Source organism: Methylotenera sp., from assembly GCF_030653755.1.
Lineage (GTDB): Bacteria > Pseudomonadota > Gammaproteobacteria > Burkholderiales > Methylophilaceae > Methylotenera.
Genome location: NZ_JAURYU010000008.1, coordinates 1 through 56563, shown reverse-complemented (window position 1 = coordinate 56563; position 56563 = coordinate 1). Strand labels below are relative to the sequence as shown.

The following is a 56563-nucleotide window of genomic DNA, read 5'->3' as shown; positions in this document are numbered from 1 at the left end:
GCGTAAACGATTGGCACCCATCGCGTGCCATGCTTCGCCTAACATTGCGGTAAACATTAAATAGCCTCGCTTATTGGTATTGCTATAGATTTGCTGGATGTGTTGGATGTGCCAATTTCTCTAGTTCGCGTGTCCTGCACAATTCTCCCATCTAAAAAACGCACTTGGCGGCTGGCATGTTCGGCAATGTCAGTTTCGTGGGTGACTAATACAATCGTGATACCTTCCTGGTTGAGCTCAGAAAATAGCGTCATGATTTCTTCACTAGTGACGCTATCCAAGTTGCCTGTTGGCTCATCCGCTAATATGAGGCTTGGTTTGTTAACCAAAGCGCGCGCAATAGCAACACGTTGCTGTTGACCGCCAGAAATTTGATTCGGGCGTGAATTCAGGTAATTTGCTAAGCCTACTTTTTCTAACAGGAGTTTGGCACGAGCATGGCGTTCAGCTTTATCTACGCCAGCGTATACCAGCGGTAAAGCAACGTTATCTAGCAAGCTTGAGCGTGCTAACAAATTAAAGCCTTGAAACACGAAGCCTATGGTTTTGTTGCGTACCTGAGCCACGGCGTTTTGCTCCATATTGGCCACTGGGTGGCCATCTAATACGTACTGACCTTTGCTTGGTTTGTCCAAGCAACCTAGAATATTCATAAAGGTAGATTTGCCAGAGCCAGATGGACCCATGATGGCGACATAGTCACCATTTTCAATGTGTAGATTCACATCTTTTAGCACAGGAAAAGGCCCAGCGGCGGTTTGGTAATCTTTATATAAACTACTGACTTCGATAACGCTTTTTTGCATGGTTTTAGCTCCCACCTAAAACATTCTTGGGCCACGCGCGTTGTTGCCGCCCGTTTGTGCTAAACTATTGCTTTGTAATTCAGAGACAATCAGTTGGGTGCCGACATTCACACCTTTGGCTTGTAAGTCTCTACCAGTAATCTCTGTAAAGCGGCCATCTGTGATGCCTAAACGGACCTTGATCGGAGATGGTTTTTCATCTTTCAGGATATAAATGGTGCCAGTGTTTAGATCATCGCCTTTATTGCTTTTCTTGCGAGCTGCTCCATTTTTACCCATCTCGCCTTTTGGACTCTCTGCGTTACTTTCATCTAGTTTAGGTTTATAGCGTAGCGCTGCGTTTGGCACGAGCAAGGCTTGCTCACGATTGGCGACGCCAATATTGACATACGCTGTCATACCTGGAAGTAATAGTTGGTCTTGATTATCTACTGAAACCACTACGTCATAAGTGACGACATTGGAAGTGTTAACAGGGTTTAAGCGTACTTGTTTAACCACACCTTCAAAATTTCTATTTGGAAAAGCGTCAACATTGAACTTGGTTATTTGCCCAACTTTAATATTGCCAATATCAGCCTCAGCAAAGCTAGAGTTAATCTGCATTTTTGATAAATCTTGTGCGATTTTAATCAGGGTCGGTGTTTGAAAGCTTGCGGCAACGGTTTGGCCCACATCCACTACACGATCTACCACTACGCCAGAAACAGGTGAACGAATAATGGTGAAGTTTAAATTAGTTTGGTCGCGTGCTAATACGCCGCGCGCGCTATCTAATTGCGCCTTTGCAGACTTCAAGACTTGTACGGCAGTATCGAGTTCTTGCTTGGAGACGAACTCTTGCGTGTATAACTCACGGATGCGTTTTTCATTCGCTTGCGCTAACTCAACAGATGCTTGATTGTTGCGCACGCTGGCTTGAGACTGCGTAATTTGTGCCATGAACAATGCGTTGTCCAGCTCTAGTAATACCTGATCTTTTTTCACTTCATCATTAAAGTCTACGTATAGCTTTTTAACGATACCTGAAATTTGTGTACCGACACTGACGAGCGTCACGGGGTTCAATGTGCCATTGGCCGATACCGTTTGTTCGATATCGCCCTGTGTTACTTCAGCTAACCTGTATAAATCAGCAGGATTTATTTTGCGGGTGCTTTGATAGTAATAATAGGCGCCCGCAGAGAGTGCGATTAACACGATGATGAAGATTATTTTTTTGAGTGATTTCATGGCTAATATCGTTAGTTGGTGTTGGTAGTAGACGCTGAACTGATTGTCGCGCTGGGTAATGACTGAATCATGGCATGGTCTAGAGAGCCCATCGCTTGCGCCAGTGTTGCGCGGGTAATATTGGCATTTAGCGCCGCTTGGATTTGCTGTTGCTTAGCACTGGCGAGTGCGCTTTGCGCATTCAGCGTGTCGATAATGTTGCCGACACCTGCTTTATAACGCCCGAGAGCAACTCTGTATGATTCTTCTGCACTGGCAACGAGAATTTCGGTTGCAGTGACGGACTCAAGCGCTGTGCGTAAGTTCTGATAAGCACTCCACACATCCAGTGAAATTTGCAAACGTAAACGGTCACGCTGTGCTGCGCGTAAATCTGCAGTAGCTTCAGCAGCCCGTATTCTATAGGTAGGCGCATAACCATTAAACAGTGGAATCGCAACAGTGAAGCCTAAGGTTGAGTTGTTGCTAGTCGCTAACTGTGAGCCATCTTGCAGGCTGTTAGACATGGAGATTGAAATGGTTGGTTTCGCCGCGGCTTTGCTGGCATCAATACTTGCTTGCGCGGCCTTAAGCTGTGCTTCACTAGAAATAAGATCTGGGCGACGTGAGCTGGCTTGTTCAATCAGTGTATTGACATCATTAAGTATATTAAGGGATGGCTTTGTAGTGTTACTGACTAGTAATATTTTTTGATTAGCTGGTAAGCCCATCACATTGGCTAAATTACCATAAGCAGTTTGTAAGTTGCCTTCACTAGTAATGCGCGTCAGGGTAAGTTGTGCATAAGCGGTTTGCGCTTGCAGTTTATCTGCTGGGGTTGATACCCCTGATTTATAACGCGCTTCTGCTGCTTTAAAGCTCTCACTACTCGCACGCTCCGCTTCTAATGCTGCATCCACTGCGGCTAAGTTTGCTTGTACTTGATAGAACGCTACCGTGGCAGAGAGTAATACACTTTGTACCGTGCTATTTTGGCTGGCACTTGCTGATAATAATAGCTGCCTTGCGTTTTCTAAATTGGCATTACGGTTACCAAAATCATACAACAGGTAACTTGCCACTAGGCTATTGCTCAAGTTTAAGTTTGGATTGCTACGTGTACTTGACGCTGGGTTAAGCACATTTGAGTTAACTGAAATGTTATCGGTCAGCGATGGCAGATACGCCGACTTTGCAATACCAAGCTGGGCTGCCTGTAAGCGAGCATTTGCCCACACTTCACGTGTTTGTGGGTTGTTACATAGGCTAGTATCTGCAACCTCTGCCAATGTCAGTGGTTTACCAAGGTGCTCTGCACTCATTAAGCCATCACAAGGTGACCCTTGGTATTCATCCGCCAGTTGCGGTAGCGAGAATAAATTGGTTTGCAAAGGGTCGTTGCGTGAAGAGTTTTTATCGGTATACCAAACACCGCCCTCGGCGTAAGTTGCCGATGGTAATAATAATAGGCTAAGGAGTAAACAATAGCGATTGATTCCATATTTCGTCATAGGGGCGATATTTAAAATTGATTGATTAAAAAATAATCTATTTTCTGTATTTAGATTACGACAATATAGTATATGATGCTTGCGATCTTAAATGAGAACGGTTATCATTATCGTTGAAATTTACAGTAATTTTAAAAAATTAACTTAAATTTACATTTATGTATTTATATTTACTCTAGCCAGCCAGTAAGTGTTGCTTAAGCAATCAACTTAGTTAGCCAGCCAATGACATTTATCATTAGGAAACTAAGACATGAGGCTAACGCAGCATCGTTCATTAACACAAAAATCAATCTACTTAGCAGTTGCACTAGCAATGCAAACAGCATACGCCAATGCAGAAGAACCTGCTCCTGTTACTATAACACCCCAGCAGACACTGGAAGAGGTTATGGTGGAAGCTTCAGAGCTTAAAGCCGAGAGTGGCTACCAAGCAAAGAAAACGCGTGTAGGTAAGGTATTGCAAGATCCACACGATGTTCCTCAGGCAGTAACAACAGTGACACGTGAGCTAATGCATGATCAGCAGGTTGGTTCCCTGCGCGAAGCGTTGCGTAATGTCGCTGGTTTAACATTTAATGCAGCTGAAGGTGGGCGAGCTGGCGACAATATGATGTTGCGTGGCTTTTACACGTTTGGTGATATTTATTTAGATAACATGCGTGATACTGCTCAATACAATCGTGAAACATTCAATTTAGAACAAGTGGATGTGTTGCGTGGCTCCGCTGCCATGTTGTTTGGTAGAGGGCAAGCAGGTGGTGTGATTAATCAGGTCAGCAAATTGGCTGAGCTGAATGATAAAAACACCGTCACAGGAAGTTTGGGTACTTACGATTACCATCAGTTTACTGGTGATTTTAACAAACAGTTGACTGAAACTGCGGCGATTCGTCTTAATGTGATGGATAGGCATGAAGAGACTTATCGTAAAAATCCAACGACTGGTGACCGACCTGAAACTGATAGAAAAGGCATTGCGGTTAGTTTTGGTGCAGGCATTGGCACAGACAATGAGTTGTTTTTGAATCATATCTATACGCAAACGCGTGATGTGCCAGATTTTGGTGTGCGATTTGAAAATACACGCCCCCTTAATAATGGTACTAACGGTCGAACAGACAAAACCTTTTGGGGGAGTAGTGATAACTTTGACGACAGTGATACAAGAATTACCACTGGTATTTTTACGCATAAATTTACTGAGGACACACAGCTAAGAACACAACTTCGTCACGCAGAATATAAGCGTGGTTATTGGGCTAAAACGCCAGCTACAACATTGCCTACTGAAAATAACAGTGTAGGTGGCAATGTTACGCGCAAAATGCATTATGAAACATTAAATTTACAGTCAGACTTTAGCACTAAGCTCAATTTGGCGGGTATGAAGCATGATGTGCTAGCAGGGGTTGAGTATTTGAAAGAAGACTCCTATCGTAAAGCACTGCAACCCTATAATCCTACAACAGGACAGCCATACTTGCTACAGGTGGTGCACTCAACGCAGCGATAGCCGCTAATGGTGTCACTTATAACCGTCATGATGCTGCAATATTGGGCAATGCCGTTTCTTTTGAAGCGGATAACTATGCGGCCTACGTGCAAGATACGATTGAATTTATACCTAACTGGAACTTGCTATTAGGTATGCGTAGAGATGAAATGCGCGCCGATTATAGTAGTGAAACATCGCCAAAACTAAGCTATGGTGAAAATAGCTATCGAACAGGTCTTTCTTATCACCCCACTACTGAGTCACATTATTATGCCAGTTGGAGTGATTCGTTTAGCCCAACAGCTGATTTATATCAGCTGACAGTGAAGCCACAACCTGCGGAGCGTAGTAAGACGTTGGAAGTGGGGGCTAAATGGCTATTCTTGGATGGTGACTTTACATTAAGAACCGCAATGTATCGGGCAATTAAAGACTGGGAGAGAAACACAGATCTAGAATCTACTGCCGCAATCTTGACGAAAAAACGTCGTACTGATGGTGTGGAGGTAGAGGTGGCAGGCAAGTTAACAGAGGATTGGGAAGTGTTTGCTGGTGTCGCATTGATGGATGCGGAAATTCTTAAAGTGGCTGAAAATGTTAACGCAACAACAGGCAATATTACATTCGCTGATCAGCGACTTGAAGGAGAGCGCCCTCGTAATACACCATCAGCCACATTGAATGTGTGGACTACCTATGCCTTAAACAGCGCATGGAAAATTGGAGGAGGCGTAGAGGCTAAAGGTGAGCGTACCGCCTATTCACCAACAGCTACCAACTTGTTTGCTACTGGTCGGTTTAATCCAAATAAAGCACCTGGCTACGCTAGATTAGATGCAATGGTCGCATACGAGCAACCCAAATGGGCGTTACGATTAAACGTTAAAAACCTGTTGGATAAGGAGTATTACGATGCTGTTTACGACAATGGTGGATTAGTTTCACCAGGTAACCGCAGGCAGGCAATTTTGACAACGGAATATAAATTTTAAGGAAACAATCATGTTGCAACATGTACCTGATGTGTTAACACCAGATGAGCTTATTGAGGCAAGGCGCTTGCTTGCAAACGCGCAATGGGTTGATGGTAAAGTGACCGCAGGTACACAAGCAGCAGTTGTTAAAAATAACCAGCAATTACCTGAGAGTGCCCCAGAAATATTAGCACTCAGGCAATTGGTACATGGTGCACTTAATCGTAATGCCTTATTTTTTTCAGCGGCGCTGCCATCAAAAATTCTGCCACCATTTTTTAATCGATACAGTGGGAAAACCAATCATTATGGTTTTCATGTCGATAATGCAATGCGCAGAACACCAGATGGCAGTGCTTATGTGCGTGCCGATGTCTCTGCTACTTTATTTTTGTCTGAGCCAGATGAGTATGAAGGAGGCGAATTAATGATTGAAGATACGTTTGGCCGACATGCTTTTAAATTAAAGGCAGGCAGTATGGTAGTTTACCCCTCTTCATCTGTACATCAAGTAACACCTGTACTTGAGGGTGCGCGGGTGGCTTGTTTTATGTTTATTCAAAGTATGGTGCGAGATGCTGAAAAGCGTCGCATTTTATATGATATCGACATATCACTTATGCAACTACGGCAAACGGTAGGTGAAACTGAAGCTGTGGTCCATCTCACAGGGGTTTATCACAATTTATTACGGCGCTGGGCGGAGTGAGTGATTTATGAGTGAGCATACAGCGATACCAAATAACATCCTTACCGCTATGGACTACCAATCGCATGCGCAAGCGCGCTTGAGTTCAACCATATGGCAGTACTTGGAAGGTGGTGCTGGTAAGGGGCTGACTTTAAAGGCTAATGTGGAGGTGTTTGATCAGGTCGGTTTAATGTCCAGACCACTATCTAATGTAAAGTCAGGGCATACTCGTCTAGCATTGTTTGGGCAACAGTTTGAGCACCCTTTCTTGCTAGCGCCAATTGCATATCAGCGTTTGTTTCATAAAAACGGTGAAAAAATGTCAGCGATGGCCGCCAACGCGCAGGCAGGTCAAATGGTGGTGAGTAGTCTTGCTAGCCAAACAGTTGAGGAAATAATAGAAGCTGCGCAACAACCATTATGGTTTCAGTTGTATTGGCAAGGCGATAGGTTAGGCACATTGCGACTGTTAAAACGTGCTTTATCGTGTGGGTATAACGCGGTGATGTTTACGGTAGATGCGCCTGTAAAGCAGGCTGTGATTGCTTTGCCTGACAATATACAAGCCGTTAATTTAGCGTCACCGCTTGCTATATCAGCGTTGCAGGCTCACCAAAGTATGGTGTTTGACGGCTGGATGGCACAAGCGCCCACTTGGGATGATGTTGCATGGTTACGAGATCAAATAAAAGTCCCTTTTTTAATTAAAGGCTTGCTTCATCTTGCAGATGTTGAAAAAACGTTAGCACTTGGTTGTGATGGCTTGGTCGTTTCCAATCATGGCGGCAGAGTGCTTGATTCAGTACCTACCAGTCTTTCGGTGCTGCCTGCAATTGCAAAACTAGTGTCTGGCAAAGCTTGTCTGTTGTTTGATAGTGGTATTCGAACAGGACAAGATGCTTATAAAGCATTAGCACTTGGCGCAGATGCTTTGATGATAGGACGTCCTTATATCTGGGGGCTTACCAGTGCTGGTGCGATGGGGGTGGCGCATGTATTAAAGCTCATGCGCGATGAGCTTGAGATGACGATGGCATTGTCTGGTGTGCCTACTTTAGCGGATATAAAAGCATCAAATACTATAATTTTTAATTAATGAAAGAATATCAATGAAAATATTGTTCGTGTTATTAGGTCTACTACCATTGTCTGCATTTGCAGGGGCAGCATGTGACGCACACCCTAAATCTGAATGGGTGCCAGAAAACAAGCTAAAACAAACTTTAGTAGAAGAAGGGTACACCATTAAAAAATTCAAAGTGGATGGTAATTGCTACGAAATCTACGGACGGAATAAAGAGGGTAAAAAGGTAGAGATTTATTTTGATACAAAGACCCTTGCGATTGTTAAAGCGGAAGTAGAGCGTTGATGGCGTATGAATGGCTAAGTTAAAATCAAGATAGTCACCTAAATGATCATCATGAAGTGGACACTCACTGTTCGTATCACCCATTGGTTATTGGCTGTAGGTGTTATTACAAATCTGATTAATGAAAGCGGGTCGATACATCGTTTTATTGGCTATGCTTGTGTTTTATTGGTGTTATTGCGTCTAATCGATGGGCTTTGGCTAACGAGTGTAGAAGCTTCTAAATTACATTTGCCTAGACTTAATGCGGTTAAGTTACACATCCAATCTGTTTTCTTTAATCAGCATAACCACCATGATAAACCTCTGTATGTTGGTCATAACCCGTTAGGGCAATATGCTGTTTATATCATGTGGACGCTTATTCTGTTACTGGGCTTTACTGGGTGGCTTAGCCGTACAGATCAATTTTGGGGCGAAGACTGGCCTGTTGATTTACACCAAACGTTATCGAACGTATTGCAAGGCATGGTAGTGCTACACTTGATGGCAGTCATGTTGTTATCAAAAAAATTAGGTAAAAACTTAGTCAGGGCGATGATTCGCGGTAAGTAGTTTCGCTATATCGCTGTGGTGGATATTAACTTTTAATATAGCTTTCCAGTTGTTGTATGAGTGTTTGTTGATAGATGATGGTTTCTTTTACTAAATCACCAATAGAGAGCACACCTATCACTTTGTCATTCTCAAGGACTGGTAAATGCCTAATGCGATGCTCTGTCATCAGGGACATTGCATATTCTACTGTGTCATCAGGTTTGGCAGACCACACTTTGCTGGACATCACCTCGCTAATCGCGGTGGTTTTAGATGATTTACCCTTAAGAATCACTTCACGTGCATAGTCCCGTTCAGAGAAAATGCCCACTAAGTTTTCTCCATCTAGTACGACTAAAGCGCCAATTTTGTATTCAGCTAATATCACTAACGCATCAAATACAGGGCGGTGAGGGGCGATTGAAATTACTTCTTTATATTTTTTACCATCTAGTAATTGTTGTAGCGTTTTCATGCTGATCTCCTCTTGTGATGCGCAAAAAGTTACGGTCAAAAAGTGTTATGCAAAAAACTACCCTGAAGGAGTAAATATACACCAATATTTTTTTTTACCAATAAGCGTCGTTTTACTATTGGCATAGGTTGTAATTTTTTAGGTAAGACCATTAATTAGTATTCTTCACTGTGTAAAGTTAATTTTCGAATAATAGTTGCTCTATATGAACATTTTTCCCAAAAGATGTTAGCTATAATCAAGGTAAAATATCCGTAAATTAAATATCAGCGCTAACCACAAGAGAGCTTATGGACGTTACTAATAAAAATACATCATCAACATCCACAACGCCTGTGTCGGTTTCTTTTGGTCAAGCATTTATCTACTGGCTGAAGCTAGGTTTTATTAGCTTTGGTGGCCCAGCAGGGCAAATCTCTATCATGCATCATGACTTAGTAGAGAAGAATCGGTGGATATCCGAAAAACGTTTCTTACATGCACTAAACTATTGCATGGTGTTGCCAGGGCCAGAGGCGCAGCAGCTAGCGACCTATATTGGCTGGCTCATGCATCGTACGTGGGGCGGCATAGTTGCTGGTGTATTGTTTGTACTACCCTCATTCTTTATTCTGACTGGTCTCGCATGGGTATACATGGCTTACGGATCAGTCCCCGCGGTCGCTGGGGCACTATATGGCATTAAACCTGCCGTGGTTGCCATTGTCCTACTTGCCGCTTATCGTATCGGGTCGCGCGCTTTAAAGAACCAAGTGCTGTGGGCGATTGCTGCGTTAGCCTTTATTGCTATTTTTGTATTAAACCTGCCATTCCCTCTCATTGTGGCTGTCGCTGCTTTAATTGGTCATTTTGGTGGTCGTTTGATGCCGCAGTATTTCAAAGTCGGCGGTGGGCATGGCGCCTCTAAAAAAGATTATGGCGCCGCATTTATCGATGACGATACACCAATGCCAGCGCATGCAAAGTTCAGCTTAGCAAAAATGGTACGTATAGCCGCGGTTGGCATCGGCATTTGGCTAGTTGCAATGTCGGTGTTGATTGCGCTTTATGGGTGGGATGCTGCATTTACCCAAATGGCTTGGTTTTTTACTAAAGCTGCATTGCTGACATTTGGCGGTGCTTATGCGGTGTTGCCATACGTGTATCAGGGCGCGGTAGAGCACTATCATTGGCTTACACCAGTGCAAATGATAGATGGCCTTGCACTGGGTGAAACAACGCCAGGCCCACTCATTATGGTGGTGACTTTCGTCGGTTTTGTTGGCGGCTGGGTTTCTCAGATGTTTGGTGCGGATGCAGTTTTTGCGTCTGCTGTTGTGGCGGCATCAGTCGTGACGTTTTTTACATTTCTGCCAAGTTTTATCTTTATTTTCATGGGCGCGCCATTTATTGAAACCACGCATGGCAATTTAAAATTTACTGCGCCATTGAGCGCGATTACCGCAGCCGTCGTAGGCGTGATTCTAAATCTAGCTTTGTTCTTTGCTTATCATGTATTTTGGCCCACTGGTTTAGCTGGCGTAATCGATTGGTTTTCTATCGCGCTGACAGGCTTAGCGATGCTTGCCGTATTCCGCTTCAAACTGAATGTTATTTCCGTGATATTGGCCTGTGGTGTTTTGGGGATGTTATTTAAACTTTTGGCTTAATAAGTACGCTTGGCGTACTAAATGTTGTATAAATAACCACAATATGCTGGCATGGCGTGGTTATTCCGTTGGTGTCAAAATCTACACAAATAAACACAATGCTAGCGACTTATACTTAAGTAAGCAAGACTTACCTAAGGCAGACTTAGTGCCGTTATTCAGAACAAGCATCTAATTTTTGCGCATGACACATTTCTTTCATATTTCTTACATATCATTTTAATATTTAGAAACTAAACTCACCACAAGTTAAATTAATCAAAAGTTATAACGTATTTAGTAAAGTGAGGTTTGAAATGAGTAGAGTATTATGGAATATGCTAATTGAGTGCTTAAACTGGGGTTTAGTGGCGATATTAATCGGGTTTTATATCACTGGTATATTCGCTTAACACTTACTTTGCGGGTTCTGCATTAGCACAGCTGCTCGCAAGCCATTTGCCATTTACATTCGCTTGTTCATTCACTGTGACATTTTGAATTGCCCCACTAAAATTTGTCACCCCTGTAAAAGTTTCTGCATTGGTAAAACTTCCTTCCGCTGTACCATTGCCGTTTAGCTCAGGGTTCACACATGTAAAGGCCATGTGATAGTAATTACCATTTTGCGTGACTTTCTTAACTGTGCATCCAGCTTGATTTTGAACAGCGCCAGGCAATATCTTTTGCTTTGCCATTTCTGGGGTAATGCAAGTCGAGGATTTTGCCGCACCATTTTTAATTTCTGGTACATCGAACCCATATTCCTTAGCTAGTGCATTTAAGCCGTCCATTTGGTCTGTAGAAATTTGCGATGCAAAGTTTAGCAAATCTGAAGTTGTGGTGACTTCCCATAACCCTGGTTTAATCGAAACGTCGGCAGCGTTAACAGGAGCTGTAAATGATACTAAGGCTAAATTGATAGCAAATAAATAACGGTTCATTAAGTATCCTATATAAGTAACTAGATAACCATCTGAAACAATAATTGTTACTAAGTTCATTGAGGTCAACCATATGCTCAGGAATAAAGCAGCGAATACACCCAGTAATAATCCTAAGAATAAACCGATGGCATGGTTTTATGGCGATCATTTAGTGCTGTTCAATGCAGTTATATACGATTTTTTGCCAATTTACCCATGGAATATTGCATGCGATCTATATTTCAATAGATGCGTTTGAGCGCAACACCTAATCAGTCTTGTCTGTCACTCACGAGGATTGGAGTATTAAATACTTGACATAGTTAGCTTCCTAACTATAATGTTCCTAATTATGTTAGAACTAAAAGACTTACCTACTACTGGGGTGCTCCATAAATTTGCTGAGCGATATCCTGATGCGGATATCACCGCAGTGTCGAGCTTTTTGCATTTACTACGCGTTGCAACTGATTTGTCTATCGCACTGGATGCGTGCTTGAGCAAGCATGGGTTGTTGCAAGGGCGTTGGTGGGTGCTTATTTTACTCATGCGAGAAGAGTCGCAAACTTCAACCCCCTCTATGCTTGCCAGTAAAGCAGGTGTTACGCGAGCCACGATGACAGGACTAATCGATGGTTTAGAGCAAGGTGGCCTAGTTGAGCGTGTGTTTACCAAGAGTGACAGACGCAGCGTGTTGATTCATCTCACTGTTGCAGGGCAAGTAAAACTTGATGCGGTAATGCCAGATTATTACCAAAGATTAAGGCTGTGTATGAAGGGTCTTAATGAGGCGCAGCGTATCCAATTAGAGCAGATGTTAGATTTAATTAATGCAGGCATCCCAGAATTAACCAAACAAAAGTAATTCATTTCACAATCAGGAGTCATGATGAGTAATATCAAACAGCAAGTCAGCGAAATCAATCAAAAATTTGACCACGCATTTAATACCAAAGATTCAGTAGCAATTGGTGCCTTATACGATACAACCGCAGTGGTAATGCCAGCTCCAGCAGGTGAGCCTGTGATAAGCGTTAGTGCAATCCAATCATTTTTCCAAGGGCTTATTGATGCTGGCGTAATCGAGCACCAGTTAACTTTGCTTGACGCGGTTGAAGATGGCAATCTTGCTTACCAACGCGGTAAATGGGCAGGTGCGATGTTAAATGAGCAAGGTGAAAAGCAAACATTTGGCGGTAACGTGCATCTGGTATACCGCAAACAGACAGATGGTAGCTGGAAAGCCGTTACGCATATTTGGAACTAAAGCAGTTTGCAAAAGCCAATCATTAAGACATAGAAACACATGGAAAATAGTACAAAAAGCATCATTAGTGCATTTGTTGCGCTAATCGTACTCACGATTATTTGGGGCTACAACTGGGTGGTGATGAAAAGTGCGCTGCAATATGCTGGCCCATTTCAATTTGCTGCCTTGCGCGTCTTCTTTGGTGCGATTGTGCTATTTGTTGTAATCTATGCCACAAAGCGGCCCTTAGGTCTTAAAGAGTTTCCCACTATGCTAGTGTTGGGCTTGTTGCAGACGGTGGGCTTTACTGGGTTATTAATTTGGGCTTTGGTTGAGGGAGGTGCAGGTAAAACTGCCGTACTCACTTACACCATGCCATTTTGGGTGATGCTGTTTGCGTGGCCTATGCTGGGTGAAAAGGTGCAAGGTTGGCAGTGGTTAGCGGTAATTTCTGCTGTATTCGGCATGGTGCTAATCTTTGATCCCTTGCATATCAAAGCAGATGGATTCAGTATGTTCTTAGCCATTGTCTCAGGTGTGTCTTGGGCGCTTTCAGCCATCATTTCTAAGAAACTTCATCGACGTAGCCCGCATTTAGATTTGTTAAATCTAACGGCATGGCCTATGTTGCTAGGTTCCATACCTATAGTAGTCATTGCGTTTATCGTGCCAGCCGACCCGATTCAATGGACAGGCTATTTTATCGGTGCTGTATTGTTTAATGTGTTTCTGAGCGGTGCGCTGGCTTGGCTACTGTGGCTGTATGCCTTACAAATTTTACCTGCTGGAATGGCCAGCATGGCGTCTATGCTGGCACCAGTAATTGGTGTGTTGGCCGCGTGGGTGCAGTTAAGTGAGGTACCTAATCGTATGGAGTTGATTGGCATGGTGTTAATCGCGCTATCATTAGTGATTATTTCAATCATCAGTATAAAGAAACATACGCCCGTTGATCCTGCAATTGGGCAAGAGTAAACATAAGTCATTAGGATCTAAGCATTTAGCCCTTATAAGCTATAGGCCCTTTATAAACTACTAACCAGTTTAACTCTCATTTAAAAGCCTGTAATTTGAGTAAACGCATGTGATAAAATCCACCTTATTTAGTTGGAATTTTAGGATCTAAACATGGCAGGTCATAGTAAATGGGCAAATATTCAGCATCGTAAAGGTCGCCAAGATGCTAAACGCGGTAAGGTTTTCACTAAAATCATTAAAGAAATTACGGTTTCAGCACGCTTGAGTGGTGGTGATGTCAGTATGAATCCACGCTTACGTGCGGCAGTTGCATTGGCGAAGGAAGAAAACATGCCGTCAGATAACATCACGCGTGCCATCAAAAAAGGCACTGGTGAGTTAGAGGGTGTGAACTACGAAGAAATCCGCTATGAAGGCTATGGCATTAACGGCGCGGCTATTATTATTGATTGCTTAACTGACAATAAGCAACGCGCGGTAATGGAGGTGCGCCATGCCTTAAGTAAGCACGGCGGCAATCTGGGTACCGATGGCTCCGTTGCTTTTATGTTTAAGCATTGTGGTAGCTTGGTATATGAGCCAGGCACTTCTGAAGACAAAGTCATGGAAGTTGCGTTAGAAGCTGGCGCTGAAGATGTGGTCACCAATGATGATGGCAGTATCGAAGTGATTACGCCACCATCTGATTTTGTGGCCGTTAAAGAAGCGCTAGAGACAGCAGGCCTGAAGGCAGTGATGGGTGAAGTCACAATGAAACCTGATGCTGAAGTCATATTCACTGGAGATGATGCGGTGAAAATGCAAAAAATTCTGGACGCATTGGAGGACTTAGACGACGTGCAGGATGTTTACACCTCTGCGGTTATTGAAGAGTAAGCATTGAAATACAAGTCTATGTCTCGTGTGAGTTGTATCACTCTACAGCGCTCACACTCTTGCCGTGCTTTAATTGAGCGCTGTATGTCTAGCTTCACACAAGACATGTGATTGATCGCGCTTAAATGGTGATGCAATCAGGCACAATCAGAATTCTCGGTATTGACCCAGGCCTCCGCCTGACAGGCTTTGGTGTGATAGAGAAAATTGGCGAAAAAATCACTTACATCGCCAGCGGCACCATTAAAACTGCCAGCGGGAAAAAAAGCAAAGTTGAGGGTGAGCCTGAGCGTGAAGAGTTACCTGCGCGTCTTAAAATCATCTTAGATGGCTTGTTTGAAGTAATCGATACTTACCAGCCCAATCAGGTGGCGATTGAGAAAGTGTTCGTGAACGTTAACCCGCAATCAACATTGTTGCTGGGTCAAGCGCGTGGAGCCGCAATTAGTGCCGCAGTTATCCGCAATTTAACCGTGGCAGAATATACGGCACTCCAAGTTAAACAAGCGGTAGTCGGTAACGGACATGCACAAAAAGAGCAAGTGCAAGAAATGGTAAAACGTTTACTTAAGTTGCCTGCTGCACCAAAACCTGATTCTGCTGATGCGCTTGCTTGCGCAATTTGTCATGCACACGGTGGGCAGGGACTCGGCTTAATGGCTACCGCAGGTTTCCGTGTACGCGGTGGGCGATTGGTCGGATGAAAAACTCCATTTCAGAGCCTAGCCCTACTAGCTTCCCTAATTCCTTATCTTGTTATTTTTTTGCCACGCGACCTATGTTTTTGGTGGCTACGCTCATGGCTTGTTTGATTGGTGTAGCCGCGGCCATTAATTCAGGCGTTGCGTTTAAGCCAGTGCTTGCAATCGCAACTTTAGTGCTTGCGCTTATGATGCATGCTGCGATAAATGTAATAAACGATTATTTTGATGCATTAAACGGCACCGATGCCATCAATCACAACAGGTTATATCCCTTCACTGGCGGTAGCCGCTTCATCCAAAATGGTGTAATGACGCTAAAAGGAACAGCCTATTTAGCGTACGCATTGCTGTTTATTTCTGTATTAGGTGGTTTGATATTAACTTATTATGTGAACTTGGGATTGTTAATGCTGGGCATGATGGGCGTGTTGATTGGTTGGGCATATTCCGCCACACCATTTCGCTTAAATAGTCGCGGTTTAGGTGAGTTGTGCGTTTTTTTAGGTTTTTTAGGGCTTGTTGTTGGTGCTGATTATGTACAGCGCCAAACCTTTTCTCTTGTGCCAATATCGGCAGGTGTTGCCTACGCTTTGCTGGTCACCAGTTTGTTATATATTAATCAGTTTCCTGATCGTCATGCGGATATGGTTTCGGGTAAGCGCACATTGGTCGTTCGATTAAAACCCGAACATGCCGTATGGGTTTATTTAGTACTAATGCTGATGGCATTGTTATGGTTATTCGGCTCAGTCTATATGGGTATATTTCCAATTTCAGTCATGCTATCGGCGATGCCTTTGCTCTTTTCACTGTACGCATTTTATGTGCTGTACCAGATATCACAAAAACCAGCGCAGTTGCTGCCAGCAATTAAATCTACACTTGCTTCTATGCTCAGTCATGCGTTACTGTTAACCATTATTTTGTTATGGAATGCGTCATGATTGGTCGATTAAGCGGTACCTTATTAGAAAAAACACCTCCGTTGGTTTTAATTGACTGTAATGGCGTGGGTTACGAGTGTGAAGTGCCAATGAGCACTTTTTACAATTTGCCTGCTTTAGGTGAAAAAGTGGTCATGCTCACGCACTTAGTAGTGCGCGAAGATGCCCAGTTGCTCTATGGTTTCGGTACAAGTCAAGAACGTGCAACCTTTAGACAATTACTCAAAGTGAATGGAATCGGTGCTAAATCTGCTTTATCTATATTAAGTGGGTTATCGATTGATGATTTAGTGCAGGCTGTTGCATTACAAGAGCCAAGCATGCTGACACGCGTACCTGGGGTTGGTAAAAAAACGGCTGAACGTTTATTGTTAGAATTAAAAGATAAATTTACGATTGATGGTGTAGCTGCGATGAACGAGCATCAACCAAAATCTGCTACTAGCGATGTGCTTAATGCATTGCTAGCGCTTGGTTATAATGAGCGTGAAGCCGTTGCCGCAGTGAAGCTGTTAGATAAAGAGATAAGTGTGACCGATGGGATTAAACAAGCGTTAAAATCACTTTCAAAGTAGTTATTTAAAGTGGTAAGCAAAGTGCTAAGTAAGTGCTGAAGCCCAGACGTGCTTTTTAAATGGGTGTATTGTTTGAGCGAGCATATTGCTAATATGCCCGATATTTTTGAGTACTAATATGATTAACACCAACCAAATCGCACGCATCACCTTGATATCGCTACTAATTGTAGGTTGCGTCTTCGTGCTTTATCCGTTTATGCCAGCAATGTTATTTGCTGCTGTGATTTGTGTGTTCACTTGGCCGTTATATCAACGTATATGGCGTTTATTAGGTAAGCGAGATATGCTTGCTGCTGTCACAATGACACTGTTGCTACTGTTTGCGCTGATTTTACCAATGGCTTACTTGGCAGTGAATTTGGCTGACTCTGCCACTGTGCTGCTTGATGAAGCACAGTCTGCTTTACAAAGTTTGCAGCCTACGGCACCAACTTGGCTAACAAGTCTACCCATTATAGGTGAGCAGTTGGCGGATTCTTGGCAACGTGCGCTAGTCAGCCATGAGGAACTCATGCGCTTGCTAAACCAGTACTCAGAACCAATTCGGGCATTTCTGTTGCAGACCGTGCAATTAGTGATGGGTGGATTCTTGCAATTGGTACTAGTTGTCTTTGTTGCCTTCTTTTTTTATAGAGATGGCACGCGTCTAGCAGACGTTATTACTGCGATTGTGCGTAGATTGGGCGGTGAACTGGGGCAGGAAATGCTAACCTTGTCATGTAGTACAGTAAAAGGCGTCATGTTAGGGGTGTTTGGTACTGCGTTAGCGCAAGCGAGTGTTGCATTGTTCGGGTTCTGGTTAGCGGGTGCACCTATGCCATTATTGTTGGCGTTAGCTACTTTTTTCTTATCGATGATTCCAGTCGGACCGCCATTAGTATGGGGTGGTGCTTCATTATGGCTGTTTAATCATGGAGAGCAAGGCTGGGCAATATTTTTATTTATTTACGGTTTGCTTGTGATTAGTACGGTAGATAATATTATTAAGCCAATCTTAATTAGCCATACATCACGTTTGCCGCTATTGCTTGTTGTATTAGGTGTACTAGGCGGGGTGTTGATGTTTGGGTTTATTGGTATTTTTTTAGGACCAACATTGTTAGCCGTTGGCCTAACACTCGTTTCGCATTGGGTAGTTTTGCAATATAAGAGAGCTGATGAAGTTGTATGATAGAAACTGATCGTTTAATCGCACCAGATGTTGTCAGTCCGCAAGAGGAGGCGCTAGAGCGTGCACTCCGCCCCAAAGTGCTGGATGAATACATCGGGCAAGAAAAAGCGCGTGCGCAACTAGAAATATTTATTAACGCAGCACGAGGACGCAGTGAGGCGCTGGATCATGTATTGCTGTTTGGCCCCCCAGGATTAGGCAAAACAACACTTGCCCATATTATTGCCAAAGAAATGGGCGTTAATATGCGTCAAACCTCAGGGCCTGTGCTTGAACGTGCGGGTGACTTAGCTGCGCTACTCACAAACTTAGAGCCAAATGACGTCTTATTTATTGATGAAATCCACAGGCTTTCACCAGTAGTGGAAGAAATTTTATATCCAGCAATGGAAGACTACCGCCTTGATATCATGATAGGCGAAGGCCCTGCTGCACGTAGCGTCAGATTAGATTTACCTCCATTTACCTTGGTGGGCGCAACCACACGCGCTGGCATGCTCACCAATCCTTTGCGTGACCGTTTTGGTATCGTCTCAAGATTGGAGTTTTATACTTCTGAAGAACTAGGCCGTATCGTGCAGCGCTCCGCAGGCTTGCTTGATGTCGAAATGGTAGACACTGGGGCGTTTGAAATTGCTAAACGCTCAAGAGGCACACCACGTATCGCTAACCGCTTATTGCGCCGTGTGCGCGACTACGCCCAAGTAAAAGCGGATGGTAAAGTCAGTGCCAGTATTGCAGATGCGGCACTTAAAATGTTGGATGTTGATAAACTTGGCTTTGATGTCATGGATAGAAAGTTACTGCTGGCCGTGCTGGAAAAATTTGGAGGTGGGCCTGTCGGGCTAGATAACTTAGCCGCAGCTATTGGTGAAGAACGCGATACCATTGAAGACGTGCTGGAGCCTTATTTGATTCAGCAAGGCTTCTTAATGCGTACACCGCGGGGTCGGGTGGCAACCATCCAGTCGTATCAGCATTTTGGTTTACCAGTGCCAGGTGCTATCGCTAGTGCTGAATCGTGGCAGGAGTAGCAATGTCTTTAAGTAAGTTTAGTTGGCCTGTGCGTGTATATTATGAAGACACAGATGCTGGCGGTGTCGTTTATCATTCTAATTATTTAAACTTTATGGAACGCGCCCGAACCGAGTGGTTACGTGCATTAGGGTTTGAGCAAACTGAATTAAAAAATAGCCTTGGCATCATTATTGTTGTGCACAGTCTGGCTATCACTTTTAAGAAGCCAGCTTATTTTAATGACATGCTTGAAATTCATTGCGATATCGTTAAAATCGGCCACGGCAGTATTGAGTTGGCACAAACCATCACGCGTGAAGGTGTGTTCTTGATTAGCGCACATGTTAAAGCGGCTTTTGTAAATGCCGCAACTTTTAAGCCTGTAGGAATTCCAGCACACATAAAACAAACCATGCTTGAAAAAGATGAGATTTGAAAAAACTTAGGCTTGAAAAAGTTTAGCCATATTCAGTTTGAAATTATTTGGACTATTTAAAGTCATGACTAATGCAGTTAATCATTGCAGTACGTCATAAAAAAGCAATAGATAAAAAGTGGAGAAGTTATGAATGCAAGTAGTGATATGTCCTTTTTTAGTCTGATCGCAGGCGCAAGCTTGCCGGTACAGCTGGTGATGCTTATTCTAGTCATCACTTCGTTGTTCTCATGGTGGTATATTTTTATTAAAGTTGCCACGATTAAGCGCGCCGAGCGTGATGCAGATGATTTCGAAGATACTTTTTGGAGTGGTGGTGATCTTAACAAGCTGTATGACGTGATTACTGCCAATCGTCGTAAGCCACAAGGCATGGCGAGTATCTTTGAAGCTGGTTTTAAAGAATATGCACGACATAAGCAGCAAACCCGTATGGACGTATCTGATGTGATGGAAGGCTCACGCCGTGCGATGCGCGCAGCTTTTAATCGAGAGATGGATGAGTTGGATGCACATTTACCGTTTCTAGCCTCTGTGGGCTCAGTCAGTCCATATATTGGCTTGTTCGGCACAGTGTGGGGCATTATGAACGCATTTAGAGGTTTATCTAATGTCGCCCAAGCAACGCTTACACAAGTCGCGCCAGGGATTGCCGAAGCCTTGGTGGCAACCGCCATTGGCTTATTTGCAGCGATTCCCGCAGTGATTGCTTATAACCGATTTGCAAGCTCAGTAGATAGGCTCTCAGTGCGTTATGAAAGCTTCATGGAAGAGTTTACCAACATCCTGCAACGTAAGTCTTAACATGATGATTCAATTGGATATTGCTTTAAAATTGTTTTCAGCAGAGGTTGCACGATGAGCAGAACACGTAAACGCCGCATGATGAATCAAATCAATGTGGTGCCGTATATCGACGTCACGTTGGTTTTGTTGGTCATTTTTATGGTCACAGCCCCTATGACTAACCCTGGCGTGGTGGAACTGCCAGGCGCAGGTCAAGCGCTCAGTCAGCCAAAACTGCCACCAGTTGTTGTCACGGTTAAGAAAGATGGCAGCATAGAGCTAGATAGTAAAACGATGCAACGTGATGAGATGTTGGTTGCGGTGCAAACCACATTAACAAACTCACCAGAACGTAGTGTGGTGATTGCCGCTGATAAAAACGTTAAATACGAAGATGTGATCAGTGTGATGGATTTGCTTAAAACTAATAGGGTAGACAAAGTTGGCTTGTTGCTTAAGCCCGCCTAAAGTGTTTAGTTAATTTAACCTTATGTTACGTCAGCGCGAAAATACAGATTCATTTAAAGCCGGTGTTTTATCCATCACTGTGCACGTCATATTGTTGGGTGCCTTGTTGATTTCGTTTAATTGGAAAACAACCCATCCAGTTAGTATTGCGGAGGTTGAGCTGTGGGATAGTCTGCCTGTCGCCAACGTGCCTAAACAGCCATCGCCAATGGTGATACCAAAACCTGTTGTAAAAGAAATTCCAAAACCAGAACCCAAGGCAGAGCGTGTGATTGAGCCTAAGCCTGAACTGAAGCTACCACCAAAACCAGAGCCAGAAATCGCAATTAAACAAGAGGCGCCAAAAAAGCCGATTAAAAAAGATCCGCCTAAAGAGCCCCCTAAAAAAATACAACAAGAAGACCAGTTGGCTAAATTGCAAAAACTAGTGGAGCAAGATGCCTTAGAAAAACCTAACAAGCCACCTATAGATGATGCGCTAAAGAAGCTACAACAAGAAAGCCTAAGTGATGAAAAAGCATTGGGCGAGCAAAAGAGTAATGCGGCAAAGGCTGGTGTAGTTGACGAATTTAAAGCAAAAATTCAAGCAAAAATTCGTAATAACGTGAATAAGTCTCTATGCGGTGATGGCAATCCCGAATTGAAATTTGATATCGCGCTGTTGCCCACAGGTGAATTAGGCTCATCACCTAAACTTACTAAGTCTAGCGGCAACGCCACATGTGATGAAGCGGTTGAGCGCGCTATTCGCGCTTCAGAGCCTCTACCTTTACCTGAAGATAAAACATTATTTTCACAATTCAGGACATTGAAGCTAACCTTTAAACCTAATGACCACTAGGTTTAAAGGTTGAAATGTAAGTAAGTGTAAATGCACTAGCATCTATTGCAGATTACAGTAAAATTTGATGAACTTTTTTAAGACTACACTGACCATACGATATATGAAAAAATTGCTTAATTTATTTCAGGTGGCCTTATTGTCTGCAACCGCATTCATGGCATCTGCAATCGTGACACCAGTTAGTCACGCAGCATTGGAAATAGAAATTAGTGGCGGCAATGCGCAGCAACTGCCCATCGCAATAGTGCCTTTTAATCAAGATAACGTTAAAAATCAAGAAAATATCGCTAACATTATTAGCGCAGATTTACGCCGCAGCGGTATGTTTAGGGTGTTAGAAACAGCGGGTGTAGTGAGTCAGCCTAGTAACATTTCCCAAGTTAAATATAGTGATTGGGCTGCATTGCAGGCACAGGCCATTGCTGTCGGAAAAATAGAAACCTTGCCAGGCAATCGTCTGAAGGTAAGTTTTCAATTGGGTGATGTGCTCAAGCAAACTCAGTTAGCTGGCATGGATTACAACATCGCGCCAAATCAACTGCGTATGACAGCACATAAGATAGCGGATGTTATTTACCAGAAGCTCACTGGTGAATCTGCAATTTTCGCAAGTCGTATTGCCTATATCAATAAATCCAAAGGTCGCTATGCATTGCAAGTGGCGGATGCGGATGGTGTTAATCCACAAACCGTCGTTTCTTCCAATGAGCCGATTATTTCGCCTGCATGGTCGCCTGATGGTAGCAAAATTGCCTACGTGTCTTTTGAAAAGAAAAAGCCGATTATTTTTGTGCAATCACTGATGACAGGTCAACGCATCACATTGGCAAGCTTCAAAGGCAACAATAGTGCACCTGCATGGTCGCCAGATGGCAGTAAACTTGCGATAGTGTTAACCCATGCTGCCAACTCACAGCTTTATCTTATTAATGCTGATGGCAGTGGCTTAAAGCAACTGACTAAGAGTAGCGCAATTGATACAGAGCCTATCTGGTCGCCAGATGCTAAGTGGATATACTTTAGCTCTGATCGAGGCGGTAGTCCGCAAATTTACAAAGTATCATCCATTGGTGGTGATGCGCAGCGAGTCACATTTGATGGTCCTTACAATTTAAGCCCGCGTTTCTCTCCAGATGGCAAATCGCTAGCGATGATTCGTAACGATGGTGGAAAATTCCGCGTTGCCTTGCAGAACCTAACGACAGGGCAGGTACAGATACTTAGCGAAGGCTCGCAGGATGAGTCACCTAGTTTTGCACCCAATGGTCGTGTGATACTATATGCTACTAGAGCAGCTGGCCGTGGCTCGCTTGCAGCAGTTTCTGCAGATGGTCGCGTAAGGCAGCGTCTAAGCGAGTCAGGCGGCGATATTCGCGAGCCAGCATGGGGTCCTCTACTGAATTAATGCGATGTAATATGGATGGTTTGTTTTTACTAAAGGAGAAAGTAATGATTAAGGGAATTTTTAATAAAAAAGTATTAGGTGCTTTAGTGCTAGCAGCAATGTTATCTGCTTGTAAAAGTACACCGATGACAGACAAGCCTGCAGGCGTTGAAGATAAAAGCCCAGCTGGTTCATCACAGTCTAGTGACGGCTCAGCAGATACTTCAGGTGTTAAAGAAGTTACTATTGATAGCAATGCTAACAACGGTAATAACCCACTGAAAGATCCAAACAACATTTTGTCAAAAAGAAACATCTACTTTGACTTTGATAGCGACACAGTACGTGCAGAGTTCCGCCCATTAATCGAAGCGCATGCAAAATACTTGCTTGCTAATACTGATGCTAAATTAGTATTGCAAGGTAACGCTGATGAGCGCGGTACACGTGAGTACAACGTTTCATTAGGTCAACGTCGTGCAGTGTCAGTTAAAAAATCATTTAACTTGTTAGGTGTTCAAGACAAGCAAATCGAAACAGTGAGTTTTGGTGAAGAAAAAGCATCAGGAAATTGCGCTGACGAAGCTTGCCATCAATTGAACCGTCGCGTTGATGTTGTTTACGAAAACGACTAATTTTTAGATAATTAAGTTTAAAAATGATGAAAAACCTGATTCTGTCTAGCGTATTGTTAGCAACGCAATTATTTTCCATGAGCAGTCACTCTGCATTGTTTGATGATGCAGAGGCGCGAAAGAAAATACTAGAAGTTGAGAAAAGTATGCAAAGCCAGAATCAGGCTACGCAGTCTGCAATTAATGATTTAAAACAATCGCAAGAGCAGCGGGATGCTATTGCAAGAAACGCTTTAGCCGACATGCAGTCACAGCTTGATGCGTTAAAGCAAGAGAATGCAAGGCTTAAAGGTGAGCTTGAAGTCGCCAATCATAAAGTTGAAACCGCACTTCAGCGTCAAAAAGATTTATATACAGATATTGATGAGCGTTTGCGTAAGATAGAGTCCGCGCCAACAGCTGAAGTGGCTGCCACGCCCGCAGTTGCTGAAAAAGACACGCAGGAATACCAGTTGTTAGAGTTAGCAAACGGCCTCTCAAAAGAATCAAAGCATAAGGATGCATTCAATGCATACGATAAGTTCCTGAAAGATTATCCAACTAGCAGCTATGCGCATGAAGCAATGTATGGTCTGGGCTACTCACAATTTGCATTAAAAAATTACAAGTCATCTATCGCCACTCAGCAAAAGTTAATTGATACCTATGCTGATAGCCCGAAGCTACCAGATGCAATGTTCAATATGGCGAATAGCCAAATTCAGCTTGGTTTAGTACTAGGTGCTAAAAAAACATTACGTGATTTAATCGCTAAGTTTCCAAATAGTGAGCTGACGCCAACCGCGCATAAACGTTTAAAAGCATTAGAGGCTATTCGATAGATATTTAAAAATAGTGATTAAAATAGGTAAGCACCTAAAATTTGTTTATTCGCCTACATTTAGGCAAATAAAGCTTTTAAGTTAAAATAGCGCCAATCTCTGTGTTGGCGCTATTTTTTTGCGTGATTAATTGTTGGTGTGCAAAGTATTAGATGAAACTTAAAATCCATGAAATTTTTTATTCGCTACAAGGCGAGTCCTCGCGTGTGGGCTTGCCTACCGTATTTGTGCGCCTTACAGGTTGCCCAATGCGTTGCGTATATTGTGATACTGCCTATGCTTTTAGTGGCGGTAGCAATATGGAAATCGATGACATTCTCACTAAAGTCGCAGAGTTTGGCACGCCATACGTGACAGTGACTGGCGGTGAGCCGCTGGCGCAAAAAGACTGCCACGTATTACTTAAAGCGCTGTGTGATCAAGGCTATAGCGTTTCTCTAGAAACTGGTGGCGCTATTGATATTGGGCCAGTGGATGCTCGTGTATCAGTCATCTTGGATATTAAAACACCAGATTCAGGTGAACTCAAAAACAACTTATGGACCAATTTAGCGCATCTTAAAAAAACAGATGAGGTAAAGTTTGTGCTATGCAGTCGCGCTGATTATGAATGGGCAAAAGACCTTTTGGTAAAAGAGCGTTTAACTGATAAATGCCCAGTACTATTTTCACCAGTTTATAGCCAAGTAGTGCCATCAGACTTAGCCGATTGGGTCTTGGAAGATAAGCTTCCTGTGCGTATGCAATTGCAGTTACACAAGATATTATGGGGCGAGGTGCCTGGAAAATGACAAAAAAAGCCGTTGTACTTCTGTCAGGTGGGTTAGACTCAGCCACAGTGTTAGCCTATGCACGTAACCAAGATTTCGATTGCTACTGTTTAAGTTTGGACTACCATCAGCGTCATATTGCAGAGTTGTTCGCAGCAAAAAATGTTGCCAAAGTGATGGGTGCAGCTGCACACAAAACTGCACAGTTGGATTTATCTTTATTTGGTGGGTCGGCACTGACTGATGATGCTATTGCTGTGCCTGAAAGCGCAACAGAAGGCATTCCCATTACTTATGTGCCAGCACGTAACACCATTATGCTATCGCTGGCATTGGCTTGGGCCGAAGTGTTGCAAGCACAAGATATTTTTATTGGCGTGAATGCTTTAGACTATTCTGGTTATCCAGACTGTCGTGGAGAATACGTTAAAGCGTTTCAAAATATGGCTAATTTAGCCACTAAAAGTGCAGTGGAAGGTAAAACTATTACCATACATGCACCTTTAATCGATATGACTAAGGCTGAGATAGTCAAACTAGGCACAACATTAGGTGTAGATTACGCCATGACGGTTTCGTGCTATCAGGCTGATAGCGAAGGTGAAGCTTGTGGTTTGTGCGACTCATGCCGCTTACGTCGCGAGGGCTTCTTAGCAGCAGGGTTGGCGGACCCTACACGTTACAAACTACATTTATAATCCTAACTGGCAAACTATTTTTATATAAATCATTACTTGATTAATAAATGTAGATAAATAGCTTGCCAAAAGGTGTATAAGTAACGTAAAATCCGCGCCTTTCTGCTTTAAATTTTTCAAAAGAGAACAAAGATTATGGTTATTATTCGTTTAGCTCGTGGTGGCGCGAAAAAAACTCCTTTCTACAACTTGGTTGTAGCTGATTCACGCAATCGTCGTGATGGTCGCTTTATTGAGCGTGTTGGTTTTTACAATCCATCAGCTAGTGCAAACGCTGAAGGTTTACGTATCGATTTAGCTCGTGTTGCGCATTGGCAAAATAACGGCGCACAACTGTCTGATACAGTTGCTCGTTTAGTTAAATTCCACGCTAAAGGTCCAGAAGCTGCTATTGCTGCTAAAGCAAAAGACGCTGCTAAGGCTGAAGCTGCTAAAGCAAAAGCTGCTGCTGAAGAAGCTGCAAAATTAAAAGCAGCCGCTGACGCTGCTAAGGCAGAAGCTGACGCTCAAGCCGCAGAGGCTGCTGCCGCAGCTAAAGCTGCTGAGGCTGCCGCTGCTGAAACACCAGCTGCTGACGCTTAATTTAAAAAGCTTAGGTAATTTACCTAAGCAATTAAAATGGCTGTGAATAACATGGTAGTAATGGGGCGCATTGTTGCGCCCTACGGCGTTTATGGTTGGCTTAAAGTGTTGCCTGATACAGAAGTCATTGACGGCCTGTTTGATTATGACACTTGGTGGCTAGGTAAAGGCGACGACTGGCGCGAAATGGTGGTTGAAACTGCTAAACTTCATAACGATGTTATTGTTGTGAAGTTGGCAGGTGTCGATGATCGTGACGCTGCGTTGGCGTGCAAAGGTAAGCAAATTGCCGTGCCAAGAGCGCAATTGCCAGAGCCTGACGAGAATGAATATTACTGGTCAGACTTAATCGGGTTACGTGTTAAAAACAGTCAGGGCGTTGATTTTGGTTTAATTACTGAAGTGTTTGAAACTGGTGCAAATGATGTGCTCGTCGTAAAATCAGATGTAGTAAAACCAGAAGTATTGAGTGCTGATGCTGATAAAGAAAAACCGCAAGAGCGACTATTGCCCTTTGTAGCAACAGTCGTATTAGAGGTTGATTTAAAAGCCAAGACGATGCTGGTTGATTGGGACGAAGACTTTTAGTCGTTTCGTTAAAATTAAACCATTTAAATCATGGCGTTTAAATTTGATATTGTGACCTTGTTTCCTGAAATGTTTGATGCCATCACTAAGTATGGCATTACAAGCAGGGCATTACAGCAAGGCATTTATGAGGTTGGCTTTTGGAATCCGCGTGATTTCACTAGCGACAATCATAAAACCGTAGATGATAGACCTTATGGTGGTGGTCCTGGCATGGTGATGCTGGTGCAACCGCTTGAAAAAGCAATTAACGCAGCAAAGGCAACACAGACGGCTGAGAAAATTGATCATTGGGTTGTGCATCTATCGCCAGCAGGAAAGCCGCTGACGCATCAGAAAGTGATGGAGTTAAGCAAAAAGCAAGGCTTGGTGTTGCTTGCCAGTCGATATGAAGGCGTCGATCAGCGTTTAATTGATGCTGAAGTGGATGAAGAAATATCGATTGGGGATTATGTATTAAGTGGTGGTGAATTGCCCGCCATGGCGTTGATGGATGCAATTATCCGCCAGTTGCCAGGTGCGTTAGGTGATAGTGATTCTGCAATTGAAGATTCATTTGTAGATGGCTTGTTAGATTGTCCGCACTACACTAGGCCAGAAGAATATAACGGTAGTCGAGTGCCTGAAGTATTAATGTCAGGTAATCATGCCAAGATTAAACAGTGGCGTTTGAAAATGTCACTGCAAAGAACTCGGGATCAACGTCCCGATTTATTGGCCGCAAGGCCGTTGACGAAAGAAGAAGCACGGCTACTAAAAGAACTTGAATAGGGTTTTGATCAGTAGGAACAAGTTTCTTCACAATTAAAAGGAACTCCGACGGGTAACTGGAAGAGATAAATAAAGATGGCAGATATTATTAAAATGTTGGAAGAGGAAGAAATTGCCCGTTTAGGCAAAACGATTCCTGTTTTTGCTCCAGGTGACACTGTAGTGGTTGGCGTAAACGTAGTTGAAGGTACACGTAAACGTGTACAGTCATACGAAGGCGTTGTGATTGCAAAACGTAACCGTGGTTTGAACTCATCATTCATCGTACGTAAAATCTCATCTGGTGAAGGTGTAGAGCGTACATTCCAAACTTACTCACCACTAATCGCTTCAATTGAAGTGAAACGTCGCGGTGACGTACGTCGTGCGAAACTGTACTACCTACGTGAGCGTTCAGGTAAATCTGCACGTATTAAAGAGAAATTAGTAGCACGTGACAGAGAAGTTTTAGCGCCAGTAGAAAAAGCGTAAAACCTAGTATTTGTGTTGTAAAGCACACTAAACCCCAATTGATGAAAATCATTGGGGTTTTTTATTGTACATTTAATGGCAATACGCTAATCACTTGGCAATGAAAGTGATTAATAAACAAGATGTGTTGTTTGCTCATGACGCACTTTGCGCTTAACATAACGTGATGAAATCTAACTCTCTTGCCATCAATGATCATGCTTTAATTAATGCACCGTTTGGTCAGGTGTCTATTGGTGTTCATCATGGTCAGTTAGTCATCGAGTTGCTTCCGCCAGCAACCAATACGCAGGAGTTCCCTGGCCATGGCAAGGTGTCACTTGAGAAACCATCAGCACATCCACTAGTGAGCGCGGCTTGCCAACAACTCATGCAGTATCTGCAACAAGCTAGTTCAACATTTAACTTACCTGTTCACCAGAAGGGCACAGTCTTTCAACAGCGGGTTTGGCAGGCAATTGCAGCCATTCCATGTGGACAGACCAGCACGTATACAGAGTTAGCAAAACAAATTGGCTCAGGGCCGCGGGCGGTAGCAAATGCTTGTGGGGCCAATCAGTTGCCGTTGCTTATTCCGTGCCACAGAGTGGTCGCTAAAAATGGCTTAGGTGGGTTCATGCAAGGTAAACATAATGGCTTGCTTATTAAGCAATGGTTGTTACAGCATGAAGGCGTGCAATGTGGTGAGGTGGTAAGTGAATAAACGCCTAATTTCACCAGATGATGTAGCGCAGATTGATGTTTTTATTGATCATCTATGGTTAGAGGATGGCTTATCTAAAAATACATTAGAAAGTTATCGGCTAGACCTCACTTCGTTTGCGGTTTGGGTGTTGACTCAAGGTAAGCAGTTATTAACTATTGATAAAGCGGATGTTCAGCAATATCTGGCAGTTAGGTTTCCACAAAGTAAACCGCGTAGTATTGGCCGCCTAATTGCCAGCTTGCGCCGTTTTTATCGCCATTGCTTACGTGAAAATACGATAAACGTTGATCCTACCGTCCAAATAGAATCCCCTAAGTTACCGCGTAGTTTGCCCAAAAGCTTGAATGAAGAAGAGGTGGAAGCTTTACTCAATGCCCCCAATTTAAATGAGGCTGCGGGAGTGCGAGATAAGGCAATGTTGGAGTTGCTTTATGCATGTGGACTACGTGTATCTGAGCTGGTTTCAATTAAAACAACGGAAGTAAGTCTCAGTGATAGTGTCGTGCGTGTGACAGGTAAAGGTAGTAAAACGCGCTTAGTGCCGATGGGTGAAGATGCCGTTGAGTGGATATCGCGTTATTTAAAGGAGGAGAGGCGGCAAATATTGCAAAACCGATTATGTGATGCGTTGTTTGTTACAAATCGCGGGGATGCAATGACACGCCAAGCTTTTTGGTACATGATTAAGCGTTATGCATTGTTAGCGGGAATCACCAAGCATATGTCGCCTCATGTGCTACGCCATGCGTTTGCAACGCATTTGCTCAACCATGGGGCTGATTTAAGGGTGGTGCAGATGCTGTTAGGTCATTCAGATATTTCTACTACCCAAATCTATACGCATGTGGCGCGGGAGCGGTTGAAGCGGCTGCATAGTGTGCATCATCCGCGGGGCTGATTGCTTCTCCGTCATTCCCGCATACGATTTCACAGGTGCTTAAGTGCCTAGTGAATCGGAGTGCCTGTGGTGCGAAAGCGGGAATCCAGTGGCTTTAAGTAGTGTGTCGGGGGTAGCCCGACAGCTAGTTACTTTCTTTTAACTGCCTGAAAAGAAAGTAACCAAAGAAAACGGCACCCCACACCACGGGCTACGCCTTCCTTGCGCTACTCAACATAAAGGCAGCAATCGGAAACTCGCTTCGCTCAAACAACCGATTACTGAAAGCTCCCTTTATGTCTGTGTTGCTCGGCCTGGTGTAAAGGGGGTATGAGGAAGTATTAAGCAGAGTAAGGGTTCTTGCTATCTTTTTTCATAGCGTCGACTAAGTAGGGGCTGTAAATTAATGCAAACATCCAAGATAGTGTGTAATCACGCACAGAGTCGACGCAATTAACAAAAATTTCATCATCAATTCTAATTTTTTGCCCAACCATTGATTTTAGGTTAGGGCAAGTATTGGCAGCTTTATTGTCAATAACTCCTTGATTGTGAAGAATGCAATTTCTTATTTGATTAAACTCTTCAATATGAACAACTTTGTTTTTATCAAACTCTAGATTTATTTCAAAGATTTTCAAAAGAGCGCGGTGTTTTTTAAATTCACTTACATTACCTTCTTCTTTTTCTAATTTGCTACGGGTTTTTCTTCCTAGTTTCCCGTATATCTCACTAGCCCATAATTCTGTTCCAACTTGTAAATCTGATTTTATTGCTATCCCAGCATTATTAAGCTTTTGATTGAGATTTTCATCATTCATTATTAGTCTTATCATTAAATCGTCAAATGAACATTCAACAACAGACCAGTAACTTACTAAGAACGGATATAAAACAGACTCTGAATTTCCCTTTAGAATTAAACTACTAGCTTTTCCCAGAATGAGTGATTCATCAGCTAGTTGCGTGAGCTCTAGTGCTTGAGCTCCATTGTCAATAATTGATGATTCAGATAGCTTATTTAAATAATAAGGAGTTCTGATTGAGTAATTTAGAAGCTTTATAATTAAGTGGGTTGTATTGGCTTGTTTGGCCAGTTCTGCCCATGTAGCCTTAATCGGCTCAATCAATATTTTGACAGCTTCCCTCAAGTTTTATTTTCTCTTTCAATCACCACTCCCAACGCCTTCAATCCTGGCAACACAGTAGGCTTAGCCACTTTAATCTTCACACTTAGCGCGTTAAACTCTTTCAGAATCAATTGGCATAGGTGTTCTGCAAGTTTTTCTACTAGTTGAAAGCTGTTTTCTTGTAGGGTCTCACGTACACGGTTAACCACGGCGCCGTAATCGATAGTGTCGTTTACATCGTCGCTTTGGCAGGCCTTGCTGAGGTCGTAGCCGATTTCTATGTCTAGGATGATGGTTTGCGGGGTCATGCGTTCCCATTCTGGTACGCCTAGTTTGGTTTGTACTTTAACTTCGCTTAAAAAAATGGTGTCCATAGCGCCTTATTTTCTTGTCGTCATTCCCGCGAAGGCGGGAATCCAGTAATATCTTGAATATTAAACCACAATTTATTAGAAATTGTGGTTATCACAGTTAGATTCACGCCTATGCGAGAATGACAATAAAGAGAGTTTAAATGAATGAATTAGGGTTTATTCCTGTCACCTTAGTGCCCGTTGTTTGGATTGTTGCGGCTTATTTGCTGGGGTCAATTGCATTTGGTATTTTAGTGAGCAAGCTATTTGGTTTGCCCGACCCGCGTACGGTGGGTAGCGGTAATATTGGTGCGACAAATGTGGCGCGTAGCGGTAAGAAATCAGCGGCGATTTTAACTTTATTGGGTGATGTATTTAAGGGTTGGTTTCCTGTCTGGTTGGCTTTGCAGTCAGGCATGACGATGTGGGTGGTGAGTGCGGTAGGGTTGGCTGTGTTTTTTGGCCATTTATACCCAATTTATCACGGGTTTAAAGGTGGCAAAGGTGTTGCGACTGCATTAGGTGTAATGTTGGGTTTTGCGCCTATGCTTGCGTTGGCGGCGTTGCTGACTTGGGTGGTTGTGTTTGCGGTGTCGCGTTATTCATCGCTGGCTGCGTTGGCGGCGGCGGCATTGGCGCCTATGTATGCGTGGTTTTTACTGGCAAACGCAGATAATGCGATTGGTATCTCCGACTATGTGCTGATGGTATTAGTGATGTCTATTTTCTTGATATGGCGCCATAGAAGCAATATCAAAAAGTTGTTGGATGGTACTGAGTCAGGGTTTGGTAAAAAGAAATAAGGTAAAAATAATGTTAGATAAAGTAAAGGTAGAAAAATCACCATTCCCTTGCTTCAAGTGAGGTGATTTGGGCGTGATCATTTAAGAATGCTGACTAAGGTGCTAGTAACTCACTTAAGTTCCAGCGTGGTTTTACACTAAAGCTGTAATCTTTATCCACATTGTTTTGCATGGTACCTTGCATTGCTTTCAGGCGCATTGCGCCAGCAAATGCAATCATCGCACCGTTGTCAGTACAAAACTCCAAACGTGGGTAGCTTACCTTGCATAATTTTCGCTTGGTGGCAGCGTTTAGTTTTTCTCTTAACTTTGCGTTTGCACCAACGCCACCAGAAACAATCAAATTATCTAATCCTGTTTCTCGTAGCGCACTCATGCATTTGATTGATAACACTTCAGTCACTGCTTCTTGAAACTCGTAAGCGATATCGGCTTTAGTTTCAGCATCTAATGGTTGATGTTGGTTAACTAAGGTTAGCACGGAAGTTTTTAATCCACTAAAGCTAAAGTTTAAATCACCGCTGTTTAACAGTGGACGAGGTAATTTAAAACGAGGTTTGCCAGTTTTTGCTAAGTTGGATAGTGCTGGGCCACCTGGGTAGCCCAGCCCTAATAATTTTGCTGTTTTATCAAAGGCTTCGCCCGCGGCATCATCCAGCGTATCGCCAAGCAACTCATACTCGCCTATGCCATTAACTCGCATCAGTTGGCTATGCCCGCCAGAAACTAATAAAGCGACAAATGGAAACGCAGGTGGGTTGTCTTCTAATAAAGGCGCTAATAGGTGACCTTCAAGATGGTGGACGTTAATGGTAGGAATTTGCAGGCTAAACGCAAGAGATTCAGCAAAGCTAGTGCCTACCAATAATGCGCCAGATAGTCCAGGGCCTTGTGTATAGGCAATGGCATCAATGTCTTGCAATGTTTTATTGGCATCTTTAAGTGCGAGTTCTGTGAGTGGCAGTACGCGGCGAATATGATCGCGCGATGCAAGCTCAGGCACTACGCCACCATATTCTGCATGCATCTCAACTTGGGAGTGTAGTGCGTGCGATAATAAGCCATTGTTCGTGTCATATAAGGCGATACCAGTTTCGTCACACGATGATTCAATGCCTAAAACTAACATTTATTTTGGTCCATTTTGTCTAAAAGTGCATTTTTATAACACAAAGCTATAAAAGTAATTGAATAAAAGTAATTATACGATTAAAATGGTGGACTTTTCTCAAGTTTATAAGCCTTTGTTTAGCGAACTTGAGCATCACCTAATTAAATTGTTGCAGATAAGAGAGAATGAATGTCTAGTGTACGCGTAAAAGAAAATGAGCCGTTTGACGTTGCTCTTCGTCGCTTTAAGCGCCTAATTGAAAAAACAGGTTTGTTGAATGATCTTCGCGCTCGCGAATTTTACGAAAAACCAACTTGGGAACGTAAACGTAAAGCTGCTGCTGCTGTTAAGCGTCAATATCGTCGCTTGATGAAGCAAACTTTACCAGCAAAATTGTACTAAGAAGCTCTAGGTATATAGGGTTATTAGCATGTCATTAAAAGCTCAGATTTCTGAGGACATGAAAACCGCAATGCGCGCTAAAGATAGCGTGCGTTTGGGTGCAATACGTTTATTACAAGCGGCTATTAAGCAGCGTGAAGTGGATGAACGTATTGAATTAGATGACGGCAATGTGATTGCTGTGATTGAAAAAATGCTCAAACAACGTCGGGATTCTATTGCTGCGTATGAGTCTGCTAATCGTCATGATTTAGCGGATGTAGAAAAGTTTGAAGTCACTGTACTGCAAACTTATTTACCACAGCAACTGACTGAAGATGAGATTAAAGCCATCTTAGAGAAGGTTGTAGTTGAGTCAGGCGCAGCTGGTATTAAAGACATGGGCAAAGTAATGGCTGAAATTAAGCCATTAGTTGCTGGTCGTGCTGATATGGGCAAAATATCTGGATTGATTAAAACTCGTCTAGGTTAACCTGTAACGATATATGCAAGTAGACATTACAAGGAGCGATAAGCTCCTTTTTTGTTTTTAAAAGATTGCGCTAGAATGGCTAGCAAATTCTATTAACGTAGTTATTTTTAGCTAAAACAGACACTTTGATCCCTGAAAGCTTTATTCAAGAACTACTTAATCGCGTTGATATTGTCGATGTGATTGATAAAAGCGTGCCGCTCAAAAAAGCTGGCGCCAATTACTCTGCCTGCTGTCCGTTTCATAATGAAAAATCCCCTAGTTTTACAGTAAGCCCTACTAAGCAGTTTTATCATTGCTTTGGTTGTGGTGCGCATGGTACTTCCATCGGTTTTATTATGGAGTATCAAGGGCTTAGTTTTGTTGATGCTATCCATGATCTAGCGAAAATGGTGGGTATGACTGTGCCGCAAGAAGTGCGTGACACTGATAAACCCGCCCCTAAGGTTGTGGTTGGTTTGCAGGATGCGTTGCAGCAGGCCGCTAATTTTTATAAAGCTGAGCTAAAGAAATCTCCGCGTGCCATTGAGTACTTGAAGGCGCGTGGATTAAGTGGTCAGGTGGCTGCCAAGTTTCAGGTTGGCTATGCGCCCGCAGGATGGCAGAATTTACAAAACGTCTTTCCGCATTATGAGAATGAGGCATTAACAGTGGCGGGCTTGGTTGTGGAGAATGAGCAAGGTCGCCGATATGACCGCTTTCGTGATCGCATCATGTTTCCTATTCATGATCAAAAAGGGCAGGTCATAGGCTTTGGTGGTCGTGTGATTAACCCAGAGGATACGCCTAAATATTACAATTCACCTGAAACGCCGTTGTTTCAAAAAGGGCACGAACTATACGGTCTGTTTTTGGCACGGCGAGCGATTCGCGATGCGGGTCGTGCTTTAGTGGTGGAAGGGTATATGGATGTGGTGGCGCTGGCGCAATATGGTATTGAGTATGCCGTGGCCGCGCTTGGTACGGCAACAACGCCTTACCATATTACAAAGTTGATGCGCCAGGCAGATGAAATTGTATTTTGTTTCGATGGCGACAATGCAGGCCGTACCGCCGCGTGGCGTGCGGCCATGAATGCTTTGCCAGCATTGACTGATGGCTTGAAGTTATCATTTTTATTTCTGCCTAAAGAGCATGATCCAGACTCTTACGTGCGTGAGTTTGGAAAAGAAAAGTTTGAGATTGAAATTAAATCGGCAATGCCGTTGTCTCAGTATATTCTGCAGCATTTAAGTGAGAGCAATGCACTGCAAAGTCAGGAGGATCGTGTACGTTTCCTGAATGAAGCTGAGCCTATTATGCAGCAGATTACTGCACCGCGCAGTGCAATGTATTTGCGCAAAAAAGTAGCTGAGTTAGCGCAGTTATCACCAGATGAAATGCAAGCCTTGTTAAAGCTACCCAATTTAAACAAGGCGCCCGTGCGAGCTAAGCCCAAACTCACACGCACAACGGTATCGCTACAAAAGCGCTTTGGGTTAATGTTGTTGATGCATCCTGCGCTGGCGCAAAAAGATGATTTGAATTTATTGGATGAACGAGACGATGCGGATGTTTTGTTACGGCAAGTGATTGAAATTTGCCTGATGCATCCCCATTCTAAGCCTGCGGTATTGTTACGTGAGTTGGAAAGAAATATTGATACTAACGCTTTGCAAGAGTTGCAGCGAGAGTTAACGCTGCTAGACGATACGCTCGATCAGGCGCAAGAGGTAGCAGGCGCTCGTCAACAGTTACAGGCAGTACGTACACAGCGAGAAGGCACATCATTACTGGCACGAATTAGTGAAAAGCCTTTGAGTGCCTTGACTGCCGATGAAATCGCACTATTGAAATCTGTTGGTAGTAAACCCCAGCCAAAATAAGGCTATATTCTGTTATAATGCACGGTTACGGTAATCTTATTCGCCATATGTGAAGTATGCATCATGGCAGAGCTAAAATTTTAGAGGTAAGACATGGCAAGACCAAAGAAAAGTGATCAACAAGCTGAAAAAAATGCAGAATATGAGGCTCGCCCAGAGCTGCAAGAGGTCAGCGCTGAAGAGCGTCGCATTCGTCTAAAAAGCTTAATCGTATTAGGTAAGGAGCGTGGCTACCTAACTTATGCTGAGATTAACGATCACTTGCCTGATGACGTTCAAGGCTCAGAGCAGATTGACGGCATCATCGGCATGATTAATGACATGGGTATTCAGGTGTACGAAGAAACGCCAGATGCAGAAGCGTTGTTAATGTCTGATGCGCCTCCAGCAGTCACTGATGATGACGCTGTTGAAGAAGCTGAGCAAGCACTTGCAACGGTAGATTCAGAGTTTGGCCGTACAACTGACCCTGTGCGTATGTATATGCGCGAAATGGGTACGGTTGATTTGCTCACACGCGAAAGCGAAATTGAGATTGCACGCCGTATTGAAGATGGTTTAAAACATATGGTGCAAGCGATTGCCGCTTGTCCTACTACAATTGCCGCTTTGCTAGAGATGGTAGATAAAGTTGAGCGAGATGAATTAAGCGTAGATGATTTAGTGGATGGCTTAATCGACGCGGACATTGGTTTAGATGATGCCATGACAGAAGAAACTCCAGAAGAGGAAGAGCCTGAGAGTGATGATGAGGAAGACGACGGCGATGAAGATGGTGCAAAAGCTGCCGCTATTTCTGCAGAAGCATTAGCTAAACTTAAAGAAGAGCTACTCAAACGATTTGAAGTAGTGCGTGCAGCGCACCAGAAAATGACAGTGATTTTGCCAGTTAAAGGTTCTCAAGACCCTGAATATCAAGCATTGTTGTCTGAAATTCTTGTTGAATTAACAGCATTCCGTTTTTCACCAAAACAAGTTGAAAGCTTATGTGATCAAGTGCGTGCTTTAGTTGAAGCTGTACGTGGACATGAGCGTAAAGTGCTGGACTTCTGCGTTGAAAAAGCAGGTATGCCACGTCCATACTTTATTAAATCATTCCCAGGTAATGAAAGTAACTTAAGCTGGCTAGAAGAAGAGCTTAAAGCTGACAAGCCATACAATGAAAAATTGGCGCGCTTTAACCACTCAATTTTAGACCAACAGCAACGTATTATTGATTTAGAAACCAAAGTGGGTATTTCAGCGAAGGAGCTGAAAGAAATCAACAAACAAATGACCACAGGCGAGGCGCGCGCGCGCCGTGCTAAACGTGAAATGATTGAAGCAAACTTACGTTTGGTGATTTCTATCGCTAAGAAATATACAAACCGTGGTTTGCAGTTCTTGGACTTGATTCAAGAGGGTAATATAGGCTTGATGAAAGCGGTTGATAAATTTGAATACCGTCGCGGTTTTAAATTCTCAACTTATGCAACGTGGTGGATCCGTCAGGCCATTACTCGTAGTATTGCCGACCAAGCACGTACTATCCGTATCCCTGTGCACATGATTGAAACGATTAATAAAATGAATCGTATCAGCCGCCAAATTCTGCAAGAAACTGGTGTTGAGCCAGATCCAGCATTACTTGCTGAAAAAATGGAAATGCCTGAAGACAAGATTCGTAAAATCTTGAAAATCAGTAAAGAACCAATTTCAATGGAAACGCCAATTGGCGATGATGAAGACTCTCACTTAGGTGACTTTATTGAAGACAGTACGACATTGGCACCAGTAGATGCCGCTGTTTATGCAAGCTTACGCGATGCAACAAGTGAAGTGCTAGAGTCACTAACACCACGTGAAGCAAAAGTATTACGTATGCGCTTTGGTATTGAAATGAACACAGACCATACGTTAGAAGAAGTAGGTAAGCAATTTGATGTAACGCGTGAGCGTATTAGACAAATTGAAGCGAAGGCGCTACGTAAGTTGCGTCATCCAACTCGTTCAGAAAGATTAAGAAGCTTCTTAGAAACTGGGCAAGATTAGTTTAAAATAACGACTTCAAAAGTTTAGGCCCCCTAGCTCATGCTTGGTTAGAGCAGCGGACTCATAATCCGTTGGTGCTGTGTTCGACTCACAGGGGGGCCACCATATAGAGAGACTCAAGGTTAACGCCTTGGGTCTTTTTTGTTTTGAGTGAGGTAAATTACTTTAAGATTGGTGGACTTTTAATCCGTTTGTCGTGGGTTCGATCCCCGCACACCTACCAAGATATATAAGGCTTAGTCAGAAATGGCTAAGCTTTTTTCTTTTGGGGTGGTTGCGTAGTAACCCTAATCTTATTAAGCTTCCAGATTAGTCTAAGATCAGCCAAACGATATTTCTCTGCTGACTGCCATACTTTCAGGCACCTTTCCGATTGGGCATGCGAGCATATAAATTATCATAAATGGAATAGGTTTCTTGTCTGCCGAGGCGCTACTGATAGATACGCGCCGCGTTGCATGGCATAGTTCGACCCCTAATGCCTTCAGCGCATCAATATTACCCTGAAAATCGACATACATATCGACCTTGTCATTGGCTGAATAATGTTCATGCACATCGCGGAAATCAGTAAATCTATCCTCAATCTCAGCAAGCAACCTGTCGGCTTCATTTGGTATGCCGTCCATAGACGTAAAAAGATGAGCTTGTGTTGTTTCAGCTAACTGAACTAACTGTTTTCCAGTCGTTAAAGCAACAGTTGCTAGCGTGATACGCTCTTGTTCGAAATCTTTTTTTTGCTTTTCAATTTCCTCCGCAGTTGGAATTAAGAACGGCTTATTGTAGGTATCTATATCTTCAAGGTTAAACGCTTTACCCAATGCTCGTCGTGAATCCGCACTAGCTCCTTTACCACCTTCAATACGTTGAATGGTTCGTGTGGTGAGGTCAGTCAGTTCGGTTAGCGTCTCTTGTGACCATTGATGAATCTTTCGCGTTAGTAAAATGACCGCGCCAAGTTCTTCGTTTGTAAGTAGGCGTGCACCAGTAGTAGTTTCCATTTAATGTCTCCCTTATCTAGTTAAGGTGACGCCATTTTTCTATAGGGAGCATTTTCACAACACGACACCTACACGACAGTAAAGCGACAATGAAAAAATAAAATAAATTAGAGTTGACCATATGCTATCTGATGGCTGGCACATTAGCTACTTTAATAAAATTAGGTGGGTATATGTTACCAAGCTGCACAAAACAAATCACAACTGCTTAAGAGAAAAATCTCTGAATTTTTTTAAAAAATAATCAAATGAAGTTCCCAGAGTATCGTAGACGTTTTTAGTCTCTGTTTTGTAACCTTTCAAAAATAATTGGGTGTAATACTCAATTATTATTACGGTATTGCATACCGATAAAACAGTGAATATAATAGATAAATACTTTTTTATCGGTATTTATATGCCTAAGAGAAAATCAGATAGCGTACCAGTACCCTTACCCGTTGAGCATTTGCTTGAGCAATGGGGAAAAGCGGTGCGCGCGCAGCGTCAATTGGCACAATTACCTATGCGTGATTTTGCTTATCGAATTAATGTCAGTCTTGATACTTTGCAGCGTTTAGAACGCGGCGAACCCTCTGTGCAGGCTAGCACTTATTTAAATGCGATGTTAGTGCTGGGTATTCTGGATGAGTTATGCATGACGCCAGGTAAAGAAATGGTAACTACAACACGTGTCAGAGTTCGCGCGAAGCAAAAGAGTGTAGATGATGATTACTTCTAGTGTCTATGTGCACTTGCAGCGACCAGATAATGGTGAATGGGTGACCGTTGGTCGATATGCTCTAAACCGTGCTGAGGCAGTTGGTGAGCGATCAATCGGTCAGTTTATCTATGCACCATCCTATCTCGACGCTGCTTATCCGTGGGTGATTGATCCTATTAACTTGCCTAGGCTGGATCATGTTATTTACGCGGCGCCACGGTATGAAGGTTTGACTGATGTACTGAGAGACATTAGTCCTGATGCTTGGGGTAAGTTGCTCATTCAGCGTGAATACAATTTAACGAATACTGCACATGAGTTTGATTATTTAGTACATGCCAGTAATGCGGATAGGTGGGGAGCTTTAACTGTAAGTAAGACTAAAAATCCCAATCCAGCTTTGGCATCCAGCCCAAAGCTAGCTAGATTAGATGAGTTGCTTGAAGAGTTGCAGCTCATGGCAGAGCAAAAAACCTCGAAATACCCAGAGTTAAGAAAACGCTTAATGAAGACACCCAGTCTGGGAGGTGCACGACCTAAAGCAACGGTGCAGGATAAAAGTGATTACTGGCTAGTTAAACCAACAATTGCCACTGATGTGACAAATACTGCTTTATTAGAGTATGCGGTGATGAGGTGGGGAGCACGTGCGCAGCTCAACATGGCTGAATGTAATTTATACCAAGACCACACACGTTGTGCTGTATTGATCAAACGCTTTGATAGAATTGGATCGCAGCGTCATATGGTAATAAGTGGCGCTTCACTACTTGAAACGGAATACCCAACAGGTAGAGATGCTAGAGGACAAAATCAGGCGCGTTGGAGCTATCCGCTACTTGCTCAAGCATTACGTAGAATCGGTGTGCCTCAAGTGGATTTAAATGAGTTGTTTGGCCGCATGATATTCAATGCCTTGTGCGGTAACGATGATGACCACCCAAGAAATCATGCTGTGATTTGGAAGCAACAAGAAAGTAAATGGCGTTTATCACCAGCGTTTGATGTTGTACCAAACATGAATGAATTACCACGGCAACTAGCCATGCAGCTTTCTGCAAATCGTTGGGATATACAACAAGATGCCTTATTGGCAGATTGGCGTTATTTTGGCTTTGATTCATTAGCGCAAGCCGAGCGCTATAAAAATCAAATGATGCAACAGATTGAATTAGCTACTGATGACTTAGAATCTGATGGATTACCTAGCGAGCAAGCTCAACTATTGCGATTGCGTATGAGTGCAGTGATACGGCAGCTAACGCACGACTAACACTCGGTAATTTAGGTACAAATTTGGTGCAGTGCTCAGTTTTTTAGGTAAATACAAATTATGCTAAGTTAGTGATATTAAAATTAATATTGGTTACGCGTAGTCAATGTGGATTTTCTATATTGATCAATAGTTTAGTGCGTTAGCAACCGACTTTTAATCCGTTGGAGCTGTGTTCGACTCAAAGGGGGCACCAATAATAAAAAGCAGTATGTTTCAAATCACCTCAAGACTCGCTTAAAAGCGGGTTTTTTCTTATGCAGCGAGCTTAATGACGAATCACTATAACTTTTACCTTCAATTTTATTTAAGAATTATTCAGGTATTTATTTCGATATCGCTAGCTTTTTCATGGCATATTCTTGTTTACTTTTATATTGCCTGTCATTGTTATCTCAAAGCAGCCCTTGTTGCAGTGTAATTAAGTGAGATTCGCGCTAACGTGCTAGTAAAGTTACTTTACGCATGTTAAAAAATGTACCGAATATAAAAAACGTTTATAAGCCAGATATTAAGAATGATTAAGGGGCTGAAGTAGATTAGTTTTAGCAGGTGTGGCAGATTTCGATACTTAACCGATTGAATCGCGACTAGTTTAATAAGGAAATTTTAACTGAAATGCGCTTTATTGTGGTTTTAGACCTCCCTTTTACACGCCAGCCAATCATACCTAGGCCTGTAAGCAACAATAAATAGGTTTCTGGCTCAGGTACGGCAACCATCGTGCCTATTGCCACTGCGCATTGTGGGCAATCATCCTGCGAAAAAATGCTGGGGTCCAGCGGGTCATTCAACCTTAAATAGCCTCTTTCCTTGAACGAAAGGCCAGAGTAAGTTCCAGGTGTACTTAAATCAAATGGCGAGATAATGCCGTCAATATTATTCGCGCTAACAGAAAAGTAAAACTCCCGATCTAGTACATTGTCTGTGTAGAGCATCTTGCTGAATTCTACATACGTTTGAGTGCCAGGCGCAAAATGGTAAAAGGTTGTTGCATCATCATAAAGCGTGCATTGGAGGCAGCTTGCGCCATAGTTGCTGAATATCTCAGCAGTGATGTTGTTAATCTCATAGGTGTCTGTGTTGAAATCAAAGCCACCTTTTACGTAGCCGTCGGTATAGATATAAGACGAACTATCCAACTCCCAATGGATAATAGCCGCATTAACTGTGAATGATAATGGGAGAGCAAATAGCACGCAACAGATAAACCTGATGTATCGACTCAACATGGCAACTCCTATTAAAGGGATATCAAGTCAGGATTAATGTACCCAAATCAGTTGATAGGTAATTTTCCTAGTTGCTAGTATTTTTAGTCAGTTAAATCAATCAGTCTGTACGGTAGCGTGCATTTGTATAGAGATGACGATAAATTCCTACAAAGGCTTAAACGATTAAGTGCGCATTAACTCTTTAAACTTACCGTTTAAGCCGAATGTGTAATAAATACCTGTTATTAATACCTCAAAGCCATGAATATCAATGCTAGAGGCGAATAGGCGGTAGGTAATTACCAGGAATAATGCCAAATACTGATAGCACAATAAGAATCAATAAGACGATAAATAGTACACGTACGATTTGTGCAACAGGGGCTGGTAAAGGTAGCATGCTAATTAGCCACCATATGAGTCCAAAAACGACTAAATAGACGATGAGATTGATGATTAAGTTCATTATTCCTCCAAATGTTAAAAATAGATGCATGCGACATGCATTAAGCAATTGAGTTTGCAATACACGTAACGCCCAAATCTATTAACGATTATCAAAAATAATATATTGCACTTCTGAGCGAGATTTTAATGTTACTTACATCACATATGCGTTTATGAATTAGCTGAAAATATTGAATTTATCCTAGAAATAGCCGTTTACTTCAATAAATATCTGCCCCTCTTAGTTTAGAAAATATTGAATTACTTCAATTAAGTACTCAATCTACTGTCATTTACATCGTCTGGTGATCTTGAACTGCTTGTTTTTAATCAATAAAAATAAATGATCTTTTGTGTGAGTTAGCCCACATAGATTTTTGACTAACCTTAATACAATCAGCGCATATCTAATCCAAGTTTAATACTTGGTTAAATTCACTAAGTTGAATTAAATAAAACCACTGGGGTAGTCTAACAAACAAGGTTAGGTGTCTACCAAACCGTGGGTAGTCCAATAGACTCATATCAAGTGTTTGGCTATTTTGAGTATGCACCCCAGCCATGGTTTGTACGGGACGCTATCACTGCTGGTGTCTACAAATATGATGGTAGCCGCTCAATTATCTTTCCAGGCATTCACCGCAACTGAGTGCTGATTATATTGGTAGCCAATATAATGGGCTGGTTGCAGTGGGTAAGCATTTTTATGTTAATGAAACGGTTATTACGCCGCTAGCTTCGTTACAGGCGTCGCGTATTAATGTAGATCGTTAGAATGAAAAAGGTGGTGGCGATGCAAATCTGCGTGTAGGTAGCCAAGACTATGACTTTGTACAATCTAGCTTGAGTGTAAAAGCCGAGCGTATGATACAAACAACTACTGGTATACTATCCCCAGAGGGGCATGCAAGATAGTTACATGATTTCAACTCAACCACTATGCATCAGAGCGTTGCGTTTGCAGGTGGTGGATCTGCCTTTAATATGCAAGGGATTAAGCAAAACCGAGATTTATATAATGTTGGTGCAGGATTTACTATGTCATATTGTAATTGCGAAGATAATGCTTGGTCAGTTAAAGGCCTATACGATTACCGATAGAACAATAGTGATTACTCATCACATCAAGTATCTTTGATCGCAAATTTAAAATTCTAAACACATAGCACACTGGTTTAGATATTTGACAACCCCTCCATTTTTTAAATGGGGGGGTTGTGCGTATGTGGCGCCAGTAGGTGGTACCGTAAGGTGTTGTCCTAGCCTTATTCACATTAGCAATTAATAGAGATATTCCGTATGACTAAGCAATTACAAGACCCGCGCCAGAATCTAATACTCGCATCCTTACCTACGGATGACTACGAACGCATACTGCCTGATTTAGAGCGTATTGAGATGCCAGTTGGTGCTGTTATTTCAGAAGCTGGTGACCATGTGAAATATTTATACTTTCCAACTAGTGGTATTGTTTCTCTGATGTATAGCTTAGAGAACGGCTCCTCTAGCGAGATTGCAATTGTCGGCAATGAGGGCATGATCGGCATTTCTATCTACATGGGCGGTGAAAGTATGCCAAGTAGTACCGAAGTACAATCAGAGGCTCAAGCTTATCGACTTAGCCGTAAAGTGATGAAGCGTGAATTTGCTTTAGGTGGTAAGTTACAACTCATTTCTTTGCTATATACACAAGCGCTCATTGCTCAAACATCTCAAACAGCCGTTTGTAATCAGCACCATGCACTAGATCAACAACTTTGTCGTTGGTTACTGATGAGCATCGATCGGCTACATGATGATAAGTTGGTCATCACACAAGGAATGATTGCAAAACTATTGGGTGTGACTCGCGAGAGTGTGAATATTTGTGCAAGTAATTTGCAAAAAGATGGTTTGATTAGTTATACACGTGGACAGATTGTTGTGCTCAATCGCGCTGGGCTAGAAAAGCGCGTATGCGAATGTTATGTAGCAGTCGTTAAAGAGTATGAACGCTTATTACCTAACATTAAAAAAACAACTCATAAATTTGGGCTCGAGTAAATCTAACTATGGAACATCAAAGCTGCAATTTACAATACTGAAAAACTGGGCTGATTTATCATCAGTTTTTAATAACTTTAGTATTTTGTCTAATTTCTTCTGTGCTTCAATCATAAGGATGTTGTAACGATATAGAGGGTAGAACTATCTGATTTTAGAATAGTCCTAATGGGTAAGGAGATAGCTTGAGGTGAGTGATTGAATTTGGTCGATAGCTACCTGAATGCTCCTGACTGCAATACTGATTGTAGCTAACGATAATTGATGATGAATCTTTCAATATGCTTACTGACAGCAGATATGAGAGAGGTTTATCATGAACACGATGAAAATCAACAAGGTATTTGTCGGCGAGGCCTTGTATGGTGAAGGCAATGAAGTTGCCCATGTCGACTTAATTATTGGTCCGCGCGGTAGTCCTGCTGAAGTGGCTTTCTGTAATACACTCACTAATCAAAAACGTGGCGTTAATGGTCTATTGGCAGTACTTGCGCCTAATATGATGGCTAAACCAGCCACAGTAATGTTTAATAAAGTGGATATCAAAAATGCTAAGCAGGCTGTGCAGATGTTTGGCCCTGCTCAGTGTGGCGTTGCACAGGCGGTGGCTGATAGCGTGAAGGAAGGTTTGATTCCAATTGATGAGGCAAATGATTTGTTCATTTGTGTAGGAGTGTTTATTCATTGGGATGCTGCTGATGATAATAAGATCCAGGATTGGAATTACGAGGCAACTAAACTTGCATTGAAGCGTGCAATAAACGAGCTACCTTTGCCAGAAGAGGTCCTTATGCAAAATGGAATGCTGCATCATCCATTGGCTGCTCATGATTATCAACAGGCGGCTTATGAGCTAAGGCGACGTGCCTAAATGTAGATGTTTTGTAAAACGTGATTGGGTAATTTTCCACAGCATCAGTGAGCAAGTTTCGAGCTTGTGTTATATTGCGTGGATGGTGAGTAGAGTGCCTACAAAATGATAGCGGTCTTAGTGTAACTTACTAGGTACAGTATTGTTAATGACGATGTTGATCTGTTTGAGGTCTTGGCTACTGCAAAGTAGCTATTTTTTTATGTATAAAACCTATGGTTAAACAATCCAATCAGCCCGATATCAATCACCTAGACACTAAGCAGTGCCTTAAATGTGCACATTATTTTATTACCTATGAGCCGCGCTTCCCTTATGGGTGCCGAGGGTTGAATTTTAGAAGTAGGCGACTTCCGTGTAATGACGTTTTTGAGGCGTCTGGTACAAACTGCCTGATGTTTTTAAGCAAACCAATTGCACCCTAGTTTTTACAGATCAATAATACCAAGAAGATATGAAGAAAAATCAAATACTTGATGTAACAAGACATGGCGACACTTTAAATAAACGTTTGAGACATCTGCATGAAAGAATGCTGGAGTCTGTGCCTGTGGTAGATCGTATTGGCTGTGCAATTTATGATGCAAAAGAAGATATGTTGAAAACTTTTGTGAATAGTACTAGGCAAGGCGTGCCGATTTCAGGCTATGAAATTAAGTTATCTGATAGCTTGTCCCTATCAGATATAGCGCTGAGCGGAAGTCCTCGCGTCATTGATTCTATTCAAGAATCAATCAAACCAAGTAATCAGCATTCAACTTGGCTACTAGAACAGGGTTATCAATCATCGTTTACCATTCCAATGTATGACCAAGGTGTGCTTTTAGGGTTCTTATTTTTTGACTCGCTAGCATATGCAGCGTTTACCCCTCAAACGCAGCGCGATTTATTATTGTTTTCTAGTTTGATTAATATGACGTTATCCACTGAGATGACGGCATTACGTACAGTAGTTGCTTCTGTTGAAATGGCGAAAGAGTTGACAAACCTGAGAGATTTCGAGACTGGTGCGCATATCGAAAGAATGGCACGTTACTCGAGAGTCATTGCAAAGGGAATGGCAAGTAAGATTGGCTTGACCGATGAGTTTGTTGAACATGTTTATCTCTTTGCGCCACTGCATGATATTGGCAAGATAGGCATTCCTGACAAAATACTATTAAAAGAGGGAAGACTAGATCCTGATGAGAAAAAAATCATGCAAACGCATGTGGAAAAAGGCATTGAGATTATTGAAAAAATCCTAGGGGACTTTAATTTACAGCAACTTGCTGAATCTAAGGTAATGCGTAATATTGTGGCGTTTCATCACGAGTTGATGGATGGCTCAGGCTATCCTAAAGGAATCACAGGTGATGCTATCCCCATTGAGGGTAGAATTGTTACGACGGCAGATGTGTTAGATGCATTGGTGAGTAGTCGGCCATATAAAGTGGGCTGGTCACTAGATGATGCATTTGCCGAATTAACGCGTATGGTAGACATTGGCAAGTTAGATGCAGATTGTGTTGGTGTCGTATTAGAGCAACGTTCAGAAATACAGGAGATTGTGAATAATTATCAGGATATACATCATTAGAAGATGTTTGCTGATGCCCAGGATGTTGGATATATTTGCGTTGTAATAAGTCATTAGTTGCTTTTGTTGATGCTTGTGATAAGTGAGTTGATGCACACGTTAGGGTGATTGCAAAACTATCTTGCCACGCGGATACTAGTTTTCAGGTGCTGTAAGACTAACGTAGTATTGTATGTGCATCTTTTATTTTTCAAAGAGGTGCATACATCGTGTTTGCAACTTTTCACAAACATTGTCTTAAATGTTGATTTGTTAGCGGGATATGATGAACGCTAAGTTAAATTCCATTAAACCAATTTCAACCCTGGCTATCTTCATAGCACTAGTGGTGTGGATGTCACTTTGCTTGATGGCGCTGTGGGCGGTCGTCAATCTCAATCTTCGCGATGCTGAAAGAAACTTCACTGAACATGGTGAGGACTATGTAGATAAGCTCAATAGAGGTATGGTGAGTAGCGAAACTGTTCTGAAAGGCTTTTCTGCTCTCTTCGCGGCTATTGGTAATACTGATCCTGAAAAACTATCGGTGTATGTCAAAAGTGTAATCGACACTAATGATCAGATTTTTGCGCTAGAAGTCATACAGAAGGTACCCAGACAACAGCTTGAAGATTTTATTCTAAGCAAACGGCTTAGTGGAAATCCGCACTTCACGGTTAAATCTTACTCTTTTGATCACCGGCGTGGATGGAAGGCTCTGCAAGATAAGCCGATATATTATCCTGTTATTTATATGGAATATCCCTCTGCAAATTCAGAAGAAATTTTAGGATTGGATGTTTCCAGTGTTCCATTTTTGGAAACAGCAATATTGCAAGCAATTAGTCTTAAAAGTCCTGTGGCGAGCCATCCGTTCCGATTAATTCAAGGAAATCTTGCCTATGTAGTGGTCTGCCCGATAAAGTCTGAAGACACTATGATCGTTGATATGATTATTGATGTAGACAAGCTACAGAGGCCTAGTGCCAATTTGTTGCGAGATGGCTTTAGTGCAGTTGTTTATCATAAAGACTTTACGCCGCAAGATCATAAAGGTCAGCTATTTGCAGTCTCTGCACGTGGCAGGAGTGCCATTGAAGAAGCAATTTTTCCAGTGTTTAGTCTACAAAAATCGTTGGCAACTATGGGAGAGCCCTTTTCTGTCTTAATGACGAGACAAGCTGGTTGGACTGACCTGAGTTTAAAGCTGATAGCATTAATAGCATCATTGTCGTTTGTATCCTCGGCGATTTTGTATATTTATTTACGCTCAATTCAACGCGGACGACTTGAACATATCAACCATCAAAATCTTTTATGGAAACTTGCTAACCAAGATACATTAACTGGAATTCCTAATCGTATGCTAATGTTAGATCGGCTCGAGCAAGCGCTAGCAATCAGTGATCGAAGCGGTCATTATGGGGCCGTGATATTTTTAGATATCGACAACTTCAAAGCGCTTAATGATACTAAGGGGCATGATGCGGGAGATTTACTTTTAATAGAAGTCGCCAAGAGGATTAAGCTCTGTCTTCGTGATGTTGATACGGTGGCGCGTCTAGGCGGTGATGAGTTTATCGTTATTTTAAGTGAGCTAGGTACTGAGCTCGAAGAGTCAAATGCTACCGCCACGCAGGTTGCTGATAAGATTCGCACGATAGTAGAACAACCTTGTAAGCTTCAATTGTTTGATTATCAAACAACGGTGAGCATCGGTATTACGTTGTTTAAAGGGAATGAAAAAACCATTAATCAACTGCTAAAATCGGCCGATGCAGCTATGTACAAGCAAAAGGCAATGCATCACCATTGATTTAAGTCCATTGAGTTAAGTAACTCCTGATTCAAATCAGCAAAAACAGTCCATTTCCCCCTTCCATTTTTATTGATTTCGCTATGCCGACGAACATAACCGCCGAGTGATGAGCTATTGATTTACATGTGTTGGTTGCCGACAGACAAAACATGTCACATTGTGGTATTTTAGGCATAATTACACTTGTTAAATAATCTAAAGATAAATTAAGAATAATATGAAAGCAATGATACTAGGTGCTGGTAAGGGTACAAGAGTCCAGCCGATAACGCATGAAATTCCTAAGCCAATGATTCCTTTGGTGAGGAAACCTGTCATGGAGTATCTGATTGAATTGCTTAAAAAGCATGGTGTTGATCAGATTATGGTGAATACTAGCCACTTAGCGCCAATTATCGAGAATTATTTTAGAGATGGCGAGCAATTCGGCGTGAGCATGGCCTATTCTTACGAAGGTTATGTCGAGTCTGGTGTTGCCATCAGTTCGCCAGTGGGCTCTGCAGGGGGTATGAAAAAAATTCAGGATTTCTCAGGATTTTTTGATGAGACATTTATTGTGCTCTGCGGTGATGCTTGGATTGATTTAGATATTAGTAAGGCGTTAGAGATACACCGTAAGAAAAATGCAATTGCCAGTGTGATTATTCGAGAGGTGCCGAACGAAGAGGTGTTTAAATACGGCATCGTTGCCCTAGATGAAGATGATCGCATCTTGCAGTTCCAAGAAAAGCCAGATCCAAAGGATGCAATTTCAAATCTAGCCAACACAGGTATTTATATCTTTGAGCCAGAGATTTTTAACTATATTCCATCAGGTGTTGCTTATGATATTGGTGGGGAATTATTCCCCAAGCTTGCACAAGAAAACCTACCCTTTATCGGTATAAATTTACCTTTTCAATGGCTAGATATTGGTAACGTGCAAGATGTTTGGACAGTCACTAGTCAGATATTAAATGGTGAAGTGAAAGGCTTTAAGATGCCTGGTCGAGAGGTTAGACCAGGTGTGCACGTGGGTATTAACTTAAGTGTTGATTTTGATCAGGTGAACATTACCCCCCCAGTTTATATCGGCGGCAGCACTAAAATTGAAGCTGGTGCCACAATTGTGGGCCCCGCAGTATTAGGTGCGAGCTGTGTGGTCGAGGCTGGCGCTGTGATTAAGAACTGTATCGTGGAAGATTACACACGATTGACAAGTCAGGCCAATTTAGAAGGTAAGATTATTTTTGGTAGCAAGTGTATTGACCCGATCATGGATACACAGGTAGATATTGCTGAGGCACGTTTAGAGTTTATGATTGAAGACGCCCGTAAGCTTGTTGAGTCTGAAGAAAGCTAGCTTAAGCGGCTGGTGGCGCATACTTTCATCGACTTATGGCCTATTAGACTAATAGTGCTCAGTCGGCGAAAGTATACGGTTCTTATTTAAAAATCCTAGTAGTTTGATCGTCTAAAAATCTCACCTTGTGGTTTTAAATCAAAGGCAATACATATGCGCTCTTCATTTGAGTTAAATGGGATAGTGCGATGAAATAGTGATGATGGGAACAGCACAATATCGCCCACATTCGGTGATGCAACCCCTACAGGAAAGTCATCATGTTTTTGTGGATAATTGTCACCGTGCAAGCCATATTCAAAACAGCCTTCTAATGGGTCTTTTTTGTCTTTGGGCAATACCAAATAAACAGCGCCACTAATCCAGCCAACTTCATGAATATGCCGATCTACATAACCAGCACGACGTAATCGCACATACCACGAGCTGGTGAATTCAAGCTCGTCAGGAAATGACTTAATCAGCTCGCAATCAGCGCCTGCGAAACGATTTTTATAATGAATAAACTCTTGTTTAACTAGCTCACCTAATTTTCTAAATGAAGCTTCTGGGCGTTTAAATAAATTACCAGCAGATTGTTTGCCGTTAATAATCATACCCTGTGCGCGTACTTCAATCGCCGTATTGTCTATATCATTGAGTAGGTCTTTCAGAAACTGGCTGTTAGGTTCGGCAAGTTCTGTGATGCTATTTTGGTAAACAAAATCAAAGCCATTTTTACAAAAGTTATAGTGATCTTCTACGCCAAAGTTGCGTGCATAGTGCGAGGATAATGTGGCTAAAAATGGTGCGTCATGTTTTTTATGCGTGCGTACAATTTCATCTAACTTTGTTTTAAAAGTATCAAAGTGCTCTGCTTTGTAGGTGCAGTATAAAGCGCGTTCTTGCCAATCATCTAAATGCGACCGCTCAAAATAATCAACGGCTTCATCAAAACGGTTAGCAAGGTATAGAAACTCGCCCATATTGTAATTAGCGCCAGCATGGTCTGGATTGAGTTTTAGCGTGTCTAGATAACTTTTAACCGCGTCTTCCATATTGCCTTGGTCGCGCAAGCACTCGCCTAAGTAATTGTGTGCGTCAGCATAGTTGGGGAACATGCGAATCGCATGTTTGAAATGTTGAATTGCGTCATCTAGTTTGCCTTGATCACGTAATGCTGTTCCTATATTGAAGTGACCACGTGCATCTTCGTGAATATTGAGTGCAGTCTGGTAGTTCTTGATAGCATCTTCCAATAACCCTTGCTTTTGCAGTAGCGTCCCTAAGTTACCGTACGCTTCAAAAAAATTTGGTTGCAGTGAAATAGCCTGCTGATAGTGATGACTAGCTTCTTTTAGGTTCCCAAGCTTAGAAAGCGCAATACCTAAATTGAAATGCAGGTCGGGCGTATTGGGTTGAATGGATAACGCTTTTTTATAACTTTCAATGGCCGCTTCAGGTTTAGATAAACTATCTTGAGAAATACCTAAAATTTGATACAAGATAAAGGTGTTAGGGTAGCGTGCCACAAGTTTCTTTGCTGCTTGTTCGGCTTCTGCTAGCATCCCTGAGTTAAATAATTGCAGGACAGGTTGCATTTCCAATTGGCTGGGTTGTGGAGAGTATGGTGCTTGCTTTGCCATGGTTAGTCCTAAAAGTGTATCAAAACTCGTATGTTGTTAATCTAATAATTATTCATCTTGCTGTTGTAGGCGCGCTGCCATTTTTCTTAAAAACTTCATTGCTACTTTAGGTTCATCTAATAAAAGTGTTTCAATATTATCAGTATCCATTGTAATGACTTCTGCATTAATTGAGCCCACTCTGGCTTCAGCGATTGTTGGCGTATTTGATAGCATTGCCATTTCGCCAAAATATTCGCCAGCATGAACGGTACGTAATACTTTATTTTGCTTAATTATTTTCACCTCACCTGAGACTAAGTAGTACAGGTGGCTTGTGGCTTCGCCATGTTTAAAGATAATGTCATTTTTCTCATATATCTTTCCATAGCGTTGCATGAGTTTCTTCACGTAGTGAGATTCTGTAGTCACACTACGCTCTGGTGACTCACTAAAAAGCCCTTTCAGTAAAAGGACATCTTTTTTTCTTAATGTTGCAATAAGCTCTGTGCCGAGTAAAAACACTGCAAAGTTTACATATAGCCAAGTAATAGAAATGAAAAGATTTTTCATACTCCCGAACACTGACCCATAAGACTCATTCATGGATAAAAACAAGGTAAAAGCTGGCCGCATCAGTAGCCAAAGTAATGCTGTAAACAAAGCGCCAATTAAAATATGCTTAATATATAGGCGTGCAGGAAAGAATACAAAGTAAAAGATACTGATTAGTAAGGTGGTAAGGCATAAAGACATTAAAGTCGCTAGTATTTCATATTCTAAATATTGGCTACTTGCACCCAGAAAAATAATCACTTTCTCTAGCATTAGCCCTGCGAATGTGAATACAAAAAACAGTAATAGCATGCCAATAATGGCAAAAATGTCTTTCACTTTTCTTTTGATAAACGATGGCGCTTCAACTAAGCTAGCAATGCTATAAAAAGCTGCGCGCATTGCCCCAGCCAAAGGGGTTACTGTCCAAATTAGCACAAAAAGGCCTAACGCACCCCATGCCGCTTGGTGCCTTGCTGTGCTGTACACTTCAGTCATGATGGAGTTGCTTAACTCAGGAATCAAATTACTGGTAATAATAGCAAGCTTAACAATTGCATAGTCCGAGCTGAAAATAAGCTGGCTAAACAGAAAAAACATCAGCAAAACTAAAGGAATTAATGCAAACATTGCATAAAAGGATAATGAGGCAGATAAGCTTAGTGCATTGTGCCGCTGGAAAGCTTTAAACATTTCATGAAATACAAATAATGGCGTGTTGTATCTTTGGTTGGCATAAACCTCTTTTGGCATGTTAATAGCCTTGCGCATATTGTCGCGCAAGGCTAAGTTAGATTTCGGGCTGAAAGTTATTTTCTTCATACTGAGGTGCTGGATACTACGAAATTTAAAATTACACCCTTATGAACAGACATCATGTACAAATAGTTGTTTGTTGGCATTGTGTTATGGCAACCTCTGTGTGCGCTACTACCATAAAGGATAAGTAACAATGACTATTAATAATCTTAGCATTAACCTTTCTCATGATGATGCTAGCGCTAGCCTAAATTTTTAAACTTTTCCGTCGCTGCGACTAATGCTGAGGTTGTGCCTGACTCCATTGCTGAATGTCCCGCATCATCAACTAAGTAAAAATCTGCATGAGGCATTGCACGTTTAAGTTCCCAGGCGGTGATTGGGGGGCACACCATATCGTAGCGACCTTGCACAATGACAATTGGAATATGCGATAGTTGAGCATTTGCCTCAGCAAGTAAATCGCGTCCACCTACAAAGCATTGGTGCTGTATATAATGAATCTGCACTCTAGCTCGCGCTAGCTCAACCGAGCCGTTAATTGTTTGCTCACTCGCTGGTCTAGGTAGCAAAGTCATAATACTACTTTCAAACTGATTCCATTGAATTGCAGCAGGAATACTAATTGCAGTGTCGTCAGAGAAAATGAGTTTTTCGTAAGCCTTGATAGGATTATCTCTTGATCCAGTAGGTAAGAACTCACACAGCGCTTCCCATGGTTCTGGGTAAAAAGCTTTTACATCATTTAAAAACCAATTGAGTTCAGAGTTGCGACTTAAAAAGATACCGCGCAAAATTAATCCTGATACATGTTGTGAGTGTTTTAACGCATAAGCAATACCTAATGTACTGCCCCATGACCCACCAAACACTAACCATTGATCAATCCCAAGGTATGTCCGAATTAAATCAATATCATTAACTAAATCATCTGTTGTATTGTTAACAGTGGATCCTAGCGGTTTGCTGCGGCCGCAGCCTCTCTGGTCGATGAGGATGATTTTATAGTAATTAGGATCGAAAAAACGCCTTTGTGTAGGATTGCATCCGCTGCCAGGGCCGCCATGTAAAAAAACAACAGGCATACCATCAGGATTTCCACAAACCTCGTAGTAAATGTCATGCAAATCATCAACTTTAATCATACTTTCTTTAAATGTATCAATTTCAGGATACAAATTGTAGAGATTGGTTTGCATGGAGGTAAGTTTCTTTCTATTTGATTTTAAAGGATATTATAATTTTCTTGTATTGGTTGGTACGGCGCTACGCAATGGTTTTATGTATTAAGTGTGACTATGTTAAGTTAATTGTAAATAAATTGTAAATAATGTATTGCAATTCATGATTTACTGGTTTATAGTTCTGTCCATGCACAGAAAGTGTGCTGCAAATAGATTCAAAAAACGAGTGAAAATTTTGAGGAACATCAAAAATTCATTAGTTATATTATGAATCTATTTATATAACCTTAGTAGTTTAACTTTGGAGATTAATATGCAAATCAATAAAATCAAGTTAGCACTTGGCTTGGTAGCAGGTATGGCTATGCCTTTAGTGGCATCAGCAGCTGCAGATCAAGAAGCAGCAATGAAAGATTCGAACAACTGGGCTCACCCACGTGGTCAGCACAACAATCAAGGTTACAGCGCTTTGTCACAAGTGAACAAAGGCAATGTTAAAAACCTTAAAGCAGCTTGGACATTCGCTACTGGTGTAAACCGTGGTCACGAAGGTTCACCAGTTGTAGTTGGTAACATGATGTATGTACATACAGCATTCCCAAACAACGTATATGCTTTAGATTTAGACAACAACCAAAAAATCGTTTGGTCATATTTCCCTAAACAAGATCCATCAGTACAAGCTGTATTGTGCTGTGACAACGTTTCACGTGGTCTTGGTTTCGGTGATGGTAAAATCTACTTACAACAAAACGATGGCAACTTAGTAGCTTTAGACGCTAAAACTGGTGCTAAAGTTTGGTCAACATTGATCAACGATCCAAAAGTTGGCGCTACAAACACTAACGCTCCACACGTAATTAAAGACAAAGTATTAACAGGTTGTTCAGGTGCTGAGTTCGGCGTACGTTGCTTTATCGCTGCATACAACATCAAAGACGGTTCTTTGGCTTGGAAAGCATACTCAACAGGTCCTGATGCTGAAATGTTAATCGGTGCAGACTTCAACAAAGATACACCTGAGTACAGTGCATTGTCAGTTTACCAAGACGTAAACGGCGGCAACAAAGAAGGCGGTTCTTTCAAAAAACTACCTAACGACCAATTGAAAATTGGCGAAAAAGAACTTGGTACACGCACATGGTTGAAACCACAAGCAGTTAAAGATGGTTGGCAACATGGTGGTGGCTCTGTATGGGGCTGGTGGCCGTATGATGCACGTACAAACTTAGTTTACTACGGAACAGGTAACCCATCAGTTTGGAACCCAGATGTACGTCCAGGTGACAACAAATGGTCAATGACTATTTTTGCTCGTGATTTAGATACTGGTATGGCAAAATGGGCGATGCAAAAAACACCGCATGATGAGTGGGATTACGATGGTATTAACGAAGTAATTTTATTTGACAAAGGTGGTAAAACTTACGCATGGCATCATGACCGTAACGGCTTTGCTTACACATGGCATGCTGGTACAGGTAAATTGCAAGCAGCAGAGAAAGTTCACCCTTTCGTAAACTGGGCAACTGATGTTGACATGAAAACTGGTGTACCAAACAAATTGGCATCAGCTTCTACTCACCAAGATTACAATGCTAAAGGCATCTGCCCAGCTGCATTGGGTACAAAAGACCAACAACCAGCTGCATACTCACCAAAAACTGGTTTGATGTACTCTCCACTGAATCACGTATGTATGACATACGAGCCAGTTGAGTCTAAATACGTTGCTGGTCAACCATGGGTTGGTGCAACATTAACAATGTTCCCAGGTCCTGACGGTGTTATGGGTGGTTTCGCTGCTTATGATCCAATGACTAACAAAAAAGTATGGTACAACAAAGAGAAATTCTCAGCTTGGGGCGGTGCTTTAACTACTGCTACTGACTTAGTGTTCTACGGTACTTTAGATCGTTGGTTCAAAGCTGTTGATGCTAAATCAGGTAAAGAACTTTGGAAATTCCAAGTTGGTTCTGGCGTGATTGGTAATGCATTCACATACGGTCACAAAGGTAAACAACACGTTGGCGTGCTATCA

Annotated in this window: 60 protein-coding genes and 2 tRNA genes (1 of these 62 cut by a window edge); 47 read left to right on the top strand and 15 right to left on the bottom strand. The window is 42.3% G+C overall.

Going from position 1 to position 56563, the window contains the following annotated elements:
* The 4 genes in view from Q7U33_RS01550 to Q7U33_RS01535 are tightly spaced (at most 15 nt apart) and all read right to left on the bottom strand, a layout consistent with a single transcriptional unit that may run on beyond the window.
* A protein-coding gene (locus tag Q7U33_RS01550; protein WP_304857788.1) for an ABC transporter permease crosses the window boundary here: on the bottom strand, positions 1-57 show its beginning. The gene continues 1167 nt to the left of window position 1, outside the view; the window shows 57 of its 1224 coding nt (coding positions 1-57); it begins with the start codon at positions 55-57; the stop codon falls past the left edge of the window.
* Positions 57-806 (bottom strand): ABC transporter ATP-binding protein, encoded by a 750-nt coding sequence (locus Q7U33_RS01545; protein WP_304857787.1) that lies wholly within the window; start codon positions 804-806, stop codon positions 57-59. Before Q7U33_RS01545 ends, Q7U33_RS01550 begins: the two co-directional genes overlap by 1 nt.
* A gap of 15 nt (positions 807-821) precedes the next feature.
* Complete coding sequence (locus Q7U33_RS01540; RefSeq protein WP_304857786.1) at positions 822-2039, bottom strand: efflux RND transporter periplasmic adaptor subunit; 1218 nt, start codon at positions 2037-2039, stop codon at positions 822-824.
* Positions 2040-2050: 11 nt separating this feature from the next.
* Positions 2051-3529, bottom strand: coding sequence for a TolC family protein (locus Q7U33_RS01535; protein WP_304857785.1), 1479 nt, complete (start codon positions 3527-3529; stop codon positions 2051-2053).
* Between the two features lie 316 nt (positions 3530-3845).
* On the opposite strand from Q7U33_RS01535, the gene Q7U33_RS12055 reads away from it, so the two are divergent.
* The 6 genes from Q7U33_RS12055 to Q7U33_RS01510 are packed head-to-tail and all read left to right on the top strand — an operon-like array spanning position 3846 to position 8617.
* Complete coding sequence (locus Q7U33_RS12055) at positions 3846-5045, top strand: TonB-dependent receptor (protein ID WP_370651973.1); 1200 nt, start codon at positions 3846-3848, stop codon at positions 5043-5045.
* Between the two features lie 41 nt (positions 5046-5086).
* On the top strand, positions 5087-6019 hold the full coding sequence (locus Q7U33_RS12050; RefSeq protein WP_370651972.1) for a TonB-dependent receptor: 933 nt from the start codon (positions 5087-5089) through the stop codon (positions 6017-6019).
* 10 nt (positions 6020-6029) lie between these two features.
* Complete coding sequence (locus Q7U33_RS01525) at positions 6030-6710, top strand: Fe2+-dependent dioxygenase (protein WP_304857784.1); 681 nt, start codon at positions 6030-6032, stop codon at positions 6708-6710.
* 7 nt (positions 6711-6717) lie between these two features.
* Positions 6718-7788, top strand: a complete 1071-nt coding sequence (locus Q7U33_RS01520) for an alpha-hydroxy acid oxidase (protein ID WP_304857783.1) — start codon at positions 6718-6720, stop codon at positions 7786-7788.
* Positions 7789-7801: 13 nt separating this feature from the next.
* Positions 7802-8062, top strand: a complete 261-nt coding sequence (locus Q7U33_RS01515; protein ID WP_304857782.1) for a PepSY domain-containing protein — start codon at positions 7802-7804, stop codon at positions 8060-8062.
* A gap of 51 nt (positions 8063-8113) precedes the next feature.
* A complete protein-coding gene (locus Q7U33_RS01510) occupies positions 8114-8617 on the top strand; it encodes a cytochrome b/b6 domain-containing protein (protein ID WP_304857781.1) in 504 nt (167 codons plus the stop codon).
* A 25-nt stretch (positions 8618-8642) separates the two neighbouring features.
* Here Q7U33_RS01510 and Q7U33_RS01505 read toward each other — a convergent pair whose 3' ends face one another.
* Entirely contained in the window at positions 8643-9074 is a 432-nt protein-coding gene (locus Q7U33_RS01505) for a CBS domain-containing protein (RefSeq protein ID WP_304857780.1), read from the bottom strand.
* Positions 9075-9364: 290 nt separating this feature from the next.
* Here Q7U33_RS01505 and chrA point away from each other — a divergent pair, with 290 nt between their 5' ends.
* On the top strand, positions 9365-10723 hold the full coding sequence (gene chrA, locus Q7U33_RS01500) for a chromate efflux transporter (protein ID WP_304857779.1): 1359 nt from the start codon (positions 9365-9367) through the stop codon (positions 10721-10723).
* 395 nt (positions 10724-11118) lie between these two features.
* Here chrA and Q7U33_RS01495 read toward each other — a convergent pair whose 3' ends face one another.
* Positions 11119-11646: a DUF3617 domain-containing protein gene (locus Q7U33_RS01495; protein ID WP_304857778.1), complete on the bottom strand. Its 528-nt coding sequence runs from the start codon at positions 11644-11646 to the stop codon at positions 11119-11121.
* A 334-nt stretch (positions 11647-11980) separates the two neighbouring features.
* On the opposite strand from Q7U33_RS01495, the gene Q7U33_RS01490 reads away from it, so the two are divergent.
* From Q7U33_RS01490 to xerD, 24 genes are all read left to right on the top strand, one after another.
* The gene (locus tag Q7U33_RS01490; protein ID WP_304857777.1) at positions 11981-12493 is read left to right on the top strand and encodes a MarR family winged helix-turn-helix transcriptional regulator; all 513 of its coding nucleotides are present in this window, start codon (positions 11981-11983) and stop codon (positions 12491-12493) included.
* A 21-nt stretch (positions 12494-12514) separates the two neighbouring features.
* A complete protein-coding gene (locus Q7U33_RS01485; RefSeq protein WP_370651971.1) occupies positions 12515-12895 on the top strand; it encodes a nuclear transport factor 2 family protein in 381 nt (126 codons plus the stop codon).
* A 39-nt stretch (positions 12896-12934) separates the two neighbouring features.
* Entirely contained in the window at positions 12935-13852 is a 918-nt protein-coding gene (locus Q7U33_RS01480) for a DMT family transporter (RefSeq protein WP_304857776.1), read from the top strand.
* 153 nt (positions 13853-14005) lie between these two features.
* Positions 14006-14731 (top strand): YebC/PmpR family DNA-binding transcriptional regulator, encoded by a 726-nt coding sequence (locus Q7U33_RS01475; RefSeq protein ID WP_304857775.1) that lies wholly within the window; start codon positions 14006-14008, stop codon positions 14729-14731.
* A gap of 125 nt (positions 14732-14856) precedes the next feature.
* On the top strand, positions 14857-15435 hold the full coding sequence (gene ruvC, locus Q7U33_RS01470; RefSeq protein ID WP_304857774.1) for a crossover junction endodeoxyribonuclease RuvC: 579 nt from the start codon (positions 14857-14859) through the stop codon (positions 15433-15435).
* Positions 15432-16379 carry a prenyltransferase gene (locus tag Q7U33_RS01465; protein ID WP_304857773.1) on the top strand — a complete coding sequence of 316 codons (948 nt, stop codon included), beginning with the start codon at positions 15432-15434 and terminating at the stop codon, positions 16377-16379. The genes ruvC and Q7U33_RS01465 overlap by 4 nt, the downstream gene beginning before the upstream one ends.
* The gene (gene ruvA / locus Q7U33_RS01460; protein ID WP_304857772.1) at positions 16376-16954 is read left to right on the top strand and encodes a Holliday junction branch migration protein RuvA; all 579 of its coding nucleotides are present in this window, start codon (positions 16376-16378) and stop codon (positions 16952-16954) included. The genes Q7U33_RS01465 and ruvA overlap by 4 nt, the downstream gene beginning before the upstream one ends.
* Before the next feature lie 118 nt (positions 16955-17072).
* Complete coding sequence (locus tag Q7U33_RS01455; RefSeq protein WP_304857771.1) at positions 17073-18128, top strand: AI-2E family transporter; 1056 nt, start codon at positions 17073-17075, stop codon at positions 18126-18128.
* Positions 18125-19162: a Holliday junction branch migration DNA helicase RuvB gene (gene ruvB, locus Q7U33_RS01450; RefSeq protein WP_304857770.1), complete on the top strand. Its 1038-nt coding sequence runs from the start codon at positions 18125-18127 to the stop codon at positions 19160-19162. Before Q7U33_RS01455 ends, ruvB begins: the two co-directional genes overlap by 4 nt.
* A 2-nt stretch (positions 19163-19164) precedes the next feature.
* Entirely contained in the window at positions 19165-19581 is a 417-nt protein-coding gene (gene ybgC, locus Q7U33_RS01445; RefSeq protein ID WP_304857769.1) for a tol-pal system-associated acyl-CoA thioesterase, read from the top strand.
* Between the two features lie 129 nt (positions 19582-19710).
* Positions 19711-20385 (top strand): protein TolQ, encoded by a 675-nt coding sequence (gene tolQ, locus Q7U33_RS01440; RefSeq protein WP_304857768.1) that lies wholly within the window; start codon positions 19711-19713, stop codon positions 20383-20385.
* Positions 20386-20439: 54 nt separating this feature from the next.
* A complete protein-coding gene (locus Q7U33_RS01435) occupies positions 20440-20835 on the top strand; it encodes an ExbD/TolR family protein (protein WP_304857767.1) in 396 nt (131 codons plus the stop codon).
* A gap of 22 nt (positions 20836-20857) precedes the next feature.
* Positions 20858-21676 (top strand): cell envelope integrity protein TolA, encoded by an 819-nt coding sequence (locus Q7U33_RS01430; protein ID WP_304857766.1) that lies wholly within the window; start codon positions 20858-20860, stop codon positions 21674-21676.
* Between the two features lie 103 nt (positions 21677-21779).
* Positions 21780-23084, top strand: coding sequence for a Tol-Pal system beta propeller repeat protein TolB (gene tolB / locus Q7U33_RS01425; protein ID WP_370651970.1), 1305 nt, complete (start codon positions 21780-21782; stop codon positions 23082-23084).
* A gap of 44 nt (positions 23085-23128) precedes the next feature.
* Positions 23129-23698 (top strand): OmpA family protein, encoded by a 570-nt coding sequence (locus Q7U33_RS01420; RefSeq protein ID WP_304857765.1) that lies wholly within the window; start codon positions 23129-23131, stop codon positions 23696-23698.
* Positions 23699-23721: 23 nt separating this feature from the next.
* Positions 23722-24519: a YbgF trimerization domain-containing protein gene (locus Q7U33_RS01415; RefSeq protein WP_304857764.1), complete on the top strand. Its 798-nt coding sequence runs from the start codon at positions 23722-23724 to the stop codon at positions 24517-24519.
* 152 nt (positions 24520-24671) lie between these two features.
* Complete coding sequence (queE, locus tag Q7U33_RS01410; protein WP_304857763.1) at positions 24672-25310, top strand: 7-carboxy-7-deazaguanine synthase QueE; 639 nt, start codon at positions 24672-24674, stop codon at positions 25308-25310.
* Complete coding sequence (queC, locus tag Q7U33_RS01405; protein WP_304857762.1) at positions 25307-25987, top strand: 7-cyano-7-deazaguanine synthase QueC; 681 nt, start codon at positions 25307-25309, stop codon at positions 25985-25987. Before queE ends, queC begins: the two co-directional genes overlap by 4 nt.
* Before the next feature lie 135 nt (positions 25988-26122).
* A complete protein-coding gene (gene rpsP / locus Q7U33_RS01400) occupies positions 26123-26569 on the top strand; it encodes a 30S ribosomal protein S16 (protein WP_304857761.1) in 447 nt (148 codons plus the stop codon).
* Between the two features lie 36 nt (positions 26570-26605).
* A complete protein-coding gene (rimM, locus tag Q7U33_RS01395) occupies positions 26606-27157 on the top strand; it encodes a ribosome maturation factor RimM (RefSeq protein WP_304857760.1) in 552 nt (183 codons plus the stop codon).
* A 30-nt stretch (positions 27158-27187) separates the two neighbouring features.
* Positions 27188-27928, top strand: coding sequence for a tRNA (guanosine(37)-N1)-methyltransferase TrmD (gene trmD / locus Q7U33_RS01390; RefSeq protein ID WP_304857759.1), 741 nt, complete (start codon positions 27188-27190; stop codon positions 27926-27928).
* A gap of 75 nt (positions 27929-28003) precedes the next feature.
* Complete coding sequence (gene rplS / locus Q7U33_RS01385) at positions 28004-28399, top strand: 50S ribosomal protein L19 (protein ID WP_304857758.1); 396 nt, start codon at positions 28004-28006, stop codon at positions 28397-28399.
* 166 nt (positions 28400-28565) lie between these two features.
* Positions 28566-29102 (top strand): methylated-DNA--[protein]-cysteine S-methyltransferase, encoded by a 537-nt coding sequence (locus tag Q7U33_RS01380; protein ID WP_304857757.1) that lies wholly within the window; start codon positions 28566-28568, stop codon positions 29100-29102.
* Positions 29095-30003: a site-specific tyrosine recombinase XerD gene (gene xerD / locus Q7U33_RS01375; RefSeq protein WP_304857756.1), complete on the top strand. Its 909-nt coding sequence runs from the start codon at positions 29095-29097 to the stop codon at positions 30001-30003. Before Q7U33_RS01380 ends, xerD begins: the two co-directional genes overlap by 8 nt.
* Before the next feature lie 320 nt (positions 30004-30323).
* Here xerD and Q7U33_RS01370 read toward each other — a convergent pair whose 3' ends face one another.
* The gene (locus Q7U33_RS01370) at positions 30324-31133 is read right to left on the bottom strand and encodes a hypothetical protein (protein WP_304857755.1); all 810 of its coding nucleotides are present in this window, start codon (positions 31131-31133) and stop codon (positions 30324-30326) included.
* Positions 31130-31486, bottom strand: coding sequence for a dihydroneopterin aldolase (gene folB, locus Q7U33_RS01365; protein WP_304857754.1), 357 nt, complete (start codon positions 31484-31486; stop codon positions 31130-31132). Before folB ends, Q7U33_RS01370 begins: the two co-directional genes overlap by 4 nt.
* Positions 31487-31626: 140 nt before the next feature.
* On the opposite strand from folB, the gene plsY reads away from it, so the two are divergent.
* Positions 31627-32268, top strand: a complete 642-nt coding sequence (plsY, locus tag Q7U33_RS01360) for a glycerol-3-phosphate 1-O-acyltransferase PlsY (RefSeq protein WP_304857753.1) — start codon at positions 31627-31629, stop codon at positions 32266-32268.
* Between the two features lie 94 nt (positions 32269-32362).
* Here the strand turns inward: plsY and tsaD are convergent, their stop codons facing one another.
* Complete coding sequence (gene tsaD / locus Q7U33_RS01355) at positions 32363-33397, bottom strand: tRNA (adenosine(37)-N6)-threonylcarbamoyltransferase complex transferase subunit TsaD (RefSeq protein ID WP_304857752.1); 1035 nt, start codon at positions 33395-33397, stop codon at positions 32363-32365.
* Between the two features lie 171 nt (positions 33398-33568).
* On the opposite strand from tsaD, the gene rpsU reads away from it, so the two are divergent.
* The 6 genes from rpsU to Q7U33_RS01325 all read left to right on the top strand — a co-directional run bounded on the left by rpsU (position 33569) and on the right by Q7U33_RS01325 (position 38372).
* On the top strand, positions 33569-33781 hold the full coding sequence (rpsU, locus tag Q7U33_RS01350; protein ID WP_015833002.1) for a 30S ribosomal protein S21: 213 nt from the start codon (positions 33569-33571) through the stop codon (positions 33779-33781).
* A 28-nt stretch (positions 33782-33809) separates the two neighbouring features.
* Positions 33810-34253, top strand: a complete 444-nt coding sequence (locus tag Q7U33_RS01345; RefSeq protein ID WP_304857751.1) for a GatB/YqeY domain-containing protein — start codon at positions 33810-33812, stop codon at positions 34251-34253.
* Positions 34254-34378: 125 nt separating this feature from the next.
* Positions 34379-36118 carry a DNA primase gene (dnaG, locus tag Q7U33_RS01340; protein ID WP_304857750.1) on the top strand — a complete coding sequence of 580 codons (1740 nt, stop codon included), beginning with the start codon at positions 34379-34381 and terminating at the stop codon, positions 36116-36118.
* Positions 36119-36211: 93 nt separating this feature from the next.
* Complete coding sequence (rpoD, locus tag Q7U33_RS01335; protein WP_304857749.1) at positions 36212-38149, top strand: RNA polymerase sigma factor RpoD; 1938 nt, start codon at positions 36212-36214, stop codon at positions 38147-38149.
* Positions 38150-38175: 26 nt separating this feature from the next.
* Positions 38176-38254: transfer RNA gene (locus Q7U33_RS01330), tRNA-Ile, on the top strand.
* Positions 38255-38298: 44 nt separating this feature from the next.
* Positions 38299-38372: transfer RNA gene (locus Q7U33_RS01325), tRNA-Lys, on the top strand.
* Between the two features lie 97 nt (positions 38373-38469).
* Here the strand turns inward: Q7U33_RS01325 and Q7U33_RS01320 are convergent.
* Entirely contained in the window at positions 38470-39150 is a 681-nt protein-coding gene (locus Q7U33_RS01320) for an XRE family transcriptional regulator (RefSeq protein WP_304857748.1), read from the bottom strand.
* 397 nt (positions 39151-39547) lie between these two features.
* On the opposite strand from Q7U33_RS01320, the gene Q7U33_RS01315 reads away from it, so the two are divergent.
* Together Q7U33_RS01315 and Q7U33_RS01310 are read left to right on the top strand one after the other, a co-directional pair.
* A complete protein-coding gene (locus tag Q7U33_RS01315) occupies positions 39548-39871 on the top strand; it encodes a helix-turn-helix domain-containing protein (protein WP_304857747.1) in 324 nt (107 codons plus the stop codon).
* Positions 39855-41126: a type II toxin-antitoxin system HipA family toxin gene (locus Q7U33_RS01310; protein WP_304857746.1), complete on the top strand. Its 1272-nt coding sequence runs from the start codon at positions 39855-39857 to the stop codon at positions 41124-41126. Before Q7U33_RS01315 ends, Q7U33_RS01310 begins: the two co-directional genes overlap by 17 nt.
* Positions 41127-41716: 590 nt before the next feature.
* Here the strand turns inward: Q7U33_RS01310 and Q7U33_RS01305 are convergent.
* Complete coding sequence (locus tag Q7U33_RS01305; protein ID WP_304857745.1) at positions 41717-42358, bottom strand: PEP-CTERM sorting domain-containing protein; 642 nt, start codon at positions 42356-42358, stop codon at positions 41717-41719.
* 256 nt (positions 42359-42614) lie between these two features.
* Positions 42615-42806: a Thivi_2564 family membrane protein gene (locus Q7U33_RS01300; protein ID WP_304857744.1), complete on the bottom strand. Its 192-nt coding sequence runs from the start codon at positions 42804-42806 to the stop codon at positions 42615-42617.
* A 483-nt stretch (positions 42807-43289) separates the two neighbouring features.
* Between Q7U33_RS01300 and Q7U33_RS01295 the strand changes: the two genes are divergently transcribed.
* The 6 genes from Q7U33_RS01295 to Q7U33_RS01270 all read left to right on the top strand — a co-directional run bounded on the left by Q7U33_RS01295 (position 43290) and on the right by Q7U33_RS01270 (position 50420).
* Positions 43290-43436 carry a hypothetical protein gene (locus Q7U33_RS01295; protein WP_304857743.1) on the top strand — a complete coding sequence of 49 codons (147 nt, stop codon included), beginning with the start codon at positions 43290-43292 and terminating at the stop codon, positions 43434-43436.
* 650 nt (positions 43437-44086) lie between these two features.
* Positions 44087-44830, top strand: a complete 744-nt coding sequence (locus Q7U33_RS01290; RefSeq protein ID WP_304857742.1) for a Crp/Fnr family transcriptional regulator — start codon at positions 44087-44089, stop codon at positions 44828-44830.
* Positions 44831-45146: 316 nt separating this feature from the next.
* Positions 45147-45701: a formaldehyde-activating enzyme gene (gene fae / locus Q7U33_RS01285; protein ID WP_304857741.1), complete on the top strand. Its 555-nt coding sequence runs from the start codon at positions 45147-45149 to the stop codon at positions 45699-45701.
* A gap of 454 nt (positions 45702-46155) precedes the next feature.
* Positions 46156-47280: an HD domain-containing phosphohydrolase gene (locus tag Q7U33_RS01280; RefSeq protein ID WP_304857740.1), complete on the top strand. Its 1125-nt coding sequence runs from the start codon at positions 46156-46158 to the stop codon at positions 47278-47280.
* Positions 47281-47542: 262 nt separating this feature from the next.
* The gene (locus tag Q7U33_RS01275) at positions 47543-49075 is read left to right on the top strand and encodes a diguanylate cyclase domain-containing protein (RefSeq protein WP_304857739.1); all 1533 of its coding nucleotides are present in this window, start codon (positions 47543-47545) and stop codon (positions 49073-49075) included.
* Positions 49076-49295: 220 nt separating this feature from the next.
* Positions 49296-50420, top strand: a complete 1125-nt coding sequence (locus tag Q7U33_RS01270) for an NDP-sugar synthase (protein ID WP_304857738.1) — start codon at positions 49296-49298, stop codon at positions 50418-50420.
* 95 nt (positions 50421-50515) lie between these two features.
* Here the strand turns inward: Q7U33_RS01270 and Q7U33_RS01265 are convergent, their stop codons facing one another.
* The 3 genes from Q7U33_RS01265 to pip form a co-directional block, all read right to left on the bottom strand.
* Entirely contained in the window at positions 50516-52045 is a 1530-nt protein-coding gene (locus tag Q7U33_RS01265; protein ID WP_304857737.1) for a tetratricopeptide repeat protein, read from the bottom strand.
* 48 nt (positions 52046-52093) lie between these two features.
* Positions 52094-53401, bottom strand: a complete 1308-nt coding sequence (locus Q7U33_RS01260; protein WP_304857736.1) for a YhjD/YihY/BrkB family envelope integrity protein — start codon at positions 53399-53401, stop codon at positions 52094-52096.
* A 179-nt stretch (positions 53402-53580) separates the two neighbouring features.
* Positions 53581-54537, bottom strand: a complete 957-nt coding sequence (gene pip / locus Q7U33_RS01255) for a prolyl aminopeptidase (RefSeq protein ID WP_304857735.1) — start codon at positions 54535-54537, stop codon at positions 53581-53583.
* Between the two features lie 298 nt (positions 54538-54835).
* Between pip and Q7U33_RS01250 the strand changes: the two genes are divergently transcribed.
* The coding region (locus tag Q7U33_RS01250) for a PQQ-dependent dehydrogenase, methanol/ethanol family (protein WP_304857734.1) at positions 54836-56563 on the top strand (1728 nt) is incomplete at its 3' end.

What these genes read in the sequence shown, in the direction of transcription:
- Q7U33_RS01320 (WP_304857748.1), bottom strand. Translation starts at nt 39,150, where the DNA reads ATGGAAACTACTACTGGTGCACGCCTACTTACAAACGAAGAACTTGGC.
- Q7U33_RS01300 (WP_304857744.1), bottom strand. Translation starts at nt 42,806, where the DNA reads ATGAACTTAATCATCAATCTCATCGTCTATTTAGTCGTTTTTGGACTC.
- queE (WP_304857763.1), top strand. Translation starts at nt 24,672, where the DNA reads ATGAAACTTAAAATCCATGAAATTTTTTATTCGCTACAAGGCGAGTCC.
- tolQ (WP_304857768.1), top strand. Translation starts at nt 19,711, where the DNA reads ATGAATGCAAGTAGTGATATGTCCTTTTTTAGTCTGATCGCAGGCGCA.
- Q7U33_RS01535 (WP_304857785.1), bottom strand. Translation starts at nt 3,529, where the DNA reads ATGACGAAATATGGAATCAATCGCTATTGTTTACTCCTTAGCCTATTA.
- ruvA (WP_304857772.1), top strand. Translation starts at nt 16,376, where the DNA reads ATGATTGGTCGATTAAGCGGTACCTTATTAGAAAAAACACCTCCGTTG.
- Q7U33_RS01290 (WP_304857742.1), top strand. Translation starts at nt 44,087, where the DNA reads ATGACTAAGCAATTACAAGACCCGCGCCAGAATCTAATACTCGCATCC.
- Q7U33_RS01480 (WP_304857776.1), top strand. Translation starts at nt 12,935, where the DNA reads ATGGAAAATAGTACAAAAAGCATCATTAGTGCATTTGTTGCGCTAATC.
- Q7U33_RS01495 (WP_304857778.1), bottom strand. Translation starts at nt 11,646, where the DNA reads ATGAACCGTTATTTATTTGCTATCAATTTAGCCTTAGTATCATTTACA.
- Q7U33_RS01475 (WP_304857775.1), top strand. Translation starts at nt 14,006, where the DNA reads ATGGCAGGTCATAGTAAATGGGCAAATATTCAGCATCGTAAAGGTCGC.
- Q7U33_RS01270 (WP_304857738.1), top strand. Translation starts at nt 49,296, where the DNA reads ATGAAAGCAATGATACTAGGTGCTGGTAAGGGTACAAGAGTCCAGCCG.
- Q7U33_RS01260 (WP_304857736.1), bottom strand. Translation starts at nt 53,401, where the DNA reads ATGAAGAAAATAACTTTCAGCCCGAAATCTAACTTAGCCTTGCGCGAC.
- ybgC (WP_304857769.1), top strand. Translation starts at nt 19,165, where the DNA reads ATGTCTTTAAGTAAGTTTAGTTGGCCTGTGCGTGTATATTATGAAGAC.
- rpsU (WP_015833002.1), top strand. Translation starts at nt 33,569, where the DNA reads ATGTCTAGTGTACGCGTAAAAGAAAATGAGCCGTTTGACGTTGCTCTT.
- tolB (WP_370651970.1), top strand. Translation starts at nt 21,780, where the DNA reads ATGAAAAAATTGCTTAATTTATTTCAGGTGGCCTTATTGTCTGCAACC.
- pip (WP_304857735.1), bottom strand. Translation starts at nt 54,537, where the DNA reads ATGCAAACCAATCTCTACAATTTGTATCCTGAAATTGATACATTTAAA.
- Q7U33_RS01510 (WP_304857781.1), top strand. Translation starts at nt 8,114, where the DNA reads ATGAAGTGGACACTCACTGTTCGTATCACCCATTGGTTATTGGCTGTA.
- Q7U33_RS01310 (WP_304857746.1), top strand. Translation starts at nt 39,855, where the DNA reads ATGATGATTACTTCTAGTGTCTATGTGCACTTGCAGCGACCAGATAAT.
- Q7U33_RS01540 (WP_304857786.1), bottom strand. Translation starts at nt 2,039, where the DNA reads ATGAAATCACTCAAAAAAATAATCTTCATCATCGTGTTAATCGCACTC.
- Q7U33_RS01265 (WP_304857737.1), bottom strand. Translation starts at nt 52,045, where the DNA reads ATGGCAAAGCAAGCACCATACTCTCCACAACCCAGCCAATTGGAAATG.
- folB (WP_304857754.1), bottom strand. Translation starts at nt 31,486, where the DNA reads ATGGACACCATTTTTTTAAGCGAAGTTAAAGTACAAACCAAACTAGGC.
- Q7U33_RS01430 (WP_304857766.1), top strand. Translation starts at nt 20,858, where the DNA reads ATGTTACGTCAGCGCGAAAATACAGATTCATTTAAAGCCGGTGTTTTA.
- Q7U33_RS01280 (WP_304857740.1), top strand. Translation starts at nt 46,156, where the DNA reads ATGAAGAAAAATCAAATACTTGATGTAACAAGACATGGCGACACTTTA.
- chrA (WP_304857779.1), top strand. Translation starts at nt 9,365, where the DNA reads ATGGACGTTACTAATAAAAATACATCATCAACATCCACAACGCCTGTG.
- queC (WP_304857762.1), top strand. Translation starts at nt 25,307, where the DNA reads ATGACAAAAAAAGCCGTTGTACTTCTGTCAGGTGGGTTAGACTCAGCC.
- Q7U33_RS01525 (WP_304857784.1), top strand. Translation starts at nt 6,030, where the DNA reads ATGTTGCAACATGTACCTGATGTGTTAACACCAGATGAGCTTATTGAG.
- Q7U33_RS01315 (WP_304857747.1), top strand. Translation starts at nt 39,548, where the DNA reads ATGCCTAAGAGAAAATCAGATAGCGTACCAGTACCCTTACCCGTTGAG.
- rimM (WP_304857760.1), top strand. Translation starts at nt 26,606, where the DNA reads ATGGCTGTGAATAACATGGTAGTAATGGGGCGCATTGTTGCGCCCTAC.
- rplS (WP_304857758.1), top strand. Translation starts at nt 28,004, where the DNA reads ATGGCAGATATTATTAAAATGTTGGAAGAGGAAGAAATTGCCCGTTTA.
- Q7U33_RS01345 (WP_304857751.1), top strand. Translation starts at nt 33,810, where the DNA reads ATGTCATTAAAAGCTCAGATTTCTGAGGACATGAAAACCGCAATGCGC.
- ruvB (WP_304857770.1), top strand. Translation starts at nt 18,125, where the DNA reads ATGATAGAAACTGATCGTTTAATCGCACCAGATGTTGTCAGTCCGCAA.
- ruvC (WP_304857774.1), top strand. Translation starts at nt 14,857, where the DNA reads ATGGTGATGCAATCAGGCACAATCAGAATTCTCGGTATTGACCCAGGC.
- Q7U33_RS01515 (WP_304857782.1), top strand. Translation starts at nt 7,802, where the DNA reads ATGAAAATATTGTTCGTGTTATTAGGTCTACTACCATTGTCTGCATTT.
- Q7U33_RS01505 (WP_304857780.1), bottom strand. Translation starts at nt 9,074, where the DNA reads ATGAAAACGCTACAACAATTACTAGATGGTAAAAAATATAAAGAAGTA.
- Q7U33_RS01420 (WP_304857765.1), top strand. Translation starts at nt 23,129, where the DNA reads ATGATTAAGGGAATTTTTAATAAAAAAGTATTAGGTGCTTTAGTGCTA.
- Q7U33_RS01545 (WP_304857787.1), bottom strand. Translation starts at nt 806, where the DNA reads ATGCAAAAAAGCGTTATCGAAGTCAGTAGTTTATATAAAGATTACCAA.
- Q7U33_RS01305 (WP_304857745.1), bottom strand. Translation starts at nt 42,358, where the DNA reads ATGTTGAGTCGATACATCAGGTTTATCTGTTGCGTGCTATTTGCTCTC.
- fae (WP_304857741.1), top strand. Translation starts at nt 45,147, where the DNA reads ATGAACACGATGAAAATCAACAAGGTATTTGTCGGCGAGGCCTTGTAT.
- Q7U33_RS01380 (WP_304857757.1), top strand. Translation starts at nt 28,566, where the DNA reads ATGAAATCTAACTCTCTTGCCATCAATGATCATGCTTTAATTAATGCA.
- tsaD (WP_304857752.1), bottom strand. Translation starts at nt 33,397, where the DNA reads ATGTTAGTTTTAGGCATTGAATCATCGTGTGACGAAACTGGTATCGCC.
- Q7U33_RS01415 (WP_304857764.1), top strand. Translation starts at nt 23,722, where the DNA reads ATGATGAAAAACCTGATTCTGTCTAGCGTATTGTTAGCAACGCAATTA.
- rpsP (WP_304857761.1), top strand. Translation starts at nt 26,123, where the DNA reads ATGGTTATTATTCGTTTAGCTCGTGGTGGCGCGAAAAAAACTCCTTTC.
- Q7U33_RS01485 (WP_370651971.1), top strand. Translation starts at nt 12,515, where the DNA reads ATGATGAGTAATATCAAACAGCAAGTCAGCGAAATCAATCAAAAATTT.
- Q7U33_RS01455 (WP_304857771.1), top strand. Translation starts at nt 17,073, where the DNA reads ATGATTAACACCAACCAAATCGCACGCATCACCTTGATATCGCTACTA.
- Q7U33_RS01435 (WP_304857767.1), top strand. Translation starts at nt 20,440, where the DNA reads ATGAGCAGAACACGTAAACGCCGCATGATGAATCAAATCAATGTGGTG.
- trmD (WP_304857759.1), top strand. Translation starts at nt 27,188, where the DNA reads ATGGCGTTTAAATTTGATATTGTGACCTTGTTTCCTGAAATGTTTGAT.
- Q7U33_RS01275 (WP_304857739.1), top strand. Translation starts at nt 47,543, where the DNA reads ATGATGAACGCTAAGTTAAATTCCATTAAACCAATTTCAACCCTGGCT.
- Q7U33_RS01465 (WP_304857773.1), top strand. Translation starts at nt 15,432, where the DNA reads ATGAAAAACTCCATTTCAGAGCCTAGCCCTACTAGCTTCCCTAATTCC.
- Q7U33_RS01490 (WP_304857777.1), top strand. Translation starts at nt 11,981, where the DNA reads ATGTTAGAACTAAAAGACTTACCTACTACTGGGGTGCTCCATAAATTT.
- Q7U33_RS01520 (WP_304857783.1), top strand. Translation starts at nt 6,718, where the DNA reads ATGAGTGAGCATACAGCGATACCAAATAACATCCTTACCGCTATGGAC.
- rpoD (WP_304857749.1), top strand. Translation starts at nt 36,212, where the DNA reads ATGGCAAGACCAAAGAAAAGTGATCAACAAGCTGAAAAAAATGCAGAA.
- plsY (WP_304857753.1), top strand. Translation starts at nt 31,627, where the DNA reads ATGAATGAATTAGGGTTTATTCCTGTCACCTTAGTGCCCGTTGTTTGG.
- Q7U33_RS12055 (WP_370651973.1), top strand. Translation starts at nt 3,846, where the DNA reads ATGCAAACAGCATACGCCAATGCAGAAGAACCTGCTCCTGTTACTATA.